We start from the raw sequence: 44,184 nt of genomic DNA on the forward strand, positions 1-44,184 counted from the left end.
GCCCCACCACCGGCCCCACCGCTGCGCGGCCCGAGTTCCCTTACCAGCCGACCACGTACACCGAGCCGTACCGGGGCCAGTTCCACTTCAGCTCGCAGGGCGGCTGGATGAACGACCCGAACGGGCTCCTCCACTACAAGGGCACCTACCACTTCTTCTACCAGCACAACCCGCACGGCCTCGGCTGGGACACCATGCACTGGGGCCACGCCACCAGCACCGACCTGGTCCACTGGACGCAGAAACCGATCGCCCTCGAACCCGGCGTGCACCCCGGCGACCTCTGGTCAGGGGCGGGGGTCGTCGACGCGGCCAACACCTCCGGCCTGCGCGACGGCGCCGAGGACCCGCTCGTCGTCTTCTCCGGCACCAACGGCGTCTCGGTCTTCTACAGCACCGACGCGGGCCGCACCTTCAAGGCGTACGACAACGGGCGCAAGGTCGTGACCATGCCCGGCACCAGCCGCGACCCCAAGGTGTTGTGGCACGCCCCCACCAAGCGGTGGGTGATGCTGGTCTGGTCCGACGAGGGCGGCAACGGCGTCAACCTCTACTCCTCCCCCGACCTGCTCGAGTGGACGTTCCTGAGCAGGTACGCGGCCGGCTGGCTGTTCGAGTGCCCGGACTTCTTCGCCCTGCCCGTGGACGGCGACAGGCGCAGGACGAAGTGGGTGCTCACCGACGCGAGCGGGGAGTACGTCGTCGGCGACTTCGACGGCACCACCTTCACCACCGACTGGGCCGAGCCGCAGCGGATGGATCACGGCACCAACCACGCCGGCGGCTCCTTCTACGCGGGGCAGGTCTTCAACGACATGCCCGACGACCGGGTGGTGCAGATGGCCTGGATGGGCGGCAACCAGGGCGCGACCTGGACGGGCAACGCCAGCTTCCCCGCCGTGCTCGGCCTGCGTACGACCGGCGACGGCGTCCGCGTCACCCGTCAGCCGATCAAGGAACTGGAGAAGCTGCGCTACCGGACCTCGTCGTGGCGCGGGCGCCGGCTCACCCCGACGACGGCCGCGAAGCTGCTGCGGGACCAGTCGCTCGACACGTACGAGGTGGAGGCCGAGTTCGACGTGCGGGGCGCCACGGCCGAGCGGTTCGGCTTCAAGCTGGACGTGCGGCCGGGCGGCGACGCCGGGAGCGAGGTCCTCTACGACACGCGGGCCCGCACGCTCATGGGCGCTCCCCTTGAGCCGGCCGGCGGGCGGGTCACGATGCGGATCCTGGTGGACAGGGGGCAACTGGAGGTGTTCGGCAACGACGGCCTGGCCTCGATCACCAGGAACGTCTCCTTCGATCCGCGCGCCGACAGCAGGGGTGTGGCGCTGCACGTCGACGGCGGCGGCGTCAGGCTCGTCTCGCTCCGCATCCATGAGCTCGCCCCCGCGTGGGGCATGGGCGAGCCGACGCTGGAGCACAACCTGCCCGGCCAGTGGCGGGTGGTCAGCGGCTCGTGGACGGACGTGGCGGACGGCAAGAAGGGCTCGGCCGGCGGCGACGCGTTCTACCTCAGCGACCACACGGGCGCGGACTTCACCTACGAAGGTGACGTGCGACTGGTCGACGGCACCGCGGCGGCGCTGACGTTCCGGGCCGACCCGCGCGCCGAGCGGCACTACACGGCCAACGTCGACGCCGAGGCGGGCGTGGTGAAGCTGTGGCGGCCCGGACGCGACATCGCCACGTACAGGACGCCCATCACGGCGGGCCGGCCTTATCACCTGAAGGTCGTGGCCCGAGGGCGGAACATCAAGGTCTACCTGGACGACCGCGCCGAGCCGGTCATCGACGCGAATGACGACCAGTACGCGAGCGGCCGGTTCGGGCTGAACGTCTTCGACGGCACGGCCCTGTTCCAGAACATCCGGGCGAGCTGACCACGACGGCTCACGACCCGCGGGCGGCACCGAAGCGGCTCACGGGCGGCTCACGGGCGGCGAGGGGAGCCCGCCACCTCCGCGAACCTGGCATCGAGTCCCCGGCCCATCGTGCCGGGGCCCCGGTGCCATGTTCGCGGTCACGGGCTCGGCCTCGTCACTTCCAGGACAGCAGGCGGTTCTTGAACTTCGGATGCTTGGTCTCCCAGTAACGCCAGCCCTCCACCCTGGAGGGGACGTTGGCGATGCCGGTGCCGACCTCGACGTGGCGGCACGTGCCGAGCACCCGCCAGGCCGACCAGCCGACGCGGTAGCCGAAGACGCGGTACCACATGTTGCCGTACTTGCCTTTGGAGATCTCCCGGGTGTACTCGTGCCCGGTGAAGACCATGTGCCGCTCCTCGAGGTGGGGAAGTCCCATCCTGCGCAGGCTGCGGACGACGTCGCCCGCGGTGAAGTCGACCGTACGCTCGCGCTCGGTCTCGAGGAAGGCGAGCACCTCGTGCTCGCGCGTGACGGACACCGTCATCGAGCCGCCGGGGCCGTCGATGAAGCGGGTGCGGGGCACGAAGAAGTTGCGCGGCGAGAGGCGCTTGACCCTGAAGAACGTGTGCGGGCTGCAACGACCGTGGTGGTCGCGGCGCTTGTGCTTGTGCTTGTCGTCGTCGTCCGCGGCGAGCGCCGCCGGGGCCAGGGTGACCACGAGCGCCATGGTCATGGCACCGTGCACCGTCGACTTCGTCATACTCCGCAGTGAATGTCCCATTTTGAACTTGGCCGTTTTTTCCGTTCGGGGAATAAGCGTAAACATGTACCGTTCCTTTCGGAATGCGACCCGTGGCCGCGACTGTCGGCCGGGCAAGCCAACGAGACCGGTACGATGCTTACAGTTGCCGCGAGCTGCGCCACAACGCCACGCCGAGCCCGAAGTCCCAGCACCGGGAAAGAACCGGTGAAAAAAAGCCAATATCGACTCATCAGCTCCTTACGGTAACTCCATAACTCCCCGCCAAAGACGAGTCGACATGACATGAAATAGCGGACATTCGTCCCTTATAAACGGCCGGAATAGCGCAGGAAAAAGGGCCGCGAGCACGGCTCGCGGCCCCGGGTGAGGCTAGGCCGCCGTGGACAGCACGTTGTGCGGGTCCAGCACGTACTTGCGGGCGGCCCCCTCGTCGAACTCGTGGTATCCCTGCGGCGCCTGGTCCAGCGGGATCGGCGTGGCGTTGACCGCCTTCGCGATCTGCACGCGGTCGTGCAGGATCGCCATCATCAGCTGCCGGTTGTACTTCATGACCGGGCACTGGCCGGTGACGAAGCTGTGCGACTTGGCCCAGCCGAGACCGAACTGGATCGACAACGATCCCTGCTTGGCGGCCTCGTCGGGCGCTCCCGGGTCTCCGGTCACGTACAGGCCGGGAATGCCCAGCGCGCCGCCCGCCCGCGTGAGGTCCATGAGCGAGTTGAGCACGGTGGCCGGGTGCTCCTCCTCCGCCGCGCGCCCGTGGCCACGGGCCTCGAAGCCCACGGCGTCCACGGCGCAGTCGACCTCCGGCACGCCGAGGAGCTGCTCGATCTGGTCCCTCGGCTCGCCGGCGGACACGTCGACGGTCTCGCAGCCGAAGCTGCGGGCCTGCTCCAGGCGGTCCTTGTTGAGGTCGCCCACGATCACCACGGCGGCTCCGAGCAGGAACCCCGACGCGGCGGCGGCCAGCCCCACCGGCCCCGCGCCCGCGATGTAGACGGTCGATCCCGGGCCCACGCCGGCGCTGACGCAGCCGTGGAAGCCGGTCGGGAAGATGTCGGAGAGCATGGCCAGGTCGAGGATCTTGGCCATGGCCCGGTCCTTGTCCGGGAACTTGAGCAGGTTCCAGTCCGCGTAGGGAACCAGCGCGTACTCGGCCTGCCCTCCGACCCAGCCGCCCATGTCGACGTAGCCGTACGCCGATCCGGGACGGTCGGGGTTGACGTTCTCGCAGATGCCCGTCTTGCGCTCCTTGCAGTTGCGGCAGCGCCCGCAGGAGATGTTGAACGGCACGGACACCAGGTCGCCGGTCTTGATGAACTCGACGTCCGGCCCGGTCTCGACGACCTCGCCGGTGATCTCATGCCCCAGCACGAGGCCGTGCGGCGCCGTGGTCCGGCCGCGGACCATGTGCTGGTCGCTGCCGCAGATGTTGGTCGCGACGGTCTTGAGTATCGCGGCGTGCGGCAGCTTGCGCCCCACGTTGGCCGGGTTGACCCCCGGACCGTCCTTGAGCTCGAACTCCGGGTAGTCGGTCTCGTGTACTTCGACCTTGCCTGGACCTTCGTAGACGACGGCTTTGTTGCCAGGCATGACGTTCCTTCCCTCGCGCAGCGGAGTGACGGTCTTCTCGGAGAGAGGGCATCACCTCCAGCCGCCGCGGCCACGCCGCGATCCGCGGAATTCATACCTCAATGTCCGATTCTACCCGGCCTGGCACGGCTCACCCAGGATCCGCACGACCCGGCCCCGGCGGCACGGGAGGACCGTGGTTTTCGCCGAACCGGCACATGCCTTTTCCCACCGTCTGGGCTATGGTCGGCCTTATGACGGGACCGTGGAGAACACCACGAGGGCCCATCGCGTTCACCAGCGTGATGGGCCTGGTCCTGCTGTCCTTGTTGCTGGTCGGATCAACATACAACTGGCACGGCGGCCGTGCGTACCAACCGGGCCAGGCCACCACGCAGACGTGGACGCCCGAGGCGTGGGACGCGCAGTTGTCGAGCATGCCACCGCAGACCGCGACCGGCGAGCGTCAGGTGCTGCCGCTGTGGCCGCCCCTGCGCGGTGAACGCCGGCACGAAGCCGGGCTGCTCGCGATGGTGCCCGTCGCCGGACTCGATCCGGGCGGGATCCGCGATCCCCAGCAACTCGCGCACCGCACGGCCGGGTCGCGCAGCCCGCCGCTGATCTAGCGCTCCTCTTCTCCTGCCGCTCGCGCGGTGTGAGGCCCGGTCACGTGTGCCCGGGCCCCGTCCGTGAGCGCTGCCTTCGGCCACCCCCGGGGTGCGCCGTTACCCGCAAGCAAGGAGCCGAACACCGTCATGGCCGACGTCAGATCAGTCCACACGCACCTGCAGCACTACGAGCGGCACCTGGCGCGGCTGGAAGAACTTCGTGAGCTGCTGCAGGAACAGCTCACGGCCGCCCTGTCCCGCCCCCAACCGGCCGGCGCCACGACCGGCACCACGACCGGCGCCACGGCCGATGCCCGCACGTCCGAGATCGAGGCCGCACTCGACCGCATGGACCGGGGCATCTACGGCACGTGCCGGGGCTGCGGGACTTTCATCGCATACGAACAGCTCCTGCGGATGCCGTACCGAAGCATCTGCGACCGGTGCGCGCTCCAGAGAGGACATCAGCATGACTGACACCAACGGAACGACCCACCTCAGCAGCGTGCAGGCCGAGACGCTGCGCCAGGAGCTCCAGGAGCAGCTGTCCCGGCGCAGCAACCAGCTGGCCGGTCTGCAGGCGGCGGCGAGCGAGGGCAGTGGTGCCGACGACACGTGGCAGGAACTGCTCGTCAACATCGCCGCCGCCGACCGTGCCATCGCCGAGCTCGGCCAGGCCCTCGAACGACTGTCCGAGGGCACCTACGGGCGCTGCTCCCACTGCGAGACCGGCATCCCGTTCGAGCGGCTCAAGATCCGGCCCCTTGCTCGCTACTGCATCGGCTGCCAGCGTCGGCACGAAGCCGCCTGAGAGCGCCGGGAGGGCCGGGGCCTGGTTCCGGCCCTCCCGGCGCGACACGTCACAACGCGCGGATCTCCTCCAGCGGGTACGGCACCAGCCTGCTCTCCCGCTGGAACCTGCGGTAGAAGCCGGACATCACGGCGGCCACCGGGCTGTGCCTGGCGAGGATCGCCGCGACCGGCTCCGGGACCCCCTCGGGCCGCTCACCGTCGGCCCACCCGCGGATCAGGGCGCCCCGCTCGTCCGCTGTGGCGGCGCCGTACAGCTCGGCCGACAGCCAGTTCACCAGGTGAGTCCGCGTGTACGCGCGGTCGTACGTGGCGTGCCGGCGGAAGAAGTCCGACTCCTCCCGCGACAGCATGAAGCGCGAGGAGATCGACAACCCGAAATCGGTGAAGTAGAGCCGGCGCCCGTCGGTCAGGATGTTCTGGAAGTGGGCGTCGAAGTGCAGCAGGCCGTGGGCGTTCATGAACGAGACCCCCGACTCCAGCTCCCGCTCCACCAGCTCGCAGGCCGAGCCGGCACTTCCGCCCCCTGCCGCCACCGGCGCCTTGAGCCATTCGTGCGGTTTGTGCGGGAAGTGTTCGAGGAACAACACGAGACTCGCCCGGGAACGGTGCAGCTCTTCGATGCGCTCCCGCACCTCCGGGCCGCCGCCCCAGAAGGCGACCGCCCGTTCCACGTCGGCCAGTTCCTCCGGCGGCGGATGGGGGCCGTCCGGCAGCACCCGCCAGTGGTACATCAGCGGGAAACCGGGAAAGCTTCCGGCCAGCACCCAGTTCGTGGTCATGACGTGCACGGCCAGCTCCCGCCACGCGCCGCCGCCCGGACCGCCCATGCCGCCGATGCCGTAGCGGCAGAAGAGCGGGAGCCCGAAGACGTCCGCGGTCGACCGGACGGTCTCCGGCAGCAACTCCCGGTCGGTGAGGGGCACCTGTTTCACGAACACCGGTGTCCCGTCCACCTCCATCAGCGCCGACCTCCCGCCGATGCCGGAGCCGAGCGGGACGGCCGCCTTCAGCAGTTCGCCCAGCTCGCGGTCGCCGTGCAGGGCGAGGGAGGTGGCCACGGCGCCGTACGTCGTGTTGCGGGAGGTCTGTTCCATTCCGGGGACTCTAGCCAGGGGAACGGGCACGCGGTGCCTGCGCCGGAGACGCTCAGTCCCGGTGAGCGCGCATGTCCAGGTAGAGGTGCGAACGGTGCACGCGCCGCGTCCGCAGCAACCTCGTGAGGTCGGCGGAGGTCTGGTGGCTGAGCTGCCAGTGGAAGTAGTTCACGTACTCGGCCACCGCCAACAGGGAGAACAGCACGCCAGGCACCGACCCGAGCCCCATCTCCCCGCGGGCCGCGGCCACCGCGAGGACGACGAACCCCGCGACCAGGGCGGCCTCGCACAACCGGCGCAACCACCGGAAGGCGGCGATCATCGGCGGCCTCGGCAGCCGGGCGCGCACCTGCCGCACCTTGATCGCCCAGTACGCGCCCCCGATCAGCAGATGCACGGCCACCAGGACGAACCCCGTCACGTTGACGGTGTTGAGCGGTGCGGGCAGGACCACGAACGCCACCAGGCCGAAGAGCACGATGTTCACCGGTTCGAGCACCGCGAGGTTGCGCATGCGCCGTACGAGCGTGGCGCGGGGGGTGTTCCTGGGGGTCATCCTTGACAGGATGCCTCACGCCCTCCCGCGGCGCATCACAGGCCCGGCCCTTCAGCGGTCGCGGGCCGACTCCACCAGCGGTGTGTCCACCAGGTGCTCGATGAGGAACCAGGTCTGCAGCTCCCCCGTGCGGATGACGTCGGAGACCAGCAGGTCGTTGGTGCCGTCGTCGCCCATCTCGGCGGTGCGGGCGGCCGCGTCGTGCGCCGCCACCAGGATCGCCTCGTGCGCCTCGATCAACCGCGACAACATGGCGGGCACCTCCTCGGCGCCGTCCGGCGGGCGCGGGATGACGGTCATCTCCGCGACGTGCCGGGGGTCGCCGACCGCCACGCCGCCGAGGGTCTGCACCCGCTCGGCGAGCGAGTCGATGATCTCGAGCTGCTCCGCGGCGTGCTTGTCGAGCAGCAGGTGGAGCTGGTAGAAGGTGGGGCCGCGCATCAGCCAGTGGTGCTTCTTGTACAGGCTGTAGAGGATCTGCGTGTCCGCGAGCACCTGGTTGAGGCGCTGGCAGGAGTACATCCGCGCTTCGTACGTGAGCCCGAGCGGGAACATGCGGACCGTGCCGAACTCCTGGATCTCCACGCCGTCCTGGTGGATCCAGGGCTGGCTGGAGCCCTTCTTGCGAGGCTTGGCGGTGCGTTTGGTGGTGGCCACGGGCTGTTCCTTCCTCTGCGGGTCGCGTCGGAGCGAACATTCCCCTTGACCAGGGCACATGAGCACCACGCCGGCCCATCAATCGGAAAAGACCCGCGTTCGCTACAGCAGGTCGCCCGCGCCCGAGCTGGTCAGCTCCGCGAACGCGTCGTCGACGGAGGACACCAGGTCCAGGGCGCCCAGCTCCAGGCGCAGCGCCGCGGCGCCACCGGCGACGATCATGCGCCCGCCCGAAGCCCGTGCGTGCCGGTCGGCCGAGCGCAGCGTCTCGCGGCCGGCGTCGTCGGTCTCGGTGAGGCCCTCGACGTTCACGATGAACAGCGGCGGGATCCGGGCGACCAGCACCTTGACGAGGTATTGCTGGAGGACGAGCGACGCCACTCCGGCGAGGCGGCCCTTCAGGTGCAGGAGCGCGATGCGCCCGTGGCGGTCGAACCCGATGTCGAAGTCCGGATGAGCCCCGTAGGCGCCGGGTTCCATCGGGTTCATGGCATCCGTCCAGGTGGGGGGACCGTGTTGTGCGACCCCACCCTAGCAGTCCGTCGTTTCCCGCAGCGGACGGTATCCGTATTGCGGCCCTACTTCTCGCGCCTTTTCGGCATGCCGCTTGAACGCTCCCCGCGGGCGCCGCGTATCCCGTAGTGACCCGGCACCGCCCAGCCAGGGCCGAGCCCGAAGCCAGAGGGGATGACGGCACATGCGACTTCGACGCGGCCGTCCGGTTATCGTCGTCTGCTGCCTCGCCGGGATGGTCCCGCTCGGCGCGTGCGCCCCGTCGTTTCCCGCCCAGAGCGCGGGCCTGCCCGACGTCGCCGCCGTGCAGACCACCGCGCCGCTTCCGGTGGACACGGAGTTCCCTGAGGTGACGCAGGACGCCTCCGCGACGCCCACGGCGGATCAGGGCTCCGGCACGTGGCTCACCAAGTGGGGGCCGCTGTCGGAAGCCGACCGGTCACTGATCAAGAAGGTCCGGCTGGCCACCCTGTGGGAGATGACCATCGCCCAGGAGGCCGTCCAGAAGGCGAGCACGGCCAAGGTCCGCAAGATCAGCGCGGAGATCGCGTCGCAGCACCACGAGCTCGACGAGGAGGCGCGCGACCTCGCGACCAAGCTGAACGTGGAGCTGCCCGTCAGGCCCACCGAGGACCAGCAGAACTGGATGTCCGACATTTCCGGACGCACAGGGATCGCTTACGACACCACGTACGTGAAGTGGCTGCGCCTGGCGCACGGCCAGATCTTCGGCCTCATCGGCACGGTCCGGGGCAGCACGCAGAACACCCTGGTCAGGAAGTTCTCCGAGCAGTGCAACGCCGCCGTGCTCAACCATCAGCGCCTGCTCGAAAGCACCGGGCTGACCACACCGGAGAGTTTCCCGACGCCGAGCACCTGAGGCCGAGCACCTGAGGCCGGGTGTCTCTCAGGGCGACCCCCTCATGGGCGCCATGATCGGGCGGCCGTCCGGCACCAGGCCCAGCGAGATGGACAGCTGACGCGCCGCCTCGCCGACCGTGGCGCCGATCTCGTGCAGCCTGGCCGCCGGATGCGTCCTCGCGACCGACACACTGATCGCCGCCGTGATCAGCCCCCGATGGTCGCGTACGGGCGCCGACACCCCGGCCGTGCTGTCCTCCAGCTCGACGTCCGTCACGGCGTAGCCGCACGAGCGCACGTGGGCCAGGTCGGCCAGCCACTCCTCCATGCCGCTGACCGCCGATCGCAGCCCGGAGGGCAGGGTGGTGGCGCTCAGCAGGTCGCGTACGCGCTGCTCGTCCCAGTCGGCGACCAGGCAGCGGCCCGCGGCGGCCATGAGCAGCGGCACGGAGATGCCCTCCCAGACCCGGTGATAGGCCCGCGACGACGGCACCGACATGAGCGTCAGCACCTGGTTGCCGCGCAGCACGCACAGGTAGGAGTCCTCGTCGAGGCTGGCGGTCAGCCCCCGCAGGTAGGGGGCGGCCACCTGGACGAGCCGGGCGTGCTGGGTGCGCGCCGCCAGGGCGAACAGCCGCCACCCGAGACGGTAGCGCCGGGTGACGGGATCGCGTTCGACCATGCCTTCGAGCTCCAGAGCGCGCAGCGCCCTGGACACCTGACTCTTCTCCCGCCCCAGCCGCTGCGCGATCCAGGTGACCCCGAACCCGTCGGCATCGCGATCATCACCATGACCTGCGAGTACTTCGAGAATCTCGATATCCCGGCGTAGACCCGCCGAGGGCACGGTCGGCTTGTCCGTCATCCCTATCCGTTCATAACAGAACCATTGCACTACTGTTGCGCTAGTTGCACCTAGTTTTGCGCTCACCGCAACTAATCGCATACGTTTGCCAACCCATGCAAGCGTAAAGGAAGCCGGTACCCCCATGAATTTCAGCGAGTACGTGGTCTCACGCTGGGACACCCTCTCGCTGGCCGCGACCGAGCACGCCATCGTCGTGGGCATCGCCATCGCGATCGCCACCGTGTTCGGCGTCGGCATCGGGCTCCTCGCCTACGACGCCCCGAAAGTGCGCAGCACGTCCGTGGCGATCTCCGCCGGGATCCTGACGGTCCCGTCACTCGCGCTGCTCACCCTCCTCATCCCCATCTTCGGGCTGGGCTGGGGTTCCACGCTCGTCTCGCTGACCGCGTACGCGTTCCTGCCGATCATCCGCAACACCGTCACCGGGCTGCGCGGCCTCGACGCGGCCACCGTCGAGGCGGGCCGCGGGATGGGCCTGAGCCGCGTCCGGCTGCTGCTGCGGGTACAGCTTCCGCTGGCCTGGCCGCTGATCCTGACCGGCGTGCGCATCTCGGCGCAGATGCTGATCGGGATCGCCGCCATCGCCGCCGTCGTCGACGGCCCGGGGCTGGGCACGCAGATCTTCGAGGGCCTGTCCCGGCTCGGCTCGGTGAACTCCCTCAACGCCACCCTCGCGGGAACGCTGGGGATCGTGGTCATCGCCATCCTGTTCGACCTGTTCTTCTTCGCCGTTCGCTACATCACCACCCCGAGGGGGCTTCGTGTTCGACCGTGACACCGAAGGCGTGCGCATCGAGCTGCGCTCGCTGACCAAGCACTATCCGGGCCAGCCTGCCCCAGCGGTCGACAACGTCACCCTCGACATCCCGGCCGGCGAGCTGGTCGTGTTCGTCGGCCCGTCGGGCTGCGGCAAGACGACCACGATGAAGATGATCAACCGCCTGGTCGAGCCGACGTCCGGCGAGATCCGCGTCGGCGGGCAGGACGTGCTGAGCCTCGACCCCGACCAGCTGCGCCGCCACATCGGGTATGCCATCCAGCAGGTCGGCCTGTTCCCCCACCAGACCATCGCGCAGAACATCGGCCTGGTTCCCAACCTGCTCGGCTGGCCGGCCGGCAAGATCTCCGCTCGCGTGGACGAACTGCTGTCACTGGTGAACCTGGAACCGTCGGCCTTCCGCGACCGCTACCCCCGCCAGCTCTCCGGAGGCCAGCAGCAGCGTGTGGGCGTGGCCAGGGCGCTGGCCGCCGACCCACCCGTGATGCTCATGGACGAGCCGTTCGGCGCCACCGACCCCATCACGCGCGAGCACCTGCAGAACGAGTTCGTCAAACTGCAGAAACAGTTGCGCAAGACGATCATCTTCGTCACGCACGACTTCGAGGAGGCCATCAAGCTCGGTGACCGCATCGCCGTGCTGCGCGAGGGCTCGCACATCGCGCAGTACGACACGCCGGCCGCCATCCTCGCCGATCCCGCCGACGACTACGTCGCGAGCTTCATCGGGCAGGACGCCACGCTCAAGCGGCTCGCGCTGATGCGCGTGGGGGACGTGCCGGCCACCGGCTCGCCGGCCGGTTCCGGGCTGCCGCAGGTGTCCGCCGACGCCAGCCTCCGCGAGGCGCTGGACATCATGATCGCCCACGGTGCCGACCGCTGCGCCACGCCGTCCGGGGTGCTCACCTACGCCGCCCTGTGCGAGGCCGTGGGCACCCGCGTCGGCGAGCAGGAGGACGTGGTGTCCAAGTGAGCGCTGAGACCCTGGCCGTCGGGCAGTCCCGCACGATCAGCCGTACGGTGGGCGCGCGCCACCTCATCACGCCCGTCACCATCGGCGCCGTGCTGGTCGCTCTCTACGCCTGGGTCGGGACGCTGGAACTCGACTCGATCGAGCAGCGCAGCCTCAACCAGGCGGTGATCCTGGCCAAGGCCGTCGAGCACATCCAGATGACGGTGGCCGCCACCACGCTCGTGGTGATCATCGCGATCCCGCTCGGCATCGCCGCCTCGCGCTCCAGGAACCGGCTGATCACGCCCGTCATCCTCACCGTGGGCAACCTGGGCCAGGCCGTCCCCTCCATCGGCCTGCTCGTGCTGGCCACGTTCCTCATGGGCGTCGGGTTCCAGACCGCGCTGGTCGGACTCGTCGCGTACGCCGTGCTGCCCGTCCTGCGCAACACCATGGTCGGGGTCCAGCAGGTCGATCCCGCGCTCATCGAGGCCGCCCGCGGCATGGGCATGACCAAGGGCCAGATCCTGCGCCGGGTCGAGCTCAAGCTGGCCGTGCCCGCCATCCTGGCCGGCCTGCGCACCGCGCTCGTGCTCACCGTGGGCGTCGCCACGCTCGGCGCCTTCGTCGCGGCCGGCGGCTTCGGCGAGCTGATCGTCAACGGCCTCAAGCTCAACCGCATGCCCGTGACCATCGTCGGAGGCGTGCTCACCGCGTGCATCGCCTTCTTCATCGACTGGCTCGGCGGGCTCGCCGAGGACCTGCTCAAGCCACGCGGCATGTGACCAAGCTTCCGGCAATGATCCGATCACATAAGCAAGAAGGTGCATCAATGTTCTCCCGCCCGCTCCGACAGACGTTCACCCTGCTCGCAGCCGCCGCCCTCTCGGTCACGACCCTGAGCGCCTGCGGCTCCTCCGACGCCGTCGAGGCCGGCGCGGCGGGCGACGAGCTCAAGGGGACCAAGTACATCATCGGGTCCAAGGACTTCACCGAGAACATCGTGCTCGGCAAGATCGCCGTACACCTGCTCAAGGCGCACGGGGCCGAGGTCGTCGACAAGACCAACCTCGGCGGTACGGTGCCCAACCGCAAGGCCCTGGAGTCCAAAGAGATCGACATGTACTGGGACTACTCCGGCACGGGGTGGATCGAGTTCCTGAAGAACACCAAGCCGATCCAGGACTCCGCCGAGCAGTTCAAGGCCACCGCCGAGGCCGACCTGGAGAAGAACAAGATCCGCTGGATCGGTCCGACCCCGCTGAACAACACCTACGCCCTGGCCATCCGCTCCGAGAAGGCGACCGAGCTGGGGGTCAAGACGGTCTCCGACGTGGCCGAGCTGGCCAAGACCAACCCCAAGGAAGTCACGATCTGCATCGAGACGGAGTTCTCGACCCGTGACGACGGTCTGCCCGGCCTGAGCAAGGCGTACGAGATGGACATCCCCAAGGACAACATCTCCCTGCTCGACACCGGCGTCGTCTACACCGAGACCGACAAGGGCGAGACCTGCAACTTCGGCGAGGTGTTCACCACCGACGGCCGCATCGCCGCCCTCGACCTCACGGTGCTGGAGGACGACAAGAAGTTCTTCCCGATCTACAACGCCGCCATGACCCTGAGGGACGAGACCTACCAGAAGAACCCGGCCATCGAGAAGGTGCTCCAGCCCGTGATCGCCAAGCTGGACGACGCGACCATGCAGCAGCTCAACGCGCAGGTCGACGTCGAGGGCATGGAGCCGGGCAAGGTCGCCTCCGACTGGCTGGACAAGCAGGGCTTCCTCGGCAGCGACGAGGCCGCCTGACCCGCCAGGTCCCCGACCGCCAGGTCCTTGACTTTCTGGTCTCTGACCGCCTGGTCCATGACCGCCTGACCGGGGCGGGCCGCCGCCGTGCGGCCCGCCCCGGTCGTGGCGGCTCCAGGCTCAACGCCGGGGCGCGTACGTGCCTGACCGGCCTCTCAGGCGTCGGGCCAGCCGAGAGGGTGGGTGCCGGCCTCCGCCGACTCGCCGCCCGCCTCGTTGAAGGCGGCCATCGCCGAGATCAGCGCCCGGCGCTCCACCTGCGACATCCGGGAGACGATCGCCGCGATCTCGTCCCTGCGGCGGGCGGTCACCTGGTCCACGATGCGGCTGCCCTCATCGGTCAGGCGCATCAGGCTCTCCCTCCGGTTCAGCGGGTTGACCTCGCGGACCACCAGCCCCGCGGCGGCGAGCCGGTCGGCCATGCGCATGGCCGTGGACGAATTGACGTCGAGCAGCTCCGCCATGGTGACGAGCTTGGTCTCGCCGTGCCCTGAGAGCACCACGAGCATCCGGAACTGCGGCAGCGTCACCCGGTCGGCGACGGCGCCGAGCGAGCGCGCCGCGATCGCGACCAGCAGCCGCGAACCCGCCAGCACCGCCGAGATGACGGCATCCCGGTCCTCACCGTTCATCTGGGCGGGCTGACGCTCTGGCATAGAACTGTTCTACACGGTGGGGCGCGGGCGTTCACATGCCGGCCCGGCGGCCGATGCCGTCCCGCCGCAGGTGGGAAGATCGCGAAGGCGGGCCGGACGGCCGTGGGGCACTGCCGCGTGCCGCCGGTGGCGCCTCGGCGGCCGTCGCGGGCCCGCGTGCGAAGGTGATCCGTGAACTCCGCGCGCCGTGACAGCGGAGTCACTAATGTTGCATACTGCAAGAATGTGGAGAGCCACGTTGGGAGTCCCTCAGGTGCTTGTGCCCCCTCTCCAGATCGGCCGTTCCCGTCATGCCCTGGAGACGGCCTGAGATCATGGCGATGTCCAGAGACGAGCGGCGAGCGCTCGCGCAGATCGAAGAGCAACTGGCGTACGAGGACCCCGTGCTCGACAAGCTCCTGGCGGGGCCGCGCGGCAGGAGCGGCGAGCCTGGCCCGCCCCGCGGGCTCGACGCCCTGAGCACCCCGGCGGTCGTGTTGTGGGCGCTGGCCGCGGCGACCAGCGTCGTCCTGGTGCTCGCGGTGGCCATCCTGCTGTCCTACCAGGACTTCTCCGGCACGCTGCGCCCGTCTCCGAGCGCGATCCCGTTCAACGGCCCCTTCCCCGGCCCCGGCGCCACCGAGCTCAACGACCAGATGAGCTGACGGCGCCGCTAGGGAGCGGCGGTGGAGGCGCGTTCGACCAGGTCGGGCTGGAAGACGACCTGGCGATGCTCATGAGCGTGGCCGGCGGGCTGGTTCGCCTCCTCCAGCACCATCAGCGCGGCGGTGTGGCCGAGCTGTTCGCGCGGTTGCCGGATCGACGACAGCGGCACCGCCGCGGCGGCGGCGAAGTCGATGTCGTCATAGCCGAGGATCGCCACGTCGGCCGGCACCCGCAGGCCCCGCTGGGTCATCTCCTGCAACGCCCCGATCGCGACCAGGTCGTTGGCGCAGAAGAGCGCGGTGGGGCGCTCGGCGGGAGGCAGCCCGGCGAGCTCGGCGCCGGCGACGCGCCCGGTGGCCACCGTCAGGTCGGGCAGCGGGATGACGGTCAGCACGTCGGAGGGGCCCAGCACGGCGGCCAGGCCGTCGCGCCGCTCCCGCACCTGACGCACGCTGAACGGCCCGCCGGCGAAGGCGATGCGGCGGTGCCCCCGCTCGCGCAAGTGCCGGCCGGCCAGGCGTCCGCCGAGCAGGTCGTCCACCGCCACGGCACAACCGCGGCTGTGCGGGGCCGAGCTGTCGAAGCGCACCACCGGGATGCCGCGGGAGATGAGCCGGCCCAGCCGCTCCTCCTCACCGCTGTCGTTGACCGGCGTGATGAGCACGCCCAGGGGACGCTGCTCCTCGAACGTCTCCAGCAGCCCGGCCTCGCGGGAGGCGTCCTTGTTGCTGTTGAAGACCATGACGTTGACGTCGAGGGGCTGCGCCGCGGTCTCCACGCCGCGCAGCACGTCGATGAAGAACGGGTTGGCCAGATCGAGGGCGACCACGCCGATGGTGCGGCTGCGGCCGGCCCGTAACTGCCGGGCCGAACCGTTGCGGACGTAGCCGAGCGTGGCGATCGCCGCCTGCACCCGCAGCCGCGTCTGGGGGGCCACCATCTCGGGCCGGTTGAGCACGTTGCTCACGGTGCCGACGGAGACCCCGGCGAGCCGGGCGACCTCTTTGATGCTCGACATCGTTCCTCGTGTCCGGTGGTCACCGATGATCCTACCGCCTCTTCGCACGTTTGATCCTGAACGTCCGGGTCGCTGCGTGGGTGTGCCCTCTGTGGGTAGTGGGTCGGGCACTCGTACCTGTGGGGAGGGCGGATGCGCTCATCCATCAGTCTCGGCCGGATCGGCGGGGTACCGGTCGGGCTCAACGTCAGCGTGCTGGTCATCGTGGTGATCCTGCTCGTCGGGCTGGCCTTCGGCCGGTTCCCCGTGGTCTTCCCGGGTTCGTCCCCCGTGGTGTACCTGCTGGCGGGGCTGGTAACGGCGGTGTTGTTCCTGGGCTCGCTGCTGGCCCACGAGCTGTCCCACGCGTTGGTCGCCAAGCGCCACGGCATCGACGTGGCGCGCATCACGCTGTGGCTGCTCGGAGGGGTGGCGGAGCTGCGCGGCGAGCCGCGTACGCCGGGCGCGGACCTGAGGATCGCGGTGGTGGGACCGCTCACCAGCATCGCGTGCGGCGTGTTCTTCGGGGCCGTCGCGCTGCTGGTCGCCGCCGCCGGCGGGGCGCCGCTGCTGGTCGGGATGTTCACCTACCTGGCGGGGGTCAACGTGATCCTGGCCGTGTTCAACCTGATCCCGGCCGCGCCGCTGGACGGCGGGCGGGTGCTGCGGGCCGCCCTGTGGTCGCGGTGGGGCGACCGTACGCGGGCCGCGGTGGCCGCCGCCCGCGCGGGCCGGGTCTTCGGCTACGTCCTCATCGCGCTGGGTTTCCTCCAGCTCGTCACCGGCAGCGGGTTCCAGGGGCTGTGGCTGGCGCTGATCGGCCTGTTCCTCGTCAGCGCCGCCAGCGCCGAGGAACAGCAGGCGCAGCTCGGCTCGTCGCTGCACGGCGTCAGGATCGGCGACGTCATGGCGGACCGGCTCGTCGTCGCCCATCCGGACGAGACCGTGGCCGAACTCGTCGACCGGGTCGTCCTGCGCGAGCGCCTGTCCACCTATCCGCTGGTGGACCACGACATGCGCTTCCTCGGGCTGGTCACGCTCAACCGCATCCGCCGGGTGCCGCCGGACGCGCGGACGGCGACGCGGCTGCGCGACATCGCCTGCCCTCCCGGCGAGGTGCCCGCCGCCCGGCCGGACGAGACACTGATCGACGTGCTGGGCAGGATGGGCGGCTGCGCCGACGGCCGGGCCGTGGTGCTCGACCCGGACGGCCGCCTGATCGGGCTGCTCACACCCAGCGACATCAGCCGCGTGATCCAGACCGCCGGGCTGCGCGCGGGCGACCCGTACCACGGGCCCCGGGGCGCCGACCTGATGACGCATCACCCCGACCGGCCGCTGGACCGCTCCGGCCGGTGACCCGCCGCCGGCTGCGGTCAGCCGGCCGCGGCTCCCGGCAGGACCACGCGGTGCCCGCCGGGGTGGCGGCCCAGGAGCCGGCCTGACCCGCGGTCGTGTCGACCGCGCAGATGGCGGCCCTGGTCTCGTGCGGTGTCAGGCCTGGCGCCACTCCGCGACGCCGCCCGGCTCGTGCAGCGTGAGGTCCGGCGCGGCCTCCAGCGCCTTCTCCTCTCCCCCGGGCGTGTACGTGACGATGAGCCGCAGCGGACGCCAGGTGGTGTTGAACGTGGAGTGGTAGACGCCTGCGGGGATGTGCACCGTGTCGCCCTCCCTGATGGTGAACTCCTCGCCGTCGTCCACCATCTGGCGGCCCTCGCCCGAGATGACGTAGATGATCTCCTCGGCGGCGGGGTGGTTGTGGCGGGCGTGCCCGCGGCCGGGGTTGACGATGACCTCGCCCAGGGTGCTGCTCGCCCCCTCGACGGCCGACGGGGTGACGAACCACTTGATCGATCCCCAGTCGAAAGCCATCGTCGGCACCTTGTCGGGGCTGACGTGCATGTCGGTTCCTCGCTCTCGGACGTTGTCAGAACGTGAGTGACTTGAAGGCCTGGACCTGCTCGGTGATGGCGCGCTCGGTGGGCAGGCGCTCGACGGACGAGGCGCCGAAGAAGCCGACCACGCCCTTCGTGCGCGACAACACGTACGCGGCGTCATCCGGCTCGGCGATCGGCCCGCCGTGGCAGAGCACGAGCACGTCGGGCCGGACGGCGACGGCCGCGTCGCGCATGGCCTGCACCCGCTCGGCGGCCTCGTCGAGGGTGAGCGCGGTGCCGGCGCCGATGCTGCCCTTGGTGGTCAGCCCCACGTGCGGCACGAGCACGTCGGCGCCCGCCTCGGCCATGGCCCGCGCCTGGGCCTCGTCGAAGACGTAGGGGGCGGTGACGAGGTCGCGCTCGCGGGCCTGCCGCACCATCTGCACCTCCAGGTCGTAGCCCATGCCGGTCTCCTCCAGGTTCTGGCGGAAGGTGCCGTCGTACAGGCCCACGGTCGGGAAGTTCTGCACGCCGGCGAACCCCATCGCCTTGAGCTGGTCGAGGAAGAGCGGCATGACGCGGAACGGGTCGGTGCCGCACACCCCGGCGAGCACCGGCGTGTCCCGCACGACGGGCAGCACCTCTGAGGCCATCTCGACGACGATCTGGTTGGCGTCGCCGTACGGCAGCAGGCCGGCCAGCGAGCCGCGCCCGGCCATGCGGTAGCGGCCCGAGTTGTAGATGATGATCAGGTCGACGCCACCGGCCTCGGCGCACTTGGCCGACAGGCCGGTGCCGGCTCCCGCGCCGACGACGGGCCGCCCGTCCGCGACCGTGCCGCGGAGCCTGTCGAGGACGTCCTGCCTGTTCACGTGACACCTCCAGTGATCATGTGGTGCAGCCGCTCCGCCATGGCGCGGCCGAAGGCGGGGTCGTTGATGTGCAGATCGAGCTCCTCGACGGGGACGCCGGAGCCGCGCAGCCCTTCGGCCATGGCCTCGAAGCAGGCCTCGTCGGCCTTCGGGTCGGCGAAGGCACCACCGGGCGCGTCGAGGGCGGACACGCCCCTGCGGGGCACGAACAGCACGGCCGGCCCGCTCGCGTCGCGCAGCTTGGCGGCCACCCGGCGGCCCAGCTCGCCCATCTCGCCCGCCGTGGTGCGCATCAGCGTCACGGTGGGGTTGTGCACGTACAGCAGGCGGTCGCCGAACTCGGCGGGCACGCTGTCACGGGGACCGAAGTTGACCATGTCGAGCGCGCCGGGCGCGACCACCTGCGGCACGCCGTGCGCGCCGGCGGCGGTGAGCCGGTCGGGCCCCGCTGACAGGACGCCGCCCACGAGGTCGTCGGCCAGCTCTGTGGTGGTCAGGTCGAGCACGCCTGCCAGCATCCGGCTCGCCGCGAGCCCTTCGAGCGCGCGCCCGCCCGCGCCGGTCGCGTGGAAGACCAGCACCTCGTAGCCGAGCTCGGCGAGCCGCTCGCGCGCGGCGTCGACGGCCGGGGTGGTCACGCCGAACATCGACGCGCCGATCAGCGGCCGGTCGGAGCCGCCCGAGGTCAGCTCGGCCTTGGCGAGCTGGTGCGAACGGGCCATGCCCGCCGCCGCGGCGGCGGCGTTGCCGAGGATCGCGCGGGAGAGCCGGTTGATGCCGGCGATGTCGACCACGCTGTACATCATGGTGACGTCCTTCGCCCCGACGTACGGCGAGACGTCCCCGGCCGCCATCGTCGACACGATCAGCTTGGGCAGCCCGATGGGCAGGTCGCGCACGGCCCGCGCGGCGATCGAGGAGCCACCGCTGCCGCCCAGCGCCAGGACGGCGTCGGCGCGGCCGTCGGCGTGCAGCCCGGCGAGGATCTCCGCGGCGCCCTCCCCCATGGTGGTCACGGCGGCACCCCGGTCGCCGGCGGCGCGCAACGCCCGCAGGTCGCCTCCTCCCGCCTCGGCGACCTGCTCGTTGGAGACGTCGGCGAGCAGCGTCTGGCCGGGAACGCCGACGCCGACGTCCATCACCACCACGTCGCTGCCCAGCTCCACGAGCCGGTTGCGCAGCCACGCGTACTCCTCGCCCTTGGTGTCGAGTGTGCCGATCAGCACGACGGACGGCATGTCCTGCCACACCCCTCTGTTCGGAGACCCCCTGGATGTTGCCCGGTCCGGCGGCCTTCCACGCCTGGCCCCTGGGCATCCTCGGGAGGGGCTGGTCGGCGGGCCGATCCGGGCGGAGGCTGTTCCCATGGGTGACGCACTGCTCTCGTACGCCTCGGGCATGTCTCCGTCGCGCTGCTGGGCGAGACGATCGGGGAGAACCTCGAACGCGCGGTGTCCCGCTTCGGCGGGCACGAGGCGATGGTGGACGTGGCGGCCGGGCGCCGCTGGACCTACGCGGAGCTCGACGCCGCCGTGAACGAGGCTGACGGCCGAGCGGCTCAGGGACTTCTGCGCGGGCCGGCTCGCCCACTACAAGATCCCCCGCTATGTCCACGTGGTGGACTCCTTCCCGATGACGGTCACGGGCAAGATCCGCAAGGTGGAGATGCGCGAGCGCGCGGCCACCCTGCTCGGCCTGCCCCCGAGCCGGTAGCAGGCGCCCTCCCGATAACCGGTTGCCCGCTCCGTGCGGGTTCGGGCTATCTTGTCGAGATCGCCCCGGACCCGCAGGAGCATTCATGGCCTACGAGCGGGCGGCCGGCCATGCCGCCGTCTTCAAGCACTTCGCCGTCGACGAGGCGGACAGGCCGGAGCAGTCCTGCTATCAGTACGCTCCCGTCTTCCCCGTCCGGCTGGGCGACGGCAAGGCCGTGATCAAGCGGACCACCGGCCCCGCGTCGGCCGCGGCCGCGATCGCCCGATGGGTGGCGGCGCTGGCCGGGCAGGGCGTCGGCGTGGTCACCCCGCTTCCCCTGCCGATGGACAACCCGGCCCAGGTCGGCGACCGGTTCTGGGTGGCCTATTCGTGGGTCGGCGGGCGCCCGTACACCGGCTCCGCGCACGACGTCGCCGCCGCGGGCGACCTCCTGGGCCGCATCCACGCCGCCCGGCCGGCCGCGGACGGCCATGAGGACGGCATGCCGGAGTTCGGCTGGCCCGACCATGACGCGGCCTCGGTCGAGGAGGACGTCACCGGGCTGCGGCAGGTGCTGGGCAAGCACGCGCCCGACCTGCTCGACGAGGTGATGGCGCGCATGGAGCCGTGGCTGGAGTCGTTCATGGCGCGTACGCTGCCGCCGGTGCGGGACGGCGGGCTTCCGCGGGCCGCGGTGTCGATGGACTTCAAGGCGAACAACCTGGTGTACGCCGAAGACGCACCCGTACTGGTCGACCCCGACAACGCCGAGTACGCGCCGCGCGTGCTCGACCTGGCGCTGGCCGCGCTGCTGTTCCACAACGAGACGGCCACCGGGCCGCCCCGGCTCTTCACGACCGGTGAGTGGACGGCCTTCTCCTCGGCCTACCGGCGGCACGTCCGGCTCACCGAGGCCGAACTGGCCGTGTGGCCGGTCGCCGTGCGCTACATGCTCCTGGAATGGGGGGTGTGGACGCTCATCGACGCCGCCGAGTGGAACGACTGGGACGACCCTCGCACACGCGCTTTCCTGCGCGATCTCGCCACGGTGGACGTCGACCGCTTCCCGCTGCGCTGACCGTCCTGGACCGGTGAAAGGTCACCGGAGGGCGACGTCGCACAGGGCACGGGCACGTTCCTCCCCGAGCCGGAAGCCGGTCTCCCGGTGCACGGCGAGGGCCTGCTCCGCGCACCGTGCCGACCGTGCCGGGTCGCCGAGGGCCCGGTGGATCTCGGCCATGGTGGTGAGCGCGTTGCCTTCCTGGATGCGGTATCCGGCATCGCGGGCCATGGCGAGGGCCCGGCCGACCTGAGGCATCGCCTCGTCCATGGAGCCGAGGCCGAGGTTGGCTTGCCCGAGACCGAGCAGCGCTTTGACGATGACGAAGTTCATGCCGGCGTCGCGCGCCTGGTCCAGCACGGCGGCATGGACCTGGGCGGCCTCGGCGTACTCGCCGGCGGCGGTGTGCACCGAGCCGAGGATGGCGGTGACCAGGCACAGCCCGAATCCGTTCCTGGCCTCCCTGGCCAGGCGCTCGGCCCGTCGCGCGTGGTCGAGCGCCTGGTCGAGGCGGCCCGCGTCGCGGTGGATCTGCGCCAGGACGCCGAGGCTCTTGGGCACCTCCATGGTGCGGCCGCTCGCGCGGTTGTCGGCGAGCCCCTGCCCTGCGAGGTGGAGCGCCTCGTCGAGGCGCCCGAGCAGCCGGCGGACGCTCGCCAGGTTGGTGACCTCGATGCCGCCCAGCCTCTCGCCGACCGCCTCGCACAACATCCCGGCGTCGCGGATGTGCTTCTCCGCCTCGTCGAGCGCGCCGAGCTGCAGGCAGACCACGCCGAGGTTGCCGGCGATGACCGCCTGGCTCCTGAGCTGCCCGGCGGAGCGGTAGATGTCATGGGAGGAGCGCAAGCTCTCCCTCGCCTCCCGCAACGCCCCCCGTTCCACCAGGACCACGGCCAGGTTGTTGCGCGCCGCGGCCGCGCCCTGCGGCCAGCCGGCCCGCCGGGCCAGCGCGGCGGCCGCCTCGAAGGCCGCCGCGGCGTCGGCGTAGCGGGCACGCAGGCGACTGTTCATGGCCAGGCTGAGCTGAGCCGTCACCTGGCCCAGCGGCTCGTCCTCCGCGACGGCGGCCCGCATCGCGGCTTCGGCCAGCGCCTCCGCGTCGGTGGGTTCGGCGCCGAAGACGAAGTACGGGCGCAGGATCTCGGCGATCTGCCAGGCGAACCGGCGGGGCCCCTCGACCGCGGCGTGCGCCGCCACGGCCACGAGGTTGGCACGCTCGGCGTCCAGCCAGGCCAGCGCGTCGGTGGGGCTCGCAGGCGCGGGAACGGCCACGGCGGGCGGGTTCACCCGCTCGGGACCGGACGCCCCAGGCGGGTTCACCGGTTCGGGGACGGGAGCCGGTGGCGGGGGTGAGATGGTGGGGACCCAGGTGCGCGACGGGTAGGCGACGCGGGCGACCTGCGTCGCCGCCGAGACGTACCAGGCGCCGAGCCGCTCGATCGCCGCGAGCCGGTCGGCCGGCGCGTCGTCCTGCTCGGCCTGGCTTGCGGCATGCCGGCGCATGAGGTCGTGAAAGGCGTAGCGGCGCGGCCGGGGCTCGTCGATGAGGTGCGCGGCGGCGAGCCGGTCGAGCAGCCGGGCGGCCTGTACGGTGCCGGAGCCGGCCAGGGCCGCCGCCGCCTCGGCGGTGATGTCGGGGCCGGGCGCCAGCCCGAGCAGGCGGAAGAGCCGCTGGGCGTCGGGGGTGAGCCGCGCGTACGACAGGCCGAAGGCGGCGCGCACCGCCGACTCACCGTCGATCTCCAGGGTGTCCAGCCGGTCGGCTGCCAGCGCCGCCGCGTAGCCGGCGATCGACAGGTGCGGGTTGACGGCGATGTTGGCGGCCGCCACCCCAAGGGCCAGCGGAAGATGGGCGCACAGCCGTACGAGCTCCGCCGCGGCCTGCGGCTCGTTGGCCACCCGGTCATGGCCGATCGCCGAGGCCAGCAGGGCCAGCGCGTCGGCGTGGCCGAGCACGTGGAGCCTGAGCTGCCGGGCGCCGTGGCTGGCGATGAGCTTGGCCAGCCGGCTGCGGCTCGTGACCAGTGCCAGGCAGCCGGGCGCGGCCGGCAGCAGGGGGCGTACCTGCTCCGCGGTCAGGGCGTTGTCGAGCAGCACGAGCACGCGCCTGCCCGCCAGGCACGAGCGGTACAGTCCCGCGGCGGCCTCCTCGTCCTGCGGGATCTGCTCGGCCGGCACCCCCAGCGAGCCGAGCATCCGCGTGAGCGCCTCGACCGGCTTCATCGCCGGGCCCGGCGAGTGGCCGCGCAGGTTGACGTAGAGCTGCCCGTCGGGGAACGCGGTGGCGTTGCGGTGGGCGAAGTGCACGGCGAGGGTGGTCTTGCCCACGCCCGCGGTGCCGGCGATGGCCACGACCTGGGGCGCCGTCTTCGCCGTCAGGAACTCCGCCAGCGCGGCGAGCTCGCCGTCGCGGCCCACGAACCCGTTCGTGCCGGCGGGCAGCTCCGCGGGCACCAGCATTGCCCGCGCGCCCGGCTGCCGTGCGGGACGCGAGGGCGGGCGGAGCAGCTCGGGGTCGTCGGCCAGGATCGCCGCCTCCAGCCGGCGCAGCTCCGGGCCCGGTTCGAGTCCGAGCTCGTCGACGAGCAGCCGGCGGCCCGTGCGGTAGACCTCCAGCGCGCCGGCTCGCCGTCCCGACCGGTACAGCGCCAGCATGAGCAGGCCGCGCAGGCGCTCGCGCAGCGGATGCTCGGCCAGCAGCGCCTGGAGCTCGGCCGCCAGCTCGCTGTGCCGGCCCAGCCGCAGCTCCAGCTCTGCCCGTTCCTCGGCGACGGCCAGCCGCATCTCCTCCCACCGGGCCGCGGCGGCGCGGACGTCCTCGGTCTCCAGGTCGGTCAGGACCGGGCCGCGCCACAGGGCCAGCGCCTGGCCGAACAGCGTGCTCGCCTCCGCCTCCCGGCCTTCCTCGGCGGCGCGCCGCCCCTCCGTGATCTTGCTCTCCGCGACCGCCGCGTCGGTCGCGGGGGCGCGCAGGCGATAGCCCGAACCCTCCGTCGCGATGATGCCGGGGTCAGCGCCGGCCTCCCGCAGCCCTCGGCGCAGCACGGCCACGGCGATCATCACCTGGTTGCGCACCGACGCCGGCGGGTCGTCGCCCCACGCCGTGGCGAGCCGGTCGATGCTCAGGGCCTGCCCGTCGGCCACGAGGAGCATCGCCAGCACGGCCCTGGCGCGTGGCCCCCGCAGTCGCACCGGCCTCCCGCCGGCCAGGGCCTCGAGAGGACCCAGAAGCCTGAAAGTCACCTCATGCCCTGACATCTCAGACATGCTATCGCCGGGTGCGGGGAGGGCAGGGGGCGTCAGGCGGGTCGGCGCCCTGACCTGCGGTGTTCCCGTCGCGCCTGGAACGGGTAAGAGCAAGGCGGGCTCGCACATCACCGTGAACGGCGTCATCGGGGGAAGTCGCAATGGACGGTGTCTACGGGCAGCGGGTGAGTGGTCTGACCTTCGAGGTGCTGGAACCGGCGCCCGTGGGGGTCGCGGTGACCCGTGGTCCCGACCACCGGCTGCTGTACACCAACAAGACGTACCGGTCGTTGTTCGGCGAGCGGCCGATCGGGTCGCCGCTGAGGGACGCCTTCCCCCGCGTGGCCCAGGAGGACTACGCCCGCGTCTTCGACCAGGTGCTGCGCACGGGGGGGCCGGTCGTCCGCACCGACGCCCCCGGAGGCGAGGCCCCGGAGGAGCACCAGCGGTTCTTCACCTTCAGCCTCTCACGCATCGCCTTCGAGGACGGCACGTACGGCGTCCTCGCGGTCTTCCTGGACGTCACCGACCAGGTCACCGTGGCGCAGCGGCTGCGGACGGTGGCCGACGAGCGCCGCCGCATCCTGCGCCGCTACCAGAGCCTGGTCCGGGTGAGCGCCCAGATCGTCTGGGTGGCCGACCCCGGCGGCCTGGTGATCGAGCCGAGCCCGGGATGGGAGCGGGTGACCGGCCAGTCGTGGGACGACTTCCGCGACGACGGCTGGATGAACGCCGTGCACCCGGACGACCGGGCCTCCACGCAGTCGTCGTGGAACCGCGCGGTCAAGGAGGTCTCCGAGGTGTGGGAGCACGTCTACCGGCTCCGCACGATCGACGGCACGTACCGGCACTTCCAGGGGCGGGCCGTGCCGATCCAGGAGGACGGCCGCCTGGTGGAGTGGGTGGGCACCTGCACCGACATCGAGCAGCAGTGGCAGGAGCAGCGGCGCCAGCGGCTGCTCGACTCCGCCGCCGCGGCGACGACCGACCGGACGAACCTGGAGGGCATGCTCGGCGCGCTGGCGAACGTCATCGTGCCCGACCTGGCCGACGGGTGCAGCGTGCACCTGGTGATCGACCTGGCCGACGGGCTGGCGCGAGGGGGCGACTTCGTGGCCGAGCGCATCGCCACCGCGGCCCGTGCCGGGCTGCCCAGGCTTCCGCCGTTCAGCGAGGAACGCCTGGCCGCCGACAGCGGGTTCGCCGCCGTGGTGCGCCGGCGGCGCCCCTTCCGTACGACGTTCGCCCCCGGATCGGAGCTGGGCGATCTCGTACCCGCGGGCACGCGCACGTGGCTGGAGGCCACCAGGGCCAACAGCCTCGCCCTCCTGCCCGTCGTGATCGACGGCACGCTGGCGGCAGTGGTCACGGTGGCGGCCTGCGGTGACCGTGCGCCGATCAGCCAGAGCACTGTCACCATGCTGCGCGAGATGATCGAGCAGGCCCATGACAGCCTGAGCAGCGCGATGCGGTTCCAGCGCACGCACAAGATCGCGGTGGCGTTGCAGCACAGCCTGCTGGCGCAGCCGCCGCGGGTGCCCGGCATGCAGATCGCCGCGCGCTACCGCGCCAGCCCCGCCGCCGCCGACGTGGGCGGCGACTGGTACGACTCGTTCGTGCTGCCCGACGGCGCCACCGTGCTCGCCATCGGCGACGTCGCGGGCCACGACCTGCGCGCCGCGGTCGCCATGGGCCAGCTGCGCAACATGCTCAGAGGGCTGGTCGTGGACCGGCAGGAGCCTCCGGGGGAGATCCTCTCCCGGCTCAACATCGCGATGAAGACCCTCTACTGCGAGGAGACCGCGACCTGTGTGCTGGCCAGGGTCGAGAAGGGCGAGGGCGGTCACCGGCTGAACTACGCGGTGGCCGGTCATCCGCCGCCCCTCCTGATCACCGGGGACGGGCGGGGCCGTTACCTCGAGGACGGCGCCAACCCGCTGCTCGGCATCCCGTACGAGTCACGGTGCGTGTCCGCGCGGGTGCCGCTGCCCCCGCTGTGCACGCTGCTGCTCTACACCGACGGGCTCGTGGAACGGCACGACGAGCACCTCGACGAGGGCCTGGAACGGCTGCGCAGGCACGCGTGCACGCTCGCCCGCGCGCCTCTCGACCGGTTCTGTGACGAGTTGCTCAGCGCCCTGCCGCTGTCGGCCGACGACGACGTGGCCATGATCGCGCTGCGCCTGCCCGAGCCGCCCGGCCGGCACGAGGCGAACGACCGGAGTCCGGTCGAGAACCGTTGAAGTGGTTCTCCACGCGCGCGGCCGTCCTCCATGGGGGCGTAACAGATCGTCCGTCACGCGGTATGGCGGCGATTCGGGCAGGAGGGCCGGGGTAGCGAACGCTGGTCAGGCAGGTGGCGGGCCACGCTTCGTCCAGGGGGCGTGGCCGGTCGATGCCCGCTGGAAGACGGAGATCATACATGACCACCTTCAAGCCCCGGGACGAGCCGCTCTCCTCGCCGCCGGAGCCGTCACGGGTCCGCCGTAAGGGCCGGCTCATCGCGGTCTGGCTGTCCTCGACCGATCACAAGGTGATCGGCTACATGTACCTGATCGCGTCGTTCACCTTCTTCCTCCTGGCCGGTCTCATGGCGCTGGTCATCCGGGGGGAGCTGGCCCAGCCCGGGCTGCAGCTGGTCAATCCGCAGCAGTACAACCAGCTGTTCACCATGCACGGCGCGATCATGATGCTGCTGTTCGCCACGCCGTTGTTCGCCGGATTCGCCAACGTGATCATGCCGCTGCAGATCGGCGCGCCGGACGTCGCCTTTCCTCGCCTGAACGCGGTCAGCTTCTGGTTGTTCCTGTTCGGCGGGCTGATCGTGATGAGCGGGTTCTTCACCGCCGACGGGGCGGCCGACTTCGGCTGGACGGCGTACACGCCGCTGGCGGACATGGTCTACAGCCCCATCACGGGCGGTGACCTGTGGATCACGGGGCTCGTGATGGCCGGTCTCGGGACCATCCTGGGCGCGGTGAACTTCTTCACCACCATCGTGTGCATGCGCGCCCCCGGCATGACCATGTTCCGCATGCCGATCTTCACCTGGAACGTGCTGCTGACCAGCATGCTCGTGCTGATGGCGTTCCCCGTGCTGGCCGCCGCGCTGCTGGCCCTGGAGGCGGACCGCAAGCTGGGCACGCAGGTCTACCTGCCGGAGAACGGCGGGCCGCTGCTGTGGCAGCACCTGTTCTGGTTCTTCGGCCATCCCGAGGTCTACATCATCGCGCTGCCGTTCTTCGGCATCATCACCGAGGTCATCCCGGTCTTCAGCCGCAAGCCGATCTTCGGCTACATCGGGCTCGTGGGCGCGACCATCGCCATCTCCGGGCTGTCGATGACGGTCTGGGCGCACCACATGTTCGCGACCGGGCAGGTGCTGCTGCCGTTCTTCTCGTTCATGACGTTCCTCATCGCGGTGCCGACGGGCGTGAAGTTCTTCAACTGGATCGGCACGATGTGGCGCGGGCACCTGAGCTTCGAGGCGCCGATGTTGTTCTCGGTCGGGTTTCTGGTGACGTTCCTGCTGGGAGGGCTGACCGGGGTCATCCTGGGCTCGCCGCCGCTCGACTTCCAGACGCACGACTCGTACTTCGTCGTCGCGCACTTCCACTACGTCGTGTTCGGCACCGTCGTGTTCGCCATGTTCGCCGGGTTCTACTTCTGGTGGCCGAAGATGACCGGCAAGATGCTCGACAACCGGCTCGGCGTCTGGCACTTCTGGACGTTGTTCATCGGCTTCCACACGACGTTCCTCGTCCAGCACTGGCTGGGCATGGCCGGGATGCCCCGGCGCTACGCCGACTACAGCGCCATCGACCACTTCACCGGCCTGCACCTGGTCTCCTCGGTCGGCGCCTTCATCCTCGGCCTGTCGACGCTGCCGTTCCTCTACAACGTCTGGAAGACCGCGCGCAGCGGCGTGCGGGTCACCGTGGACGACCCGTGGGGCTTCTCCAACTCCCTGGAATGGGCCACCTCCTGCCCGCCGCCGCGGCACAACTTCACGTCCATGCCGCGCATCCGCTCCGAACGGCCGGCCTTCGACCTGCACTATCCGCACATGTGGCACCCTCAGCACGACGCGGAGATCGAGCAGGCGAAACGCGACACCTGAGCCACGCGCTAGCCGCGGACGGCCGCGTCGAGGAAGAGCTCCAGGTGCGAGGCGGCCCGCCGCCTGCCCTCGTCATGCAGGTCGTCGGGGCCGTGCAGGTAGGTGAGCCGGATGAACACCAGCGGTGACAGCAGTTGCCAGGCCAGTTCGCGGCCGTCCAGCTCGCCTGCGAGCAACCGCGCCCGCACGCGCGGCGAGAGCAGGCCGCGCCCGGCCCACCGGGAGAAGATGGGCCCGAGCGTCCGCGTGCCCTGCGAGATCATCTCGTTGACGACGCCGGGGTTGTCGGCGATCTCCTCACGCAGCAGCAGCCGGCTGAACTTGCGCGCCGCCGGCTCCTCGAAGAACTCGATCATGCGGGCGACGCAGCCGCGCAGGAACCTCTCGGGGTCGTCCGGCGTCGCCTGAGGATCGGGGAACAGCTCCGCGATCACCTGCCCCACCGCGCCGGGGCCGGCCGAGGCCAGCAGCTCGTCGTAGATCGCGCGTTTGCCGGCGAAGTGGCCGTAGAGGCCGGCGTCGCTGAGCCCGGCGGCTCTGGCGATCATGCGGACGGACGTGGCGGCGTAACCCTTCTCGACGAACAGGTCGAGGGCGGCCGCCAGCAGCACGGCCCGCGTGTCCTTGGCGTCTTCCTTGCGCGGCCGTCCCACCCGGCGCGGCCTGCCCGTCGTCGTGCCCACACCGACCGATGGTAGGCGGTCCCTCAGGTCCATGCTTGCATATTAATCGATCGCTTGCTTAATATCGAGGAACCGGCCGCCGGCACGCGGCGGCCCACGAGGACAGGAGTTCCGTTCATGTCCGAGCTCTCCGACCACCTGCTCGACCGCGAGATCAGAGAACGCCCACCGGAGTACTACGGCCCCAACCTCAGCCCGGTCGGCCTGGAACTGCGGGCGCAGGAGCTCGGCCAGGGCGTCCACGCGCTCATGGCCAACGTCCCGCCCAAGGACAACAACGGCGTCGTCTCCGGCACGAAGGCGTCACTGATCATCGACTCCGGTGTGACCCCGGCCGTCGGCGCGCAGGTGCAGCGCGTGGCCGGAGAGGTGACCAGCCGGCCGCTGCGCTACCTGGCCAACACGACCTACCACGGCGACCACACGTTCGGGAACATCGCCTTCCCCGACGACGTGACCGTGATCACCTCGCGGGAGAACCGCGACAACATGAACGACCTGGCGTACGAGAAGGAGATGCGCGCAGGCAACATGTACGGCGCCGAGGCCGAGTTCGACGCCTTCACCACCTGGCGGCTGCCGGACGTGGTCTTCGACACCCGGGCCGAGATCGACTTGGGTGGCACCACCGTGGAGCTGCACCGCTTCGGCCCGGGCAACGGCCCAGGCGACACCATCGTCTACGTCCCGTCGGCGCGCACCGCCTGGACGGGCAACTTCCTGTGCCCGGCCGGGTCGGCGCACATGATGCTGCAGGGCGGCCCGGTGCCGTACCTCCACGGGCTCCGCGCGATGAAGGCGGGCCTGCCCGAGCTGGAGACCATCGTCCCCGGCCACGGTCCGATGGGCGACGGGCCGCAGGCCATCGACGCGCTGATCGCCTACCTCGAACGGCTCCAGGAGGAGGTGAGCACGGCCTACCGGGCGGGCGTCCCGATCGACGAGGTCTACGACCGGTGCACCGACCCGTGGGCCGGTGGGCTGGACCCGGAGTTCGCGGCCAGGCTGGACGTCTACACCAGCCCTTCGGCGCCCACGAAGGCGGACTATCTCGGCCTGTGCCGCCAGCTTCACCGCATCTGCGTGCTGACGACCTATCGCATCTGCGAGAAGGTCTCCTGACAGCGGCACACCCGCGGGCCGGGGCCGGTCGCGCCGGTCCCGGCCCGGGTGCGGAGGGGGCTCAGCGACGCCCGGCTTCGGGAAGCTCGAACCAGACGGCCTCCCCGCCGGCCGTCCGGACGACACCCCAGCAGCAGGCCAGGCGGTCGAGGAGGTCCCGCGTCCGGCCGTCCGGACGAGGGCACTGCTCGACCTCGCACCTGCACCACCCGTCCTCGGCGGACAGGCTGACCGTGATCTTGCCTGCGGCGAGCCGCAGCGCCTGGCCGACCAGCACGCCGGCCAGCGTCTCGGCGGCCTCGGCCCGGTCCCGCAGCCCCCATGCCCGCAGCCGGGACGCGACCATCCGCCGGGCGCTCGGCACCGCGGACGGCGTCGCCGACAACTCCCAGGTCACCACCTGCTCGTCACCGCCCAGGCCGGCCCGCAGGGCGAAGCCGTCCTTCAAGGCGAGCAACCGGTTCCCCGACAGGGCTTCCAGACTCATGCGGGCGTTCTGCGGCTGCTCGGTGGCTCGCAGCATGGCCCCTCCCCTCTGGTGACACGCTGACAGCATGCCTGTCGCCCACCGAGGGACGGGACGTGAGAAACCCCTATATCGCTACCCGTATACGGGTACGTAGGTACGTCAGGCCCCCGCCGACCGCCAGATCAGCGTGTGACCGCCGCACGGCCACGGGTCAGCAGCACCCCCAGCGCGATCATGCCGACGCCCAGGACCAGGTGGAGCCAGTTGTCGGCGGTGTTGAGAGGTACGAAGTTGGCCGCGCTCTCCTGGTTGATGAGCAGGCCGTACAGCCAGAGCACCAGGTAGATGATGCCGCCGACGATCAGGTAGGCCCGCGCGCCCGACCACGACCGGGCCAGCATGACACCGGCGACACCGAAGAGCAGGTGCACGATGTTGTGCAGGATCGACACCTGGAAGATGCCGAGCAACATCGCCTCGGAGTGGTGGCTGGCGAACTGCATGGAGCCGTAGTTGGTGGTGATGCCCGGAATGAATCCAAGCACTCCGACGAGCAGGAACACCAGGCCGACGACCAGCGCGGCGACCTGCACCGGCGAGCGCGTGGCCGACTTGTGCGAAGTACTCATCGTGAGCCTCCTTGGGTTGGTCGCTTACCGCTACCCCTGCCCGGGCGGATAAGTCGCACGCGGGCCTGCGTATCGTTGGGCGACGCACGAGAGACCCACGCGACGATGGAGAGGTAATGAGCACAGGTGTGAGGCTGATCCGTGACGACCGGCTCACGCAGGACGTCGAATACGCCTACGCGGCGGCGGTGGACGCGCCGGTTCGCGCCATCTGGCTGGCGGGCGCCTGCCCGCTCGACGCCGACGGCGCGACCGTGGCGCCGGGCGACTACGCGGAGCAGGCCCATCAGGTGATGCGCAACCTCGTCTCCGCGCTCGACGCCGCGGGAGCCTCGCTGACCGACATCGTCAAGACCACGGTCTACGTCGCCTCGTCGCGCCAGGCCGACCTGGTCACGGCCTGGCAGGTCTACCGGGAGTACATGGGGGCGCACGACGTGCCCAGCACGCTGCTGGGCGTCACCGTGCTGGGCTACGACCAGCAGCTCGTCGAGGTGGAAGCCGTAGCCGTGATCGCTTAGGTCCGCCACGGGCGGGTAGCCCCCGGTCATGCGCCTCGGGAACTGGGAGGTCCGGCCCCTCGGAGGATGGGCCGGATGCCTGACCATGATTGCGATCTCCATCGTCCTGTCGATCCTTCTGACGATCGTCATCAACCTGCTCCTGTGACGGACCGGCCCGCGACCATGACTCTTCACAAAACGCCGAAACGTGCGGAGACAGGCACCCCTCGCCGCTAACGTGCACGTCCATGACGTACGGCTCCCAGCAACCACCCTTCCCCCACCCGTACCCACCGCAGCAGCATCCCGCGCCGGCGCCGCCTCCCGTGGTGATCGACGTCGGCAACGACGCCAAGGCCCCCGCGGTGATCTTCGAGGAGGGCATGCGGCGCTTCCGCCCGGCGGCCTACCTGGGGATCAAGGACGAGGGATTCATGGTCGGCCTGGTCTGACCTCCCGCGTCAGTCGTCCCAGCCGTAGTCGAAGGGGACCGAGATGTCCAGCGACTGCGTGATGGTCATGACCGGCGTGCCCTTCTTGTTGGTCACCACGATGGGAATGGGGGCCCCGCACCCCACCGTGTAGCCGACCGAGAGCGGCACCGACTGCGGCTCGTAGTCCGGCTTGCACTGGCGCTGCGCCTTGGCGAGGGCCCGCTTCGCCTCGCTCTGCAGCTTCTTGTTGCCGGGCCACAGGTGGGTCACCGCGATCTCGAACGCGTCGACGGCCAGCGCCTCGGTGTTCTTGGCCGTGGTGCCCCTGTTCTCGGCGTGCGTCGAGGCCACGACGGAGACCTCGTTCATCACGCCGTCCTCGTCACGGTCGTGGGTGCGGTAGCCGATGGACACCCGCTTCGTGTACGACTGGTCGACGGTGTTCACGGCCTGGCACTCGGCGTTGCGCACCTCGAGGCCGGAGGGGTCCTTCTCCCCCGCCTTGTAGCACCGCCACTTCATCGCCTTCTCGACGCGGGCCAGGAAGCCGGCCCCGCGCGTCGTGGGCGGGAAGCAGTAGGGGCCGCGCTCCTTTCCCTCCTCGCAGGGCACCGGCGCCTCGGCCGCCTTCGGCCGGTCCGGCGTCGCGCTGGCCGACGCGGAGGGCTGCTCCGCCTGAGCGCTCGGCCGGGTCGGCGCCACCTGCGCCACGGCGGGCTCGTCCTGCCCCCGGTTGAGGACGACCACCACCACGGCCGCCGCCGCCAGCACGGCCACGGCGGCCACGCACCCCACGACGATCCAGAGCGTGTTGCCCTGCTTCTTGCGCGGCGCCAGGTGCGGAAAGCGCGGCTCGCCCCCGCAGTGCCGCCCGTTCCACTGGTCCACCCACCATCCCGGCGCGTTCCCGTCGGCCAGGACCGGAGCTCCACAGCGCGCGCAGGGACTCGCTTGCATGGTGATGTCGGCTTCCTTCCCCCGCTCGGCAAGCCGTACGGCTTCCCGCCCGACGCTAGGCGCGCGGGCGGGAGGCCGGCTGTCCTTTCGAGGATCGTCGAAGCATGCCGCTAGGGAGCGGCCTCGTCATACTCGACCGCGTAGTCCATGTGGGAGCGGTCCTTCAGCGCGTACGCGGCCGCCACGCTGATCAGGCCGCAGATGGCCATGTAGACGGCGATGGCGAACGAGCTCTCGTAGGTGGCGTACAGCCAGACGGCGATCAGGGGCGCGGGCCCGCCCGCCGTGACCGAGGCCAGCTGGTAGCCGAGCGAGGCGCCGCTGTAGCGTAAGCGGCCCGTGAAGCTCTCGGCGATGAACGTGGCCTGCGGACCGTACTGGATGTCGTGGATGGGCGCGGCCGCCACGATGGCCAGGAACACCAGCGCCGGCACCCGGGTGTCGAGCAGCGGCCAGTAGATGAACGACCAGACCACCATGGTCGCGGCGCCGATGATGTAGAGCCGCCGGCGGCCGACCAGGTCGGAGATGTAGCCCCAGAACGGCACGGTGACCAACGAGACGACGCCCGCGACGATGACGTACAGGTAGACATCGCTCGCCTCGAAGCCGAGCGTCCTGGTGGCGTAGGTGAGGATGAAGACGGTGAAGATGTAGAACGGCGCCTGCTGGCCCGTGCGCAGCAGAGCGCTCAGCACGATCTCCCGCCAGTTCTTCACGATGACCTGGCGTACGGGGACACGCTCGACCTTGTTCTCCCGCAGGACCTTGGTGAAGACCGGCGTCTCCAGGATGCCGAGCCTGATGTAGAGGCCGACCGCGGCCATCACGATGCTGAGCAGGAACGGGATGCGCCAGCCCCAGTAGGGGTCGAGCGGCTGGAAGATCTGCAACGCGAGATAGCCGAGCACGAGCCCGACCGGGACCCCGAACTGCGGCCAGCTGCCCAGGAAGCCGCGCCGGCCGCCGCGTGTCTTGCCCCACTCCGTGGCGAGGAGCACGGACCCGCCCCACTCGCCGCCGACGCTGATGCCCTGGAGGAGGCGGAGCAGCGTCAGCAGGATGCCGCCCCAGATGCCGATCTGCGCGTAGGTCGGCACCAGGCCGACGAGGGCGGTGGCGACGCCCATGGTCATGAGCGTGATGATGAGGGTGGCCTTGCGGCCGATGCGGTCACCGTAGTGGCCGAAGATCGCCGCGCCGATCGGGCGGGCGGCGAACCCGCCGAAGTAGGTGCCGAGGGCGAGCAGGAGGCCGGTCGTCGGATCGTTCGTGGGGAAGAACAGCTCCGCGAAGATGGTGCTGGCGGCGAAGCCGTACAGGAAGAAGTCGTACCATTCGATCGAGGTGCCGACGGCGGAGGCGATCACCGCCCGGACCACCTGCCGTCGCTTCTGCTGATCCGTCGCGTCGAGTCGCTGGTCCTCTGCCATCTACCGCTCCTCCGGTAGTGCCGCGTTACCCGCGACGCTACAGGACGCGTCGCCGATGGTCATCAGGCACTTTTTCGCCGCAATCCCCGCGTACGCAGGGGTTTCCGAGCGGCGGCGGTTCGGCCGGACCGTCAGGGGTAGCGACCGGCTACGACGGAGGTGCCGAAAGGGGTGGGTGCGATGCGTCCCATCGTCTCTGCCATGGTCGCCCTGGCACTGGCGGCCGGCGGGTGCGCGAAACTGGGGATCGACACCGTGCAGTGGCATCCGCAGAACGACGGCACCAACGCCGACGGGCGCAACGGCGTGCGCCTGCGCAACGCCTTCCTCCTGGGCGGCGCGGACCCGGCCAAGCCGCCGCCGCAGTTCCCCCTGTACGGCGTGCTGCTCAACGCCGGCGACCAACCCCTGCAACTCGAACGGATCACCGTCGAAGGTGGCGGCTCCGTGCAACTGCCCGGTCCCATCAACCTGCCTCCCCAGCAGCCCGTCGGCATGGGCGAGCAGCCTCTCGCCACGGCCAGCGGCATCCGGGGCGGCGCGGTGCCGATGACGTTCACCTTCCGCGGGGCGCCTCCGATCCGGGTGACCGTGCCGGTCAAGCCGCGTACGGGCCACTTCGCCCACCTGACGCCGTCGCCCGCCGGCCCGCCGTCGCCCACGTCACCCGGCACAGCCCCGCCGAGCCCGTCACCGACGTCCACCGGCAACGGCACCGGCACCCCGGGCAGCTCCCGCGGACCAGGCATGGACAACCCCTGACCGCACCCGGCCGCAGCTCCTCGTGCCGCCCGGCGCCGGATCAGCTCGGGGAGGCTCAGGGCGGCCGGGGTGACGGCTACGAGGAAGATGCGGACGCGTCACCCGGGCGGTCGGCGGCGTAGCCGGCGAAGCCGTCGGCGAGCAGGGCGAGGCCGCGCCGGGCGGCGGTGACGGCGCGCGGCCCGAGCTCGTCGACCGGCGTGCCCTCCAGCAGGCCCGCGCGCATCATGGCCAGCGACTCCCTGTGCACGGCCATCAGCGCCTCGGCGAGCAGCCGGGGACGCAGGTCGCCGGCCCCCGCACGTTGTTCCTCAGCGATCAGCGCGCACAGGGCGTCGGCGTAGCGGGAGTGGATCCGCCGTTCCCGGGTCCGCAGCGCCGGGCTCGACGCGACGAGGGTCGCGAACATGCGCGCCCGCTCCCCCGACGCCGGGTCGATCGTGAGGCGCCGGTATCGGCCGAGCAGGAAACGTCCGGCGGCGGCGAGCGCGGGCTCGCCGGCCGGCCGGGTGCGTACGCTCTCCAGCAGCTCCGCCTCGAAGGCCCGGTCCTCGCTGTAGACGAGGTCCTCCTTGGTCTCGAAGTGGTTGAAGACCGTCTTCTCGGTCACCCCGGCCGCCTTGGCGACCTCCGCCACGGTGACCACGTCGAACCCGTGGACGGCGAACAGCCGCAGGGCCGTCTCGGCGATGCGCCGCCTGGTTTCGCGCTTCTTCAGCTCGCGGACGCCCTCGACCATCGATCGCCCCTCGGTTACAGTGACTGAAACTTACAGCCACTGTATCGAAAGGCCCGACCATGCCGGTGCTTCCCGAGCTCGTCCCGCTTCTGGCCCGGATCCAGCAGGCCCGTGAACACTTACCGGACGCCTCCACACCGGTCGCCGAACGACGCGCCGCCATCCACCGCGGCATGGACCAGCGGGCCGCCACGGTGGCGCGGCCCGCGCCGCCCGTGACGGTCGTGGACCACGAGGTCGAGGTGGACGGCGGGCGCATCACGGTGCGCTGCTACACGCCCGGGCGTCCCGGGCCGCTGCCCTGCCACGTCTACGTCCACGGGGGCGGGTGGTGGCTCGGCGAGCTGCGCCACCGCGACGCCGTCTGCGCCCGCCTGGCCGCCGACGCCGGCTGCGTGGTGGTCTCCGTCGCCCACCGGCTCGCGCCCGAGCACCGCTTTCCCGTGCCGGTCCACGACTGCCACGCCGCCGTACGGTGGGTCACCGCCCAGGCGGACCTGCTCGGCGTCGACCCCGCGCGGCTGTCGATCGGCGGCGACTCCTCCGGCGCCAACCTGGCCGCCGCCACCGCCCTCATGCTCCTCGACCAGGGCGGGCCCGCGCTGCGCGCCCAGGTGCTGGAGATCCCCGTGCTCGACCTCGCGGCGAGCAGGCAGACCCCCGACCTCGGAGCCGTCGTGCTGACGCAGGAGGAGCTCGCCGCGAACATCGAGCAGTACTGCGCTCCTGAGCACCGCCGCAACGCCTACGCCTCGCCGCTGCTGGCGGACGACCTGACGGGGCTGCCGCCCGCCCTGATCATGACCGCGGAGTACGACATCCTCCGCGGCGACGGCGACGCGTACGCGCAGGCACTGGCCAAGGCGGGGGTCGCGGCCCAGGTGACCTGCTGGCCGGGACACGTCCACGGATCGCACGAGATGACCGCGATGCTGGAGTCGGCGCGCGAGTGGCAGGCGCAGGTCGCGGCGTACCTGCGGGACCGGCTCGCCGCCTGACACCGCCGCGGCGTGCCGGGCGTTCCTCCGCCCGGCACGACCGCCTGACACCACCGCGGCGCACGCCCGTCAGCGGGTGCGGTAGAAGCGCACGTAGTCGAACTCCGCCTCCACCGCGGGCTGCGCCCCGCCGTGGGCGACCAGGCCGATGCGCGGGGAGGTGTCCTTGCCGAACGTCCACACCCCTGACCACGTCCACGTCCTGCCGTCACGGCTCGACCCGGCGCGGAACTCGTGTTCCCCGGTCTTCCTGTCCACGTGGTGGGCGAGCCGGAGCCAGGTCGTCCTGGCCGGCGGCCCGCCGATGTTCCCGCCGTACGACAGCTTGCCGGCGAAGGGCAGTTCGCGGCCGTACTCCACCTGCCGGGTGTTCCAGATGGCCACCTGCGAGAGCCGGGCGAAGTCGTCGTCGGAGGCGTAGGCGACGAGTCCGGCCTGCTGGTGGTTGCGTACGGTGTCCTCGCCGAGGTCGAGCGTCACCTTGGTCTCGACGATGTAGTCGCCGCGCGGCGGCGTGCGCAGCAGCACGCTCGCCGTGTTGCCGGTGCCCACCAGGTCGGCGTCCTGCACCGGCCAGCGCAGCGCGCCCCCGGCGACGCGGGCGGCGGGGTCCTCGCGCACCCACTCCCAGGCGCGGTCCAGGGTGGCGAACTCGTCGGCGTCGAGTTTCCTGCCGGGCTCGGGGACCGGTGCCCTGCGGGTGACCGGCTTGGCGAGCCGGGCCGCGCTGACGTTGTCGAACTCCGCCGTGCCCTTGGCGACCAGCCCGAGCGTGCCGGACAGCGGGACGCGCGCGTCCAGGCTCACGGTGGCCTGGGGGTCGCCGAGCCGGGCCGAGGTCACCTCGGCGGTGATCGTCCGGCCCTTGACCGTGACGGCCAGGTTCCGCCAGGTGGCGGCGCCTCCGGGCAGCGCTGCCGTACGGCGTTCGCCCTCCGCCGTGACGGTCAGGCCGGTGTCCGACACCACCGCGGTGGCCGCGCCGATCCGCAGCCCCGCCGCGTCGCCGGGCCGCGCGCCGGCGAGCCGGAGGTCGGTCTCGGCCCGGCGGTCCCCGCCGAGGCCCTTCCTGGACGTCAGCGTCGCCTGCGCGTCCCCGGTGTGCCGGACATGTCCGTCCTGTACGGCCCAGCCTCCGGTGTCACGCCACCCGGACAGGTCGCCGGAGAATCGTTCGTGCACGCGCCCGCTCGTCACGGGCCGCTCCGAGGAGCGTTCTGACGGTCCCGCGCCGGCGCGGACGACCGGCCAGCCGTCGATCCAGTCGAGCCGGTCGAGCAGCATGGGCCGCTCGTTGACGCCGTACGGCTCGTCCAGGAACGGGTCGTCGCGGTCGATCGCGTGGTAGAGCATCCAGTCCTGCCCGGCCAGGTCGGTGAGCTGGGAGTGGTGGCCGACGCCGATCCAGCGGTTGCCGTTCTGCGCGAGCACGGGGGTGCCCCCGGCGCGGGAGGCGAGCAGGGGCTGTCCTTCCCGGTCGGTGAACGGCCCGAGCGGGCTGGTGGCGCGCCCGGCCAGCACCGAGTAGCCGGTGGTGGGGCCGGCGCAGCAGTTCGCCGACGAGGCCAGCAGGTAGTAGTAGCCGTCGCGGCGCACGACGTACGCGCCTTCGAACTTGTTGTCCACGGCGACCTGGGTGGGCTCGCCGACGGGTTCGAGACCGTCCGCGGACAGCTCGCTCACCCACACCCCCCCGAAGAATCCGCCGAAATACAGGTATTTCTTGCCGTCCACGTCGGTGAACTGCGCGGGGTCGATCGTGTTCCAGTACGCGTCGCCGGACGGGCGGGGCGGCACCACCGGCTCCGGCGCGGGCGTCCACGGCCCCGCCGGCGTGGGCGCGGTGGCGGCCCCGATCGAGTAGTCCCACTCGTGCGGCGTGCTCGCCGAGTTGGTGACCGTGAAGTACATGACGTACCGGCCGTCGAGATAGCGCACGTCCGGCGCCCAGAGCAGGGTGTCCGGGTCCGCGTACGACGGCAGGTCGCCCTCGCCGAACGCGTCGCCCACGTACGTCCACTCGACCAGGTCGCTGGAGCGGGCGATGGGCAGGCGCCGATGTTCGCCGTCGCCCTCGCGCAGCGGGTCGGAGGTGCCGTAGGAGTACCAGTAGCCGTCGAGACCGCGGATCACCGCGGGGTCGGCGAAGGTGTCGGCGAAGTCCCGCGACACGGGATTGTCGAAGGACGGGTTGCCGATGAGCGACAGGATGAGCGTGGCAACCGCTGCGATGTGCATGTATCAGCCTTTCAGCCCACTGCGGGAGATGCCCTCGATGACGTAGCGCTGGGTCAGCGCGAACAGGATCAGCACCGGAACACTGGCCAGCACGGCGCCCGCCATGATCACCGGGTAGTCGATCGTGTAGGCGCCCTGGAGGATCGACAATCCCGGCGGGAGCGTGAAGTACTCCGGGCTGAAGATCACGAAGATCGGCCAGATGAAGTCGTTCCAGTTGGCCAGGAAGCTCAGCACCGCCAGCGTGGCCAGCGCCGGCTTCGACAGCGGCAGCGTGATCCTGGTGAAGATCTGCCAGTGGTTGGCCCCCTCGACCAGCGCGGCCTCGTCCAGCTCGCGGGGCAGGCCGAGGAAGAACTGGCGCAGGAAGAACACCCCGAACGCGCCCGCCGCGCCCGGCACGATCAACGCGGTCAGGCTGTCGAGCCAGCCCAGCTGGTCGATGATGAGGAACTGCGGGATGAGGAAGACGAACCCCGGCACCAGCAGCGTGCCCACGATGACGGCGAACATCAGCCGCTTGCCCCGGAACTCCAGCCTGGCCAGCGCGTACGCCGCCAGCGACGAGACCACCAGGACGAGCAGCATGTGCAGGGTGGCCGCGATCAGGCTGTTGGCGAACCAGCGCAGCACCGGGGTCTGCGTCGTGCCCTCGAAGATCGTGCCGTACGCCCGGGTGACCGGCTCGGTCGGGAACAATGTCGGCGGCATCCTCGTGGCCTCCGACTGGCTCTTCAGCGAGGTGCCGAGCGCCCACAGCAGCGGCGCCACGAACACCACGGCCAGCGCGGCGAGCAGCGTGTAGCGCTTCACGAGCGCCTCCTGAACAGGCGGAAGTTGAGCACGCTGACGAGGATCAGGGCGAGCGTCAGCACGTAGCTCATGGCCGCGGCGCTGCCCATCTTGTACTGGCTGAGGCCCTGGTCGAGGATGTAGAAGATCGCCGTCCTGGTCTCGCCGCCCGGCGCTCCCTGCGTCAGCAGGTACGACTGGCCGAACATGTTGGCCGAGGCCAGGATCGTCGTGGTGACCACGAACAACGCGACGGGCCGCAGACCGGGCAGCGTCACGTGGCGAAACTCGGCCCACCTGCCGGCGCCGTCCACCTTGGCCGCGTCATAGAGGTCGCGCGGGATGTCCTGGATGCCGGCGAGGTAGATCACGCCGTTGAAGCCGATCGTCCACCAGACGGTCACGCCGACCAGCGCGATCCACGCCCAGGGCAGCGACGTCGTCCAGCCGATGTCCGTACCGAGCAGCCAGTCGATCAGGCCCAGGTTCGGGTCGAGCAGCAGCCGCCACATCAGGCTGACCACGGCCACGCCGAGCACGTACGGCGCGAAGAACAGCCCGCGGAAGAACGTCCGGCCCCTGAACGGCCGGTGGAGCAGCAGCGCCATCCCGAGCGGCAGCACCACCAGGAACGGCACGCTGAACAGCGTGAAGATGCCGGTGGCCCGCATCGACATCCAGAAGTCGGCGTAGACCGCCGAGGCGGGGTCGAGCAGGGCCGTGTAGTTGTCGAGCCCGACGAACGGCCTGGCCTCCAGCAGGTAGTCCCAGTCGTGCAGGCTGATCCAGATCCCGTAGATCGCCGGAGCCAGCACGAACACGACGAAGAGCAGCAGGTAGGGGGCCAGGAAGAGGTAGGGGGTGGCCCGTCCCGACCGGGGAACGACGGCGGCCGTGCGGGACGCGGCCCCCTTCAGCGTGAGCGAGACCATCAGGCGCCGTACTTCTTCCGGTTCTGCTCGAGGACCTTGTCCGCCTTGGCCGCGGCCTCGGTGAGGGCGTCCTTGGGACTCTTCTTCAGCAGGATCGCCGCGTTGACGGCCTGGTCGACCACCGCGGAGGCGTCGCCGATGCCGGCCACGGGCGGCAGGAAGTACAGGTGGTCGATCTGGGAGCCGATCGCCGCCTGCTCCTTCAGCTCCTTGAACTCCGCGCTCTCGCGGATGGTCTTGCGGGCGGGAACCTGACCGGCCTTGGCCCACTCGATGGAGTGGCCGCTGATCCAGTTGATGAACACCTTGGCGGCGGTCAGCTTGTTCTGGTCGGGCCGGCGCTGTTTGAAGATCACGAACTGGTGCGAGCCGGCCCAGGCGGCGGGCTCCGGGCCGATCTGGGGCAGCGGCGCCACGCCCCACTCCAGGTCCTTATGCTCCTTGAGCGTGTTGATGGACCAGATGCCGTTCCAGTTGAAGGCGGCCTTGCCGTTCTGCAGGGCGATGAAGTCGGCGTCCTGGCCCACGTTCTTCGGGCTGTAGCCCTTGTTGACCAGCTCGACCAGCCAGGTCAGCGCCTGCACGCCGGGCTCCTCGGCGAAGCGGGAGGCGCCGGCGTCGTCGGCGAACAACCGGCCGCCGAACTGGTGGAGCAGGCTGCCGAACTGCATGCTCCCGGTGAAGGGGAACGGCGTGGCCCAGTGGCCCTGCACGCCGGCCTTCTTCAGTGCCTCCAGCGCGGCCAGGTATTCCTCGCCCGTCTTGGGCGGGTTGTCCGGGTCGAGCCCCGCCTTGGACAGGACGGTCCTGTTGTAGAACATGCCGAGCGGGTGCACGTCGAGCGGGATGGAGTAGCGCGCGCCCTTGTAGACGCCGGCCTGCCAGACGGGCGGCGAGAAGTCCGCCTCGGTCAGGCTGAGCGAGGTGGCCACGTCGTCGAGCGGCAGCACGACCTGCCGGGCGGCGTTGGTGGCGACGCTGTCGACGTGCATGATGCCGAGGTCGGGCCCCCGCCCGGCGGACACCGCCGCCGGCACCTTCGAGTAGTAGTCGGACCACTGATAGACGTTCATCGTGATCTTGATGTTCGGGTGGGCGCTGTTGAACTGCTCGACCAGCCGCTTCATGAACGGCCCGTCGCCGCCGGTGAACCCGTTCCAGAAGGCGAGGGACACCGCGGGCCCCGTGTAGCTGGTGGGCGCCGCCGTGGCCGGTCCGCTCGACTGCTGGGCCGCCTGCTTCGGGCCGCCGCCCCCGCCGCATCCCGCGAGCACCATCGCGCCGAGGCCGAGGCCGAGCGCGCGTCGCCGGGTCAGGCTCTCCAGGGACATGTCAATCACTCCTGCCCATGTGATGTTGCCTCGTTCTACATCGTTGGTTCTAACGTTGTAAACAGGCGCGGCGAAAGTCGTTACAGCGTTGTAAACGCCGGTCGTGCTCGTCGTCCGGCCCAGGGCGATCCCGTCAAGGGACTACGCGTCGCCGGCGGCATCCGCTCCAGCCCGATCGACGGCCCGCTGTTCAGCCCGCCCGGCGAATTGTCCAACATTCGCTGGACATTGTTCGGACATTGATGGCTTGGCACCGGCCGGGGCGGCGGGCAAAAGTGTGGAACGAAAGCACCGAATCCACAACTTGGGGGAATTTCCATGCGCTTTCGTGCCAAGGCGACGCTCGCCGCGGCATCCGTGGCGGCCACGACACTCACCTGTACGGCGACGGCCGCTCCGGCGTTCGCCACGGCGGGCCCGGCGGTCTCCACGCAGTCCCAGGCGGGGGCCCTCGACGTCGTCCGCGGCAAGACCAGGTGCTTCCGCTACTCCTACGGCGACGACGGCATCCGCAGCGTCACCGTCTACTTCCACAACCGGTGCAAGCACTCGCGGGGCATCAAGGTCCGCGTCGCGCAGGCCGTGGACGGCTGCGTGTGGGTGCGCGGAGGCGACTACGACAAGAAGAAGTTCAAGGGCCCGCACCCGACCGTGCAGACCGTCAAGGAGGTCTCGCACTGCGGCTGACATGCCGCCCCTGATCGCCTGGGCGCTCATCGCCGAGGCGCCGGGACCCCGGCCGAGCGGATTCGCGGTGGCATCCACCCGGCCGGGGCCCACTCCGCCGGGGATCGTTCCAACGAGAACGCCTTTGATAGCCTCGTTCCGTCTGGACGTGGTGCGGCTCCCCAGCCGCACGGGCGCTCGACCGAAGCAGGGGTGGGATGGCGGAGTCCTCCGGACCACAGGACGAAGGCACGGGATCCCGGCGAGGGCGCCGGGCGATCCGGCCTGACCCCGGCGCCGGTCCCGTCGCCCTGCTCGCCCACCGCCTCTGGGAGCTCAAGTCGAAGGCGGGCGACCCGTCGTTCGCCGACATGGCCACCCGCCTCGGCGCGGCGGCCTCGAAGTCGTCGCTGGCGGCCGCCGCCCGGGGCAGCACGCTGCCGAGCTGGGAGACGACGTGGGAGTTCGTCAGGGTCCTGGCGGTCGACCGGCTCGGCGGCGACCCTGAGCAGGTCAGGCGCGAGTGGCGGGGGCTCTGGGAGCAGGCGCAGGCCGGGGAGAGCGCACCGGCCGGGGTCGAGGCCCCCATGCCCGATCAGCCCGGACCACCCCACC

The 44,184-nt window shown here is 70.8% G+C and carries 44 protein-coding genes and 1 pseudogene; 22 read left to right on the forward strand and 23 right to left on the reverse strand.

What is annotated here, in order from left to right:
- The coding region (locus E1295_RS24240) for a glycoside hydrolase family 32 protein (protein WP_132632940.1) at nt 1-1,883 on the forward strand (1,883 nt) is incomplete at its 5' end.
- A 157-nt stretch (nt 1,884-2,040) separates the two neighbouring features.
- On the opposite strand, the gene E1295_RS24245 is transcribed toward E1295_RS24240, so the two are convergent.
- Together E1295_RS24245 and fdhA are read right to left on the reverse strand one after the other, a co-directional pair.
- Nucleotides 2,041-2,628 carry a hypothetical protein gene (locus tag E1295_RS24245; RefSeq protein ID WP_132632942.1) on the reverse strand — a complete coding sequence of 196 codons (588 nt, stop codon included), beginning with the start codon at nt 2,626-2,628 and terminating at the stop codon, nt 2,041-2,043.
- A gap of 372 nt (nt 2,629-3,000) precedes the next feature.
- Nucleotides 3,001-4,224: a formaldehyde dehydrogenase, glutathione-independent gene (gene fdhA / locus E1295_RS24250; RefSeq protein WP_132632944.1), complete on the reverse strand. Its 1,224-nt coding sequence runs from the start codon at nt 4,222-4,224 to the stop codon at nt 3,001-3,003.
- 233 nt (nt 4,225-4,457) lie between these two features.
- Between fdhA and E1295_RS24255 the strand changes: the two genes are divergently transcribed.
- The 3 genes from E1295_RS24255 (at nt 4,458) to E1295_RS24265 (ending at nt 5,622) form a co-directional block, all read left to right on the forward strand.
- Nucleotides 4,458-4,829 carry a hypothetical protein gene (locus E1295_RS24255; protein ID WP_132632946.1) on the forward strand — a complete coding sequence of 124 codons (372 nt, stop codon included), beginning with the start codon at nt 4,458-4,460 and terminating at the stop codon, nt 4,827-4,829.
- 129 nt (nt 4,830-4,958) lie between these two features.
- The gene (locus E1295_RS48930; RefSeq protein ID WP_166427385.1) at nt 4,959-5,288 is read left to right on the forward strand and encodes a TraR/DksA family transcriptional regulator; all 330 of its coding nucleotides are present in this window, start codon (nt 4,959-4,961) and stop codon (nt 5,286-5,288) included.
- Nucleotides 5,281-5,622 carry a TraR/DksA family transcriptional regulator gene (locus tag E1295_RS24265; protein ID WP_132632950.1) on the forward strand — a complete coding sequence of 114 codons (342 nt, stop codon included), beginning with the start codon at nt 5,281-5,283 and terminating at the stop codon, nt 5,620-5,622. Before E1295_RS48930 ends, E1295_RS24265 begins: the two co-directional genes overlap by 8 nt.
- A gap of 49 nt (nt 5,623-5,671) precedes the next feature.
- Here the strand turns inward: E1295_RS24265 and E1295_RS24270 are convergent, their stop codons facing one another.
- The 4 genes from E1295_RS24270 to E1295_RS24285 all read right to left on the reverse strand — a co-directional run bounded on the left by E1295_RS24270 (nt 5,672) and on the right by E1295_RS24285 (nt 8,420).
- On the reverse strand, nt 5,672-6,718 hold the full coding sequence (locus E1295_RS24270; RefSeq protein ID WP_132632952.1) for a serine/threonine-protein kinase: 1,047 nt from the start codon (nt 6,716-6,718) through the stop codon (nt 5,672-5,674).
- Between the two features lie 52 nt (nt 6,719-6,770).
- Nucleotides 6,771-7,274 (reverse strand): hypothetical protein, encoded by a 504-nt coding sequence (locus tag E1295_RS24275; RefSeq protein WP_220448860.1) that lies wholly within the window; start codon nt 7,272-7,274, stop codon nt 6,771-6,773.
- A 51-nt stretch (nt 7,275-7,325) separates the two neighbouring features.
- Nucleotides 7,326-7,931, reverse strand: coding sequence for a Dps family protein (locus E1295_RS24280; protein WP_246080307.1), 606 nt, complete (start codon nt 7,929-7,931; stop codon nt 7,326-7,328).
- Nucleotides 7,932-8,033: 102 nt separating this feature from the next.
- Entirely contained in the window at nt 8,034-8,420 is a 387-nt protein-coding gene (locus E1295_RS24285) for an STAS domain-containing protein (protein WP_132632956.1), read from the reverse strand.
- Nucleotides 8,421-8,628: 208 nt separating this feature from the next.
- Between E1295_RS24285 and E1295_RS24290 the strand changes: the two genes are divergently transcribed.
- Nucleotides 8,629-9,324 (forward strand): DUF4142 domain-containing protein, encoded by a 696-nt coding sequence (locus E1295_RS24290; RefSeq protein ID WP_132632958.1) that lies wholly within the window; start codon nt 8,629-8,631, stop codon nt 9,322-9,324.
- 27 nt (nt 9,325-9,351) lie between these two features.
- Here E1295_RS24290 and E1295_RS24295 read toward each other — a convergent pair whose 3' ends face one another.
- A complete protein-coding gene (locus E1295_RS24295; protein ID WP_166427386.1) occupies nt 9,352-10,170 on the reverse strand; it encodes an IclR family transcriptional regulator in 819 nt (272 codons plus the stop codon).
- A 124-nt stretch (nt 10,171-10,294) separates the two neighbouring features.
- On the opposite strand from E1295_RS24295, the gene E1295_RS24300 reads away from it, so the two are divergent.
- The 4 genes from E1295_RS24300 to E1295_RS24315 are packed head-to-tail and all read left to right on the forward strand — an operon-like array spanning nt 10,295 to nt 13,713.
- Nucleotides 10,295-10,948 (forward strand): ABC transporter permease, encoded by a 654-nt coding sequence (locus E1295_RS24300; RefSeq protein WP_132632962.1) that lies wholly within the window; start codon nt 10,295-10,297, stop codon nt 10,946-10,948.
- Nucleotides 10,935-11,924, forward strand: coding sequence for an ABC transporter ATP-binding protein (locus tag E1295_RS24305; RefSeq protein WP_132632964.1), 990 nt, complete (start codon nt 10,935-10,937; stop codon nt 11,922-11,924). The genes E1295_RS24300 and E1295_RS24305 overlap by 14 nt, the downstream gene beginning before the upstream one ends.
- Entirely contained in the window at nt 11,921-12,688 is a 768-nt protein-coding gene (locus E1295_RS24310) for an ABC transporter permease (RefSeq protein ID WP_220448861.1), read from the forward strand. The genes E1295_RS24305 and E1295_RS24310 overlap by 4 nt, the downstream gene beginning before the upstream one ends.
- 47 nt (nt 12,689-12,735) lie before the next feature.
- Nucleotides 12,736-13,713: a glycine betaine ABC transporter substrate-binding protein gene (locus tag E1295_RS24315; RefSeq protein WP_132632966.1), complete on the forward strand. Its 978-nt coding sequence runs from the start codon at nt 12,736-12,738 to the stop codon at nt 13,711-13,713.
- Between the two features lie 155 nt (nt 13,714-13,868).
- Here E1295_RS24315 and E1295_RS24325 read toward each other — a convergent pair whose 3' ends face one another.
- Nucleotides 13,869-14,369 carry a MarR family winged helix-turn-helix transcriptional regulator gene (locus E1295_RS24325; RefSeq protein WP_132632968.1) on the reverse strand — a complete coding sequence of 167 codons (501 nt, stop codon included), beginning with the start codon at nt 14,367-14,369 and terminating at the stop codon, nt 13,869-13,871.
- A 314-nt stretch (nt 14,370-14,683) separates the two neighbouring features.
- Here E1295_RS24325 and E1295_RS24330 point away from each other — a divergent pair, with 314 nt between their 5' ends.
- On the forward strand, nt 14,684-15,013 hold the full coding sequence (locus E1295_RS24330) for a DUF3040 domain-containing protein (RefSeq protein WP_220448862.1): 330 nt from the start codon (nt 14,684-14,686) through the stop codon (nt 15,011-15,013).
- Between the two features lie 8 nt (nt 15,014-15,021).
- Here the strand turns inward: E1295_RS24330 and E1295_RS24335 are convergent, their stop codons facing one another.
- Complete coding sequence (locus E1295_RS24335; protein WP_132632972.1) at nt 15,022-16,032, reverse strand: LacI family DNA-binding transcriptional regulator; 1,011 nt, start codon at nt 16,030-16,032, stop codon at nt 15,022-15,024.
- Between the two features lie 132 nt (nt 16,033-16,164).
- On the opposite strand from E1295_RS24335, the gene E1295_RS24340 reads away from it, so the two are divergent.
- Nucleotides 16,165-17,370 carry a site-2 protease family protein gene (locus tag E1295_RS24340; RefSeq protein ID WP_132632974.1) on the forward strand — a complete coding sequence of 402 codons (1,206 nt, stop codon included), beginning with the start codon at nt 16,165-16,167 and terminating at the stop codon, nt 17,368-17,370.
- 135 nt (nt 17,371-17,505) lie between these two features.
- On the opposite strand, the gene E1295_RS24345 is transcribed toward E1295_RS24340, so the two are convergent.
- From E1295_RS24345 to E1295_RS24355, 3 genes are read right to left on the reverse strand one after another with little or no spacing between them, the layout of a single operon-like run.
- On the reverse strand, nt 17,506-17,913 hold the full coding sequence (locus tag E1295_RS24345; protein WP_132632976.1) for a cupin domain-containing protein: 408 nt from the start codon (nt 17,911-17,913) through the stop codon (nt 17,506-17,508).
- A gap of 25 nt (nt 17,914-17,938) precedes the next feature.
- Nucleotides 17,939-18,760 carry a phosphoenolpyruvate hydrolase family protein gene (locus tag E1295_RS24350; protein WP_132632978.1) on the reverse strand — a complete coding sequence of 274 codons (822 nt, stop codon included), beginning with the start codon at nt 18,758-18,760 and terminating at the stop codon, nt 17,939-17,941.
- A complete protein-coding gene (locus tag E1295_RS24355) occupies nt 18,757-19,998 on the reverse strand; it encodes a Tm-1-like ATP-binding domain-containing protein (protein ID WP_132632980.1) in 1,242 nt (413 codons plus the stop codon). Before E1295_RS24355 ends, E1295_RS24350 begins: the two co-directional genes overlap by 4 nt.
- Nucleotides 19,999-20,302: 304 nt before the next feature.
- Here E1295_RS24355 and E1295_RS24360 point away from each other — a divergent pair.
- Nucleotides 20,303-20,473, forward strand: a pseudogene (locus E1295_RS24360) (AMP-binding enzyme); the annotation flags it as partial.
- An 85-nt stretch (nt 20,474-20,558) separates the two neighbouring features.
- On the forward strand, nt 20,559-21,533 hold the full coding sequence (locus E1295_RS24365; RefSeq protein WP_132632982.1) for a phosphotransferase: 975 nt from the start codon (nt 20,559-20,561) through the stop codon (nt 21,531-21,533).
- 21 nt (nt 21,534-21,554) lie between these two features.
- Here the strand turns inward: E1295_RS24365 and E1295_RS24370 are convergent, their stop codons facing one another.
- Nucleotides 21,555-24,707, reverse strand: a complete 3,153-nt coding sequence (locus tag E1295_RS24370) for an AfsR/SARP family transcriptional regulator (protein ID WP_166427388.1) — start codon at nt 24,705-24,707, stop codon at nt 21,555-21,557.
- Between the two features lie 215 nt (nt 24,708-24,922).
- Here E1295_RS24370 and E1295_RS24375 point away from each other — a divergent pair, with 215 nt between their 5' ends.
- Together E1295_RS24375 and ctaD are read left to right on the forward strand one after the other, a co-directional pair.
- Complete coding sequence (locus E1295_RS24375) at nt 24,923-27,004, forward strand: SpoIIE family protein phosphatase (protein ID WP_132632986.1); 2,082 nt, start codon at nt 24,923-24,925, stop codon at nt 27,002-27,004.
- 179 nt (nt 27,005-27,183) lie between these two features.
- Nucleotides 27,184-28,881, forward strand: coding sequence for an aa3-type cytochrome oxidase subunit I (gene ctaD, locus E1295_RS24380; protein ID WP_132632988.1), 1,698 nt, complete (start codon nt 27,184-27,186; stop codon nt 28,879-28,881).
- An 8-nt stretch (nt 28,882-28,889) separates the two neighbouring features.
- Here ctaD and E1295_RS24385 read toward each other — a convergent pair whose 3' ends face one another.
- On the reverse strand, nt 28,890-29,564 hold the full coding sequence (locus E1295_RS24385; protein WP_166427389.1) for a TetR/AcrR family transcriptional regulator: 675 nt from the start codon (nt 29,562-29,564) through the stop codon (nt 28,890-28,892).
- A gap of 117 nt (nt 29,565-29,681) precedes the next feature.
- Here E1295_RS24385 and E1295_RS24390 point away from each other — a divergent pair, with 117 nt between their 5' ends.
- Nucleotides 29,682-30,686 carry an MBL fold metallo-hydrolase gene (locus E1295_RS24390; protein WP_132632992.1) on the forward strand — a complete coding sequence of 335 codons (1,005 nt, stop codon included), beginning with the start codon at nt 29,682-29,684 and terminating at the stop codon, nt 30,684-30,686.
- 61 nt (nt 30,687-30,747) lie between these two features.
- Here E1295_RS24390 and E1295_RS24395 read toward each other — a convergent pair whose 3' ends face one another.
- Together E1295_RS24395 and E1295_RS24400 are read right to left on the reverse strand one after the other, a co-directional pair.
- Nucleotides 30,748-31,209, reverse strand: a complete 462-nt coding sequence (locus E1295_RS24395; RefSeq protein ID WP_132632994.1) for a hypothetical protein — start codon at nt 31,207-31,209, stop codon at nt 30,748-30,750.
- A 128-nt stretch (nt 31,210-31,337) separates the two neighbouring features.
- Nucleotides 31,338-31,784: a DUF4383 domain-containing protein gene (locus tag E1295_RS24400; RefSeq protein ID WP_132632996.1), complete on the reverse strand. Its 447-nt coding sequence runs from the start codon at nt 31,782-31,784 to the stop codon at nt 31,338-31,340.
- 116 nt (nt 31,785-31,900) lie between these two features.
- On the opposite strand from E1295_RS24400, the gene E1295_RS24405 reads away from it, so the two are divergent.
- Nucleotides 31,901-32,305 (forward strand): RidA family protein, encoded by a 405-nt coding sequence (locus tag E1295_RS24405; RefSeq protein WP_132632998.1) that lies wholly within the window; start codon nt 31,901-31,903, stop codon nt 32,303-32,305.
- Nucleotides 32,306-32,535: 230 nt separating this feature from the next.
- On the forward strand, nt 32,536-32,739 hold the full coding sequence (locus E1295_RS24410; RefSeq protein WP_132633000.1) for a hypothetical protein: 204 nt from the start codon (nt 32,536-32,538) through the stop codon (nt 32,737-32,739).
- A 9-nt stretch (nt 32,740-32,748) separates the two neighbouring features.
- On the opposite strand, the gene E1295_RS24415 is transcribed toward E1295_RS24410, so the two are convergent.
- On the reverse strand, nt 32,749-33,609 hold the full coding sequence (locus tag E1295_RS24415) for a hypothetical protein (RefSeq protein ID WP_132633002.1): 861 nt from the start codon (nt 33,607-33,609) through the stop codon (nt 32,749-32,751).
- 179 nt (nt 33,610-33,788) lie between these two features.
- On the reverse strand, nt 33,789-35,111 hold the full coding sequence (locus E1295_RS24420; RefSeq protein ID WP_132633004.1) for an MFS transporter: 1,323 nt from the start codon (nt 35,109-35,111) through the stop codon (nt 33,789-33,791).
- 180 nt (nt 35,112-35,291) lie between these two features.
- Here E1295_RS24420 and E1295_RS24425 point away from each other — a divergent pair, with 180 nt between their 5' ends.
- A complete protein-coding gene (locus E1295_RS24425; RefSeq protein ID WP_132633006.1) occupies nt 35,292-35,873 on the forward strand; it encodes a copper chaperone PCu(A)C in 582 nt (193 codons plus the stop codon).
- Nucleotides 35,874-35,949: 76 nt separating this feature from the next.
- On the opposite strand, the gene E1295_RS24430 is transcribed toward E1295_RS24425, so the two are convergent.
- On the reverse strand, nt 35,950-36,612 hold the full coding sequence (locus E1295_RS24430) for a TetR/AcrR family transcriptional regulator (protein WP_132633008.1): 663 nt from the start codon (nt 36,610-36,612) through the stop codon (nt 35,950-35,952).
- Nucleotides 36,613-36,671: 59 nt separating this feature from the next.
- Between E1295_RS24430 and E1295_RS24435 the strand changes: the two genes are divergently transcribed.
- Entirely contained in the window at nt 36,672-37,610 is a 939-nt protein-coding gene (locus tag E1295_RS24435) for an alpha/beta hydrolase (RefSeq protein WP_132633010.1), read from the forward strand.
- Nucleotides 37,611-37,679: 69 nt separating this feature from the next.
- Here the strand turns inward: E1295_RS24435 and E1295_RS24440 are convergent, their stop codons facing one another.
- The 4 genes from E1295_RS24440 to E1295_RS24455 are packed head-to-tail and all read right to left on the reverse strand — an operon-like array spanning nt 37,680 to nt 42,903.
- Entirely contained in the window at nt 37,680-39,848 is a 2,169-nt protein-coding gene (locus E1295_RS24440) for a family 43 glycosylhydrolase (RefSeq protein WP_132633012.1), read from the reverse strand.
- A gap of 3 nt (nt 39,849-39,851) precedes the next feature.
- Complete coding sequence (locus E1295_RS24445) at nt 39,852-40,661, reverse strand: carbohydrate ABC transporter permease (protein WP_132633014.1); 810 nt, start codon at nt 40,659-40,661, stop codon at nt 39,852-39,854.
- Complete coding sequence (locus E1295_RS24450) at nt 40,658-41,572, reverse strand: carbohydrate ABC transporter permease (protein WP_132633016.1); 915 nt, start codon at nt 41,570-41,572, stop codon at nt 40,658-40,660. Before E1295_RS24450 ends, E1295_RS24445 begins: the two co-directional genes overlap by 4 nt.
- The gene (locus tag E1295_RS24455) at nt 41,572-42,903 is read right to left on the reverse strand and encodes an ABC transporter substrate-binding protein (protein ID WP_132633018.1); all 1,332 of its coding nucleotides are present in this window, start codon (nt 42,901-42,903) and stop codon (nt 41,572-41,574) included. The genes E1295_RS24450 and E1295_RS24455 overlap by 1 nt, the downstream gene beginning before the upstream one ends.
- 318 nt (nt 42,904-43,221) lie before the next feature.
- On the opposite strand from E1295_RS24455, the gene E1295_RS24460 reads away from it, so the two are divergent.
- Nucleotides 43,222-43,590 carry a hypothetical protein gene (locus E1295_RS24460; RefSeq protein ID WP_132633020.1) on the forward strand — a complete coding sequence of 123 codons (369 nt, stop codon included), beginning with the start codon at nt 43,222-43,224 and terminating at the stop codon, nt 43,588-43,590.
- Between the two features lie 197 nt (nt 43,591-43,787).
- On the forward strand, nt 43,788-44,184 hold a 397-nt coding region (locus E1295_RS24465; RefSeq protein ID WP_220448863.1), incomplete at its 3' end, for a hypothetical protein.

The sequence above is a fragment of the Nonomuraea mesophila genome (assembly GCF_004352805.1).
Taxonomy (GTDB): Bacteria; Actinomycetota; Actinomycetes; order Streptosporangiales; family Streptosporangiaceae; genus Nonomuraea; species Nonomuraea longispora.

Excerpts from the sequence above, each read along its gene's own strand:
- E1295_RS24245 (WP_132632942.1), bottom strand. The coding sequence starts at position 2,628 with ATGACGAAGTCGACGGTGCACGGTGCCATGACCATGGCGCTCGTGGTC.
- E1295_RS24390 (WP_132632992.1), top strand. The coding sequence starts at position 29,682 with ATGTCCGAGCTCTCCGACCACCTGCTCGACCGCGAGATCAGAGAACGC.
- E1295_RS24315 (WP_132632966.1), top strand. The coding sequence starts at position 12,736 with ATGTTCTCCCGCCCGCTCCGACAGACGTTCACCCTGCTCGCAGCCGCC.
- E1295_RS24460 (WP_132633020.1), top strand. The coding sequence starts at position 43,222 with ATGCGCTTTCGTGCCAAGGCGACGCTCGCCGCGGCATCCGTGGCGGCC.
- E1295_RS48930 (WP_166427385.1), top strand. The coding sequence starts at position 4,959 with ATGGCCGACGTCAGATCAGTCCACACGCACCTGCAGCACTACGAGCGG.
- E1295_RS24440 (WP_132633012.1), bottom strand. The coding sequence starts at position 39,848 with ATGCACATCGCAGCGGTTGCCACGCTCATCCTGTCGCTCATCGGCAAC.
- E1295_RS24270 (WP_132632952.1), bottom strand. The coding sequence starts at position 6,718 with ATGGAACAGACCTCCCGCAACACGACGTACGGCGCCGTGGCCACCTCC.
- E1295_RS24450 (WP_132633016.1), bottom strand. The coding sequence starts at position 41,572 with ATGGTCTCGCTCACGCTGAAGGGGGCCGCGTCCCGCACGGCCGCCGTC.
- E1295_RS24435 (WP_132633010.1), top strand. The coding sequence starts at position 36,672 with ATGCCGGTGCTTCCCGAGCTCGTCCCGCTTCTGGCCCGGATCCAGCAG.
- E1295_RS24325 (WP_132632968.1), bottom strand. The coding sequence starts at position 14,369 with ATGCCAGAGCGTCAGCCCGCCCAGATGAACGGTGAGGACCGGGATGCC.
- E1295_RS24395 (WP_132632994.1), bottom strand. The coding sequence starts at position 31,209 with ATGCTGCGAGCCACCGAGCAGCCGCAGAACGCCCGCATGAGTCTGGAA.
- E1295_RS24285 (WP_132632956.1), bottom strand. The coding sequence starts at position 8,420 with ATGAACCCGATGGAACCCGGCGCCTACGGGGCTCATCCGGACTTCGAC.
- E1295_RS24400 (WP_132632996.1), bottom strand. The coding sequence starts at position 31,784 with ATGAGTACTTCGCACAAGTCGGCCACGCGCTCGCCGGTGCAGGTCGCC.
- E1295_RS24290 (WP_132632958.1), top strand. The coding sequence starts at position 8,629 with ATGCGACTTCGACGCGGCCGTCCGGTTATCGTCGTCTGCTGCCTCGCC.
- E1295_RS24275 (WP_220448860.1), bottom strand. The coding sequence starts at position 7,274 with ATGACCCCCAGGAACACCCCCCGCGCCACGCTCGTACGGCGCATGCGC.
- E1295_RS24420 (WP_132633004.1), bottom strand. The coding sequence starts at position 35,111 with ATGGCAGAGGACCAGCGACTCGACGCGACGGATCAGCAGAAGCGACGG.
- E1295_RS24355 (WP_132632980.1), bottom strand. The coding sequence starts at position 19,998 with ATGCCGTCCGTCGTGCTGATCGGCACACTCGACACCAAGGGCGAGGAG.
- E1295_RS24375 (WP_132632986.1), top strand. The coding sequence starts at position 24,923 with ATGGACGGTGTCTACGGGCAGCGGGTGAGTGGTCTGACCTTCGAGGTG.
- E1295_RS24340 (WP_132632974.1), top strand. The coding sequence starts at position 16,165 with ATGCGCTCATCCATCAGTCTCGGCCGGATCGGCGGGGTACCGGTCGGG.
- E1295_RS24265 (WP_132632950.1), top strand. The coding sequence starts at position 5,281 with ATGACTGACACCAACGGAACGACCCACCTCAGCAGCGTGCAGGCCGAG.
- E1295_RS24345 (WP_132632976.1), bottom strand. The coding sequence starts at position 17,913 with ATGCACGTCAGCCCCGACAAGGTGCCGACGATGGCTTTCGACTGGGGA.
- E1295_RS24405 (WP_132632998.1), top strand. The coding sequence starts at position 31,901 with ATGAGCACAGGTGTGAGGCTGATCCGTGACGACCGGCTCACGCAGGAC.
- E1295_RS24410 (WP_132633000.1), top strand. The coding sequence starts at position 32,536 with ATGACGTACGGCTCCCAGCAACCACCCTTCCCCCACCCGTACCCACCG.
- fdhA (WP_132632944.1), bottom strand. The coding sequence starts at position 4,224 with ATGCCTGGCAACAAAGCCGTCGTCTACGAAGGTCCAGGCAAGGTCGAA.
- E1295_RS24425 (WP_132633006.1), top strand. The coding sequence starts at position 35,292 with ATGCGTCCCATCGTCTCTGCCATGGTCGCCCTGGCACTGGCGGCCGGC.
- E1295_RS24330 (WP_220448862.1), top strand. The coding sequence starts at position 14,684 with ATGGCGATGTCCAGAGACGAGCGGCGAGCGCTCGCGCAGATCGAAGAG.
- E1295_RS24455 (WP_132633018.1), bottom strand. The coding sequence starts at position 42,903 with ATGTCCCTGGAGAGCCTGACCCGGCGACGCGCGCTCGGCCTCGGCCTC.
- E1295_RS24255 (WP_132632946.1), top strand. The coding sequence starts at position 4,458 with ATGACGGGACCGTGGAGAACACCACGAGGGCCCATCGCGTTCACCAGC.
- E1295_RS24300 (WP_132632962.1), top strand. The coding sequence starts at position 10,295 with ATGAATTTCAGCGAGTACGTGGTCTCACGCTGGGACACCCTCTCGCTG.
- E1295_RS24295 (WP_166427386.1), bottom strand. The coding sequence starts at position 10,170 with ATGACGGACAAGCCGACCGTGCCCTCGGCGGGTCTACGCCGGGATATC.
- E1295_RS24430 (WP_132633008.1), bottom strand. The coding sequence starts at position 36,612 with ATGGTCGAGGGCGTCCGCGAGCTGAAGAAGCGCGAAACCAGGCGGCGC.
- E1295_RS24365 (WP_132632982.1), top strand. The coding sequence starts at position 20,559 with ATGGCCTACGAGCGGGCGGCCGGCCATGCCGCCGTCTTCAAGCACTTC.
- ctaD (WP_132632988.1), top strand. The coding sequence starts at position 27,184 with ATGACCACCTTCAAGCCCCGGGACGAGCCGCTCTCCTCGCCGCCGGAG.
- E1295_RS24335 (WP_132632972.1), bottom strand. The coding sequence starts at position 16,032 with ATGTCGAGCATCAAAGAGGTCGCCCGGCTCGCCGGGGTCTCCGTCGGC.